The organism is Streptomyces actinomycinicus (assembly GCF_016741775.1).
In the GTDB taxonomy this organism is placed as follows: domain Bacteria; phylum Actinomycetota; class Actinomycetes; order Streptomycetales; family Streptomycetaceae; genus Streptomyces; species Streptomyces actinomycinicus.
Map to the genome: position 1 here is coordinate 115,343 of NZ_JAERRK010000023.1, position 49,906 is coordinate 165,248.

Here is a 49,906-nt window from a genome sequence, read left to right on the forward strand (position 1 = left end):
ACACGCACGTGGCGAGGTACGGGTCCAGGCCGAGGATGATCTCGTCGAGATGCTTGAGGATCCGGGCAGGGCCGAGGTTGAGGTTGGCGAGGGTCGCGGTGGCGGTGCGCAGCCGGCCCATCGTGGTGGCGGCCTCGATGCCACTGCCCATGACGTCGCCGACCGTGAGGGCCGTGCGGTCGTCCCTGAGTGTGATGACGTCGTACCAGTCGCCGCCGACCTCGCTGAACGCCTGGGCCGGCAGGTAGCGGGCGGCGACCTCCAGCCCAGGGTGCCGGGGCGAGACTTGCGGCAGCAGGCTGCGCTGGAGGGTCTCGGCAGCACTGCGGATGTGATGGTGGAGGACGGCGTTGTCGATGCTCAGTGCCGCGATCGAGGCGAGTTCGCAGGCGAGGGCGACGTCGTCGTCGTCAAAGGGCAGAGGATTTCCGGCGCGGGCCAGACCCATGACGCCGATGACCTGCTCCCGCGCGATGAGGGGTACCGCCAGGTCGCTGTGCACACCGGCCTCGGCGAGCAGGCGGGCGGCCTCGGGATCGGCGGCGATCCGACCGTGTTCACCGCTGGCCACGTGGCTGATCAGGTGGGGTTCGCGGGTGCGGACGACATGAGCCGCCGGGTGGTCGGCATGGTACGTGGCGAGCCGGCCGGGCGGCACGATCGCCCGGGCGGCGTCGGTGGGGTACGCGGTCTTCACCGCCAGGACGCGGAACAGGGCCGGGCCCTCGCCCGTGTCCGTGCGGCCCGTCTGCAAGATCGAGTCCAGGAGGTCCACGGCGACCATGTCGGCCAGATCGGGCACGACGACCTCGGCCAGTTCCTGGGCGGTCCGCTCCACCTCCAAGGTGGTGCCGATCCGGGCCGAGCCCCTGGCCACCAGGCGCAGGCGCTGCTGGGCCCGGTCGGCCCTTCTGGCTGCCTCGTACCGGTCGGTGACGTCCACCACCACGTTGGCGATGCCCAGCACAGTCCCGTGCTGGTCCTCCAGCCGGTACAACGACATCGCCCAGGCATGGTCGCTTCCCTGGTCGGCGGCCGCAGGGCCCACCACTTGCTGGTCCACCACCGGGATTCCCGACGCCAGCACCTGCCGCATCTCCGCCTCCACGGCGCGGAAGGAGGCACCGGGCATGATCTCGGCGAATGTGCGTCCGACGTGGTCGGCCACGGGGACGCTGTGCATCGCTGCCATGGCCGGGTTGACCGCCAGGTAGCGCAGGTCGGTGTCCAGGATCGCCAGCCCGATCGGCGCCTGGGTGACCAGCCGAGTGGACAGCGCCACGCTGCGCTCGACCTGCCGCAGCGTGGACCGGTCGGTCGCCAGCCCCAGAGCGTAATGGTCACCGACGCTGTCCGTCAGCCGCATATTGCGGAATTCAACCATCCGGGTGCTGCCGTCCTTGTGCCGGATCGGGAAGGCGCCGGCCCAGCCCCGGCCGGTCTCCATCACCTGAGCGAACAGCATGATCGCCGCATCCTGGTGTTCCGGGTGCAGGAGCAGCGGAGCCGCGTACTGCCCGAGCGCCTCGGTGCCGGTGTAGCCGAAGAGCTGCTCGGCCTGGGGGCTCCACATGTCGATCCGGCCGTCGGCCTCCAGCAGCACCGCAGCGACGCCCAGCAGATCCATCAAGCCGCTCGGGCTCGACGCGGTGTCCTCCGGATGGTCCGGTTCGTTTGGGTGCTGTTCCGCCGAAGTCATCGCACCGACTCCTTTCACCTGCTGACCACGCCGGCGTGCCCGGGTGACCGCGACGATCGTGTGATGCGGCCTTCCTACAGGTCAGCGGCCCTATTCAAGATGGGGTGCGGAAGCCAGGAGGGCCAGCGGGACGCGCCGCCGGCTTCGTCATCCGAGGGTTGCTCCGAGCATGTCGGTGATCAGTACGCCCTCGCCCCCTCTCCGGTCATCACTCCACTCCTACCCCTCCGCGGCCCAGGTGGCCTGCGCCGGACACCGACGCGGACCTCCGGGAGCCTGGCCGGGAGCCAACCAGTACCCCTCCTGACGCGCGCGCGATGAGTTGCGGGCATCGGCGGCTCGCCCCCCGCAGTTTCCACGTGACCGGCCCGCAAGCGCTCGCTCCGAGTGAGCTGGGGGTGGCCAAGCTCGCCGCCCAGGAATGACGAACCGACAGGTCGCCCATCCCGCGGCGAACTCGCACGGTCCGGGCTTCAGTACCCTGCTCAGTCAGCCCGCGGGAGGGGGCCGCCCGGTTCCCCCGGAGCCGGGAAGCGGCCCGTGGAGCGCAGCACCCAGCGGCGTTCGGCGTAGGCCAGGTCGTCCCGCCACAGGCGGCCCGCGGCGTAGCGGATCACCGGACGCAGCAGGGGGGCCGCCCGGCGCGCGGCGGTGAACCCGGGACGGCCGGAGGTCGCCAGGACCGCCTCTACGACTGCCGTACGCGGCCTGCCCCGGGCGTCGGCTCCGAGCGGTGTCGCATGGGTCTCCACGACGGAGCCCTCGCCCTCCCCGTCGGTGATGCGCATGACGACAGTGCGCGGTCCGGGGGCCGTGAACACGGCGCGGACGGGGACGACGAGTCTGCCGGCGATCTTGAAGGAGACATCGACCACGAACGCGTCGTCGCCCTCGCGTCGGCCGGGGACGTCCACGACGGTGAGGTCGACGAAGGAGTAGGGGTGGAACCAGGACCCGTGCCAGGGATCGAGGCGGTTGGCGACCACGTCTTCCGGCTCGCAGACACCGGTCGTCATGTGCACGGCTGCCAGTGCGCCGGCCGCGGCCGGACGGGGCGGCACCAGTGGCTGGTCGGTGGGCCCCTCGCCCCCGGCGCGGTCGAGCCGTACCCACAGCAGCACCCCGTCGTCATGGGCGGGCCAGGGTTCCCAGCCGGCGAAGGGCCTGCCGTCCAGGGCCAGTCCATGCCAGTGGCAGAACAGGGTGCCGCAGTGCACCCGGCTGTCGGCCAGGGGTGCGCCCAGGTGAGGACAGACACCGGGCCCGGCGGCGATGCCGCCGTGCGCGTCGCGCCAGAGCACCGTCTCTTCACCGGCGACGGTGCGGGCCAGCGGCCGGTCCGGTCGCAGGTCCCGGGACGGGCCGACGACGTACCAGTTGCCGGTCGGCCGGCCCTGCGCCCGCCTCAGGACGTCGGCGATCAGCGCGGGCCGGGCCATGGACCAGGTCGGGTGCTGACGGTGCCAGGCGACGGGGTGCCGTCGCAGTCGCAGGGGCAGACGGGTACGCCGTGGCGCAGGAGGGAACGTCACCTGGCCTCCTTCCGGGCGGGGGACGGCCGGGGGGACGCGGCGGGGGCGCCGGCGGGCCTGCGACGGGCGGCGAGGCGGGCCGCGGTCACCCGCAGCAGGCCGTCGCCGGCGACGAGCGCGCGGCGCCTGCGGGGCACCACCGCGCGGCGGTGCAGTACCGCCCAGTCATCGGCGGCCACGGCCTCCAGGATGCCGCCGTACAGAACGAAGGCCGTGCGGATGCACGGCCGGGTGACGGGGTCGAGCATCGACACTCCCGGGGCAGCACGCCGGTAGGCGGCACGGGTGAGGGCTGCGAACGCGCGCAGCGCCGCGGTGACCCGGTGGTCGGCGGCGTTCGCATCCCGGCAGCGGCACAGCAGCTCCCGGTCGACGCCGTGCGCGGCGAGCAGGTCCTGCGGCAGGTAGATCCGGCCGCGGTCGAGGTCCTCGCCGACGTCCCGCAGGAAGTTGGTCAGCTGGAAGGCGACGCCCAGTTCGGCCGCGTAGGGCGCGGCCTCCTCACGGGGCACGACGGTGCCGAGGACGGGGAGCATCTGAAGGCCGATCACCGCTGCCGATCCGTGCATGTAGGCACGCAGCTCGCCGTAGTCGGCGTACTCGCTGACGGTCAGGTCGCTGCGCATGGAGGCGAGGAAGTCGGTGAAGTGGCGGTGGTCGATGGCGTAGCGGCTGCTGGTGTCGGCCAGAGCGGCGACCACCGGCGCGGTGCTCCGGGCGCCCGCGAGACCGCGTGCCAGGTCGTCGCTCAGCCTGTCCAGGGCGGCGGTCCGCCTCGGTCTCTCGTCGGCGTCGTGCGTGCCGGCGCCGCCCGGCGCGTCGACGATGTCGTCGGCCCAGCGGGCGAAGCCGTACAGAGCGTGCACGGCGGGACGCCGGTCCGGGGGCAGCAGACGGGTGGCGAGGAAGTAGGTGCGGCCGTGCCGGGCGTTCAGCTCCCGGCAGTGTGCGTAGGCGGCGCGCAGGCGCGGGTCGCGGATGCCGGCAGCGTCCAGTTCGCGGGCGGTCACGGGCGTGCTTCCTCCACGTTGCGGCGGCGGTTTCGGCCGGAGACGGCTCGGGGCCGGGGTCTGCCGGTGATGCGCGCGGCGGCCAGCTTCCCCGACAGCAGCACGGGCGGCACTCCCACGCCGGGCGTGGTGCCGCAGCCGGCCAGCACGGCGTTGGCCGTCCCGCGCACGAGGTTGCGCGGGCGGAAGGGCCCGGTCTGGGCGAAGGTGTGCGCGGCGGAGAACGGCGTTCCCGCCGCGTGACCCTGCGCGCTCCAGTCGGCGGGCGTCACCAGGCACTCCTCCTGGATGGCCGACGCGATGCCGGCAAGGCCCCGGCGGTCGAGTTCGCGCAGCAGGCTGTCGCGGTAGCGCACGGTGAGCCCGGACCAGTCGGCGGCGCCCGGGCCGATGTCGGTGTTGGGGCAGGGAGCGAGGACGTAGTGCAGGTGGCGGCCCGGCGGGGCCAGGCCGGGATCGGTCGCGGTGGGCCGGGTGATGAGCAGGGAGGGGTCGCTCATCAGCTCGCCGGTGCGGGTCAGTTCACGGAAGGTGTGCCGCCACGCGTGTCCGAAGGACAGGGTGTGGTGGGCCAGCTCCGGCCAGGTACGGTCGCAACCGGCGTGCAGGAGCACCGCGGACGGGGCGTGCCGCAGCCGCACCGCGCGGCGCGGCGCGCGGCCCAGCAGGCGGTAGGACACCGGCAGGTCGGGGGTGAGGACGACGGCGTCGCAGGCGATGCGCTGATCGTCGGTCACCACGGCGGTGACGCGCTCCCCGGCGCGTTCCAGACGGGTCACCCGTTGTCGGTAGCGGAACTCGGCCCCGGCCGCGGCTGCGACGTCGGCCATCGCCCGGGGCAGGGCGTACATGCCCCCGCGCGGGAAGTACACCCCGGCAACGGTGTCCATGTAGGCGATCACCGCGTAGGCGGCCAGTGCCCGCTCGGGCGGGACGCCGGCGTACAGGGCCTGGAAGGAGAAGACGCGGCGCAGCCGTTCGTCGCGCAGGTGGCGGGCGATGTGCGCCTCCCAGCGGCCGAAGCCGCCGAGTGCGCCGAGGCGCAGCAGGTCGGGGGTGAGAAGCCGCACCGGCGAGTCGAAGTCGGCGTCGAGGAAGCGGCTCCGCTCGACCTGGTACAGACGGCCCAGCCAGTGCCGCAGGCGGCGGTACCCGGCGGCGTCGGCGCTTCCGGCGAACCGTTCGATCTCCGCCTCCATCGCCCCGGCGTCGGTGTGCACGTCGAGGACGCTGCCGTCGGCGAAGCGCGCCCGGTAGGCGGGGTGCAGCGCGATGAGTTCGACGTGGTCGCGCAGCGAGGCTCCGACCGCGGCGAACGCCTCGTCGGCGATGTCCGGCATGGTGAGCACGGTCGGTCCGGTGTCGATCAGGTAGCCGCCGAGTTCCAGTCGTCCGGCCCGTCCGCCGGGCCGCGGGTCGCGTTCGACGACGGTGACGCGCCGGCCGGCGCCGAGCAGGTGCAAGGCGGCGGACAGACCGGCGAGACCGGCGCCGACCACCACGACGTGGTCGGTGCGTCCCGGGATCCGGCGGGTCACCGGCCCGCCTCCGTTCGCGCAGCGGCCGGGACGGCGGCCGGTGGTCGGCTCGGCTCGGGCAGCGGGCCGGAGGCACCGGTGATCTCGGTCAGCAGGGCACACAGCCGGGCAGCCGCTCCCGGCTCCAGAGCCGCGGTGCTGAGTTCGCGCAGGCACTGACGGGTCAGTCGGGTGATCTTCGCCTCCACCAGTTCGCGGGCTCCCGTGGCGGTGATGACCTCCCGCACCTCGACCAGTTCGCTCTCGGTCAGACCGGCGCGGCCCACCGTCCGCTCCAGCAGGCCGAGCACATACCGGTCACCGGCGGCCGTGGCGAGGGCACGGGCGACTGCCAGCGGATACGTGGGCTTGCCCTCGCGTACGTCCCCGCCGGACGGCTTGCCGGTGACCTCGGGGTCGGCGAACAGGTCGTCCAGGTCGTCCCGCAGCTGGAAGGCGAGGCCCGCCCTGCGCCCGGCGCGGCACAGCGTCCCCGTGGTGGCGGGGTCGGCTCCGGCCAGGACCGCGCCCAGCTCCAGCGGCCGTTCCACCGTGTACCGGGCACTTTTGAGGCAGGCGGCGCGAATCGAGTGGGTCACGGTGCGCACGGAGGTGGCCTGGCCCTGCACGTCGAGGTACTGGCCGGCCGCCAACTCGGTGCGCAGGGCCCGCCAGGCCCCGTTCAACCGGCGTGCGCTGTCGTGCGGAAGCCCGGCGTCCAGCAGCAGGCCCGCCAGCGCGTCGTCCGCCCAGACCAGGGCCAGGTCCCCGGCGAGCACCGCGGCGGACGTACCGAGTGCGTGCGCGGCGGCCTGCGACGTCGCTGCGGCGTACTGATCGGCCACGTCGGTGTGCAGGGACGGTGTGCCGCGGCGGCTGGGTGCCCGGTCCATGAGGTCGTCCTGGACGAGGGCGCAGGTCTGGACGAGTTCGAGGGCCGCCGCCGCCCCCAGCGTCGCGCGTACCTGGGCGGGATTCCCTCCGCCGCAGGCGCGCAGGGACCACCACATGAGCCGGGGGCGGATCCGGCGTCCGCCGCGCCGGGTGAAGCCCGCCACCCGTTCGGCGATGTCGTGGGCGAACACCGCGTCCAACTCGTGGCAGCCGGCGAGGCGGTCGGCGAGGAGCGCCCGCAGTTCCCGGCCGACGGCACCCGCGACATCGGCGTCCACTTCGGATGCGTCGCACGGGCCGGCCGGCTCCCTGACTCCCTCGTGGCGGGCCACGGCGGGTGGCCTGTGCGGTGAGTCCGTCGTGAGACCACGGACCGCCCGGATGGAACCCATCGCGGATCCTCTCGCCGTATGCGGGGGCTACGCCCCGAACCTGTTCCTGTCGCGCCGGTGCTGCGTTGTCACACATTCCGCGCCGGTCGCCCTGTCGGATGCGCCGTTCGGTGGAGATGCCGGCGCCATGGGTACGCGGGCGTCCGACACGCTCCCGGCTGCATCCGCCGCGAGCGGCGGCCGGGAAGACTGACGGCAGGAGGGACCGGCCTGGGAAGGGAGCCGCCGTGCACGTCACCTCGGACGTCGCCGTCGTGGGCGCAGGGGCCGCCGGGCTCTCGCTGGCCCTGCGGCTGGCACGGCCGCCTGCGGGCGCCCGCCGGGTGACGGCGGTGCTGCTGGCGGCACCGCCGGGCCCATTCCGGGCGCCGGAGCGCACCTGGTGCTACTGGGAGGCTGGAACGGGGCCGTACGACGGGGCGCTCACCGCCTCATGGCAGCGGCTGCGCGTGCGCAGCGGTGACGGGCGAACGGTGGACGCCGCCATCACGCCCCTGCACTACAAGATGCTGCGCTCCCCCGCCTTCGAGGAACTGGCCGGCGAAGTGATCGCCGACAGCCCGCACATGACGGCCGTTCCGGCCCTGGTCGAACGGGTCGAGTCCGCGCCGGGCAACGTGCTGGTGCACGCCCGGCGGGCCGACGGCGGCCGGGTGACCGTGCGCGCCCGCTGGGTGTTCGACTCCCGCCCGCCAGTGCGCCTGCCGCCGGCCCGCACGACGCTGCTGCAGCACTTCCGAGGGTGGTTCGTCCGCACCCGCCGGCCGGTGTTCGATCCGGCCACCGTGGAGTTCATGGATTTCCGCACTCCGCAACCCGCCCACGGGCTGTCGTTCGGCTACGTCCTGCCCACCACCCCGCGAGAGGCGCTGGTCGAGTACACGGAGTTCTCCCGCCGCACACTCGGCTCGGAGGCGTACGACCACGCGTTGCGGCACTACATCGGCCGCGTCCTGGACGCCGGGGACCACGAGGTCACCGCATGCGAGCAGGGCGTCATTCCGATGACGGACGCGGACTTTCCCCGGCAGACCGCCGCCCGCGTATTCCGGATCGGGGCCGCGGCGGGCGCCACCCGGCCCTCGACCGGCTACACCTTCAGCGCCGTGCAGCGCCAGACCGACGCCGTGGCCGCCGCGCTCCACGCAGGCCGCCACCCCCTGCCCCCGCGCGCCCACTCGGCCCGCTCCCGACTCATGGACGCGGTTCTGCTCCACGCCCTCGACCACGGCCGGGTCGACGGGCCGGCCTTTTTCACCAGGTTGTTCACTCACGTGCCCGCGCACCGGCTCCTGCGTTTCCTGGACGGGCGCACCAGCCTTCCGGAGGATCTGTCCATCGGCCTGCACGTCCCCGTCGCAGCGATGCTCGGCTCGGCTCTCGCCCTGCCTTTCACCCCACGCGGAAACAGCCCGACCGCTTGACTCCCGGAGCCCATGACCCGTTACGGAGAGGCATGCCCCTGCTACGCGACGCCGACCTGACAGCCGCTTTCGACCATGCCGCCCGCAGCTATGACACCCTCGTGGCGGCCAATCCCGGCTACCACGCCCACCTGCGCCGCTCCGCCCGGCGCCTGTGCCTGCCCGGCGATGGCCGGGGCCTGAACCTGCTGGACCTCGGCTGCGGCACGGGCGCCTCGACGGCGGCGCTGGCCGCCGTGCTGCCCGGCGCGGAGATCACGGCCGTCGACGCTTCGCCCGGCATGCTGCGCCGTGCGGCCCGCCGGCCGTGGCCACGGCCGGTGCGTTTCGTGCACGCGCCGGTTGAACATCTGGCCGACGCCGGGGTGACGGGCCCGTTCGACGCCGTCTTCGCCGCCTACCTGCTACGCAACACCGCCGATCCGGACGCCGTGCTCGCCTCCGCACTCCGGCTGCTCGCGCCGCACGGCCGGCTGGCGGTGCACGAATACGCGTTGAGCGGACGGGCGGCGCACCGGGCGGTGTGGAACGCGGTGTGCGGCGGACTCGTCCTGCCAGTCGCCGCGCTGCTCGGCGACGGAGCGCTCTACCGGCATCTGCGGCGCAGTGTCATCGCCTTCGACACGGCCGAACAGCTCGGGGAGCGCGTGCGGCGGGCCGGGTTCGAACGGGTGCGGGTCCTGCCCCTGCCGGGCTGGCAGACGGGCATCACCCACACCGTCGTGGCGCGCCGCCCGTCCGCCGGCACCGGCGAGGTGCTGCGATGACCGGGCCAGGTCCGCGTTCCGCCGACGGAACCCGCCCACCCCGACCCGGCCGGGACCGGCTGGCTCGTCTGCTGCCCGCACCGCCGGGCGCCGACCGTGCCGCAGGGACCGGCACACCGCACGTCGCGGTCGTCGGCGGCGGCATCGCGGGACTGACCGCGGCCACCGCTCTGGCCGAACGCGGCGTACGCGTCACCCTGTACGAGCGCGAGGCCCAGCTCGGCGGGCGGCTGACCGGATGGCCCACACGGCTGGCCGACGGTACGACGGTGACGATGAGCCGGGGCTTTCACGCCTTCTTCCGGCAGTACTACAACCTGCGCGCCCTCTTGCGCCGCACCGACCCGGGCCTGTGCCGCCTGACCGGCCTGCCCGATTACCGCTTGCAGCACGGCAGTGGCCGGCAGGACAGCTTCCGGCACGTGCCGCGCACTCCGCCGTGGAGCGCGCTCGGATTCGTAGCACTGAGCCCGTCGTTCTCCCTGGGGGATGTGGCCCGGATGCACGCCCGCTCGGCACTGCCGCTCCTCGACGTGCGGGTACCCGCGGTCTACGACCGTCTCGACCAGGTCAGCGCGTACGACTTCCTGGAAGCCATCGGTTTCCCGGCGGCGGCGCGGCACCTTGCCTTCGAGGTCTTCTCCCGCAGCTTCTTCGCCGATCCCCGGCAGCTGTCGGCCGCGGAGATGGCGCTGATGTTCCACATCTATTTCCTCGGCTCGGCCGAGGGCCTGCTCTTCGACGTGCCCAGGGAGCCGTTTCCGCAGGCACTGTGGGACCCCCTCGCCGGCCGCCTGCACCGACTCGGCGTGCGCATGCGCACCGGCACCGCGGTGGAGGGCGTCTCCGTCCAGCCCACGGGTGGCTTCGTCGTGTCCGCCGCGAGCGGCGAGGAAACGTACGACGCCGTGCTGCTCGCCCTCGACCCTTCGGCGCTGCGCTCACTGGTGGCCCGCTCCAGCGGTCTCGGTGACGACGAGTGGCGTGAGCGCGTGGCGCGGCTGCGCACGGCTCCGCCCTTCCTCGTGTCCCGCCTCTGGCTGGACTCGCCCGTGCGTGCGGACCGGCCGGGGTTCCTCGGGACCGGCGGATACGGCGCCTTGGACAACGTCAGTGTGCTCAGCGACTGGGAAGGCGAGGCCGCCCGTTGGGCCGCCCGTACCGGCGGATCGGTCGTGGAACTGCACGCCTACGCCCTTCCCGAAAGCGCCGACAGGGCTGTCACCCAGAAGAAGCTCCTTGACGAACTCCATCGCCTCTACCCGGAGACCCGTCGGGCCCGGGTGGTGGACGCTCGCCATGAATGGCGGGCCGACTGCCCCCTGTTCCCGGTCGGCGGACACGCCGACCGCCCCCGTGTGCGCACTCCCACGCCCGGCCTGGTGCTCGCCGGTGACGTCGTCCGTACCGACCTGCCGGTGGCTCTGATGGAACGGGCGTCCACCAGCGGTTTCCTCGCCGCCAACACCCTGTTGCGCCGCTGGGGGCTGCAAGGCCATGCCCTGTGGACGGTGCCCGGCCGGGGCCGGTCGGCCCTGCTGCGATGGGCGGCGGCGCGCCTCGGGTGATGACCGGCCGAGCACATGCGAACAGGAAGGGACCCTCTGACCCCGCGTATTCGTCGGCGGCGGACGGCGGGCGCGGTCGCAGCCGGCCGATGAGTTTCCGGCGGTTGTGCGGTCTACCCGTCGACGAAGGGAGCGCACCATGCGCAAGGTCATCGTTTGCACGTTCCTGACGCTGGACGGCGTCATGCAGGCGCCGGGCGGTCCGGACGAGGACGCCGAGTCGGGCTTCGAGCACGGCGGCTGGCAGAAACCGGTGACGGACGACGAGGTCGGCACGGCCATCGCCGGTTGGTACGAGCACTCCGACGCGATGCTGCTCGGCCGCAAGACGTACGAGATCTTCGCGGCGTACTGGCCGACCGCCGATCCCGGCAACCCGTTCACCGATCGGATGAACAGCATGCACAAGTACGTGGCGTCTCGGAGCCTGGCAGCCGTCGAGTGGCGGAATTCCACGCTGCTGGCGGGCGACGTCGTCGATGCCGTACGCGAGCTGAAGGCGTCCGACGGCGGCAACATCAACGTCGTCGGCAGCGCCGACCTCGCCCAGACCCTCATGCGGCACGATCTCGTCGACGAGTACCGGCTGACCATCCACCCGGTGATCATCGGCACCGGCAAACGGCTGTTCGCCGACGGAGCGATCCCCACTGCGCTGGAGCCGGTCAGCGTCTCGACGACGAAGGGCGGCACCATCGTCGGCGTCTACCGGCCGAATGGTAAGCCCAGCTACGACACCTACTAGCCGCTGCGCGGCTCGTGACCTGCCGCCTTCTCGGCGCGTTCCGGGGCCCTCCAGTGTCTGGGGGGCCGCCTTCGCCGGGGTGGGCGGACACCGACGCCAGGGCGGCCTCCCTGCGCATGGTCCCGTGTGTCTGAGCGAGCGGATACGCCCTTGCTGGGTGAAGCTGAAGACGTGAGCTTCAGAAGCGAGCACCCGGTGAGCGCCGAGCAGATCAGCGCAGCGCTGGCCGCTCTGGCGGCCGAGCCGGCGGCGGACCCGGAGAAGCGGCCCGAGGGGCCGCAGGAAGGAGACCGCCTGCACCTGCTGGGCAGTCTGCTGGCGAAAACGGAACTCGAGATCACCGCCGCGACCCGCCTGACGGAGGAAGAGGAGATCGAGGACGTCCTCGAGACGCTGCTCGGCTGGGGGGAACAGCTGGGAGCAGACCACGACCTCGCGGTCAACGTCCTGACGAACCGACTGCATCGCACCGCCTTGCAGGTCTCCGAACCCGAGGCGGAAGAACTGCCCCCCGGCCGAGAGGCCGCCTACGCCGCCGTCATGACAGCGGTGTACACACTCAGCGCCCAGCTGCACGCGGAGCGTGAGGACGCGGAGGGAACCCGGCACGCTCTGAGCGGGGCGGAAGAGGCCCTCATCGACATCCTGCAAGGCATGCATGACCTGCGCGTCGCCATCGGTGACGCGCCGGGGCCGGAGGACGAGGCCGACAACAGCTGACCCGTGCGGCACAGTCCACGCCGGAGCGGCTGCCGCCATGCCCGGCCAAGCGTCCACCGCACCACCGGCCAGCCCGGCGAACGAGCCGGTTGGCACTCCGCCGCGGGCTTCGAGGTGTCCTTCACTCTCGCCCCGCAGCACACACTCTCCCCCCGCAGCACACCACCGGCCGGTACCAGGGCGTCTTCGGCCTTGGCGCCGGCCTTGCCGAGGCCCTCGGCCCAGGACCGGGGGGCTCAGCGATGCCCGAGCCCCACCCGGGCGGAACACAACGATGCCTGGGTCGAAGGGGCGGCACTCATGCGGAAGGACGACTGCAGGTGATCCGTCACCCGTGTATGTCCTCGGCCGGGTCCTCGGTCTTGGTCCGTGCGGCAACCCACAGGGCGATCTGCGTGCGCGACCGCATGCCCAGCTTGTCGCGCACCTTGTCCAGGTGCGTGGCGACCGTATGTGCCGAAAGACCGAGCACATCAGCGATCTGACGGTTGGTCAGCCCGTTGGTGACGAGCCGGGCCACCATGAACTCCCTTCCGGTGAGCATGGGCCGGTCGCCGACGGCCTCCACGGCGTCCGCCGTAGTCCGGTCGTCGTCGCTCCTCGTCCGCAGCGCGTACGCCACAAGCCGGTCCCCGCGCAGCCGACGGCCGCCCCGGACAGCCGCCTCCCGAGCGGCCACCGGGAGTCCTGCCCTGGCACGAGCCACCGTTCGTTCCACCTGGCGCCGCCACGGAGCCTCGGACACCGTGTCGAGCCGGCGGCGTGCCTGTGCACTCGCCTCGTACAGCACGAGGGCTCGCCGCATGTCGCCGCTCTCGGCGGCTACGAGGGCCAGGCCCTCCACCGGGTAGAGCGCGTGACGACTTGTGCCGGGGACGATCCGCAGTACCTCGGCGAACAGCGCCTCGGCACTTCCCAGATGCCCCAGAGCCAGCCGCACGGCGCCCGCTGTGTGCAAGGCGGCCGCGGTCCGGCTCCACGGGGCGTGTGCCCTGAGCACGGGCAGGCAGCGGGACATGAGATCGTCGGCTTCCAGTTCCCCGCCCGCTTGGAGCAGCGCCCAGGCCAGGTGATGGGTGCACCACGCGGTGTCCTGGGGTGTGCCCAGCGTGGCGACGACGTCCAGGCATTCGCGCAAGTCGGCAACGGCCGCTCCGAATTCACCGCGGCACAACCGCGCCGCGGCCCGCGCATCCAAGGCATTGGCAAGTCCGGCGGGGTGATCGCGCGTGCGCTCCATGGCCACCGCCCGCTCGCCGAGGCGCAGTGCCTGTGCCGGGTCGGCCCGCTGGCTGGCTACGCGCGCGGCAAGCGCTGGTACCGCCCCGCCGAGCGCCCGGCCGCCGGCTTCCCGCAGCAGGCCCGCCAGCAGCGCGCGGGCGGCTGACGGCTGTTCCTGCTCGTAGTGGACGCGCGCCAGTTCCAGCTCCAGCCGTGGGAACGAGGCACCGCCAGGGACGGTGGTGCCCGCCAGAGCCGCTGCGAGGTTGTCCCGTTCCTCGGCCAGCGGGCTGCCGGCCTGGTCGGGGAACACCTCGTCGCGGGCCCGGTCGGCCAGCCCGTGCAGCCACTCGAGGAGTCGGCGCCTGGTGGTGTGCAGTTCGCCGGATGCGCGCAGCGACCCCAGGGCGTAGGCGCGGATGGCGCTGAGCTGTCTGAAACGTGCGGTCTCCGCCTCGGAGAGGCGTGTGATCAGGGACTTGGCCTCCAGGGAACACAGGATGCCGAGTATCTGCGCCGGTGCGATGCCGGCACCGGCGCAGACCGCCCGCGCCAAGGCCACGTCGAACCCGCCGACGAGGACCGCAAGACGCCGGAAGACCGCCTGTTCGGCCGGATCGAGCAGGCGGTGGCTCCAGTCGATCGCGGCGGCAAGCTCACTGTGACGCCCGGGCCCGGTCCGGTGTCCGCCTGTCAGGAGGGACAGCGAAGACATCTGGTCGCCCAGTCCTGCCAGGATGTCACCCAGCGGAAGAGTTCCAGCCCGGCGGGCCGCCAGCTCGACGGCGAGCGTAAGGCCGTCCAGCTTGCGGCAGATCTCGGCGACCGTCCGGCCGTTGCCGCGGTGGAGCGTGAATCCCGGTGAGCAACTCGCGGCACGTTCGACGAACAGCCGGACGGCGTCTGCCCGCAGGAGGACGACCGGGTCGTCCACGGCGTCGGCCGGCGGCAGCGACAGCTCGCCGACCCGGAACACCGTCTCGCCGGGTACCCGCAGGGCCTCTCGACTGGTGGCCAGGATCCGGAGGCGAGGGCAGTGACTCAGCAGGGCCGCGACCAGTCGGGCGCACGGCTCGGCCAGGTGCTCGCAGTTGTCCAGGATCAGCAGCCGACGGCCGTCCCCGATCGCGTGGACCAGAACGTCGACACCGGATCGTCCCGCTCGTTCGCCCACGGACAGCGCGGCGGCCACGGACTGTGCGAGCGCAGCGCCGTCCTGCAGCGCATCGAGTTCGACCAGGTCGACCCGCCCGTAGCGGCCGGGCAAACCATGGGCGAACTCCAGCGCCAACCGTGTCTTGCCGACTCCGCCGGCGCCGGTCAAGGTCAGCAGCCGCGACGTCCTCAGCAGGGTGCGCAGTCGCGACAGCTCAGCCCGTCGGCCCACGAAGGAGTCGAGGGCCCGTCGCGGACAGCGGGCCTGGGCCGTCGCGGAGACATCACTCTGCGGGGGCGGAGACGCAGCCGTCTGCCCACGGCGGGATTTCCGGCGCGCCGAGCGTTGCCTGAACGCCCGTTGTCTGCATGCGTCGGAGCAGTAGCGAGCCGGTCGGCCCCGGCGCGGTCCACCGGTCAGTGGAGCACCGCACGACTCGCATGTCATGTCACCGTCATCCCCGATTCCCGGCCGTCCATTCCCCTCGACGAAGTCCTCGAGTCCGTCGCCCTCACTTCGCACGCAGTGCGGCCGGGAATCAACTCGGGCGCCGCTGAAACGGCGTACGTTCTTCCTGCTGTCCCGGTTCATGCGACGACCCATTCGCACACGCGGCGACAAGCGGCACAGTGGGCTCGCCTACCGCGTTGCGGCGGCAGCCGGCCTCGCTGCGGCGGACCGGCTACCGCTCGGCCGGGAGCGTCAGGGGACGGCATCGGGATCGATGCCGAGCACGACGGTGCCGATCACTCCCTTGCCGAGGTCGCTTCCGATCTGCGTAAGGGTCAGCAGGGTGGAGGACCCGCCGTTGCGGTAGATGCCGTCCCTGGCGTTGAGCGTGCGGGTGGCCGTGTTGCTCCGGTAGGGGGCCAAGGTGGCGATCCTGCTGTTGTACGTCTCCGGAAAGTAGAGCTGGCCGGTGTGGGAGACGTGCCCTCCGTGGTATCTGCCGTCGGTGACAGTGCCGCCGACATGTGTTTTGACGTGGATGTGGAGGGCACGGCCGACGTACCAGCCAGGGTAGACGGTGGTGAACTCCGCGACGCCGGTGGAGTCGGTCAGTTGTACGCCGCGCAGAAAGGTCGTGTCCGGGGTGGAGCCGCCTGCCACGTATCCGGAGTAGACGCCGAGAGCGTCGCAGTGCCAGACGTCGACCGCCGTGCCGGGCAGCGCAGAGCAGGTCGTGGTGTCGATCACCTTCACGCGGAGGGTGAGAGGCACGCCGGGCTTGCCCTCGGTGACGTTCTTGCGCACGGTCTCCAGGTCCAGGTAGTAGGGCCCCTCCGTCTGCTCGGGCGTGAGGACGCAGTCGGCGGCCGGCCGGGGCTGGGCAGCGCTGTTCCCGTCGGTGGTGGCGGTCGCGTGCCCGGCCGTCAGCCCCAGAGCGGCCGCTCCGAGGGTCGCACCGCCGAGGGCGGCCATGACGGTTCTGCGGGTTGCGCCGGCCGGCCCGTCGGACGGCCCGGGGCCGCGCTCGCGTCCTGCGGAAGGGGGGCGGGGGGTGTCAGTCATGCCGTGAAGAATGACCCGTGCGGCGGCCCGTCGCATCGATCAGATGACCGGTGAATCGCACGCGTTACGAAACTCACCGCGCCGACGCCCGCCCGCTGCCGGGCGCGCCTCGGAGGATGGCTCTCAAAGAGGTCTAGCGCCCCTGACCTGGCATTTTGTATCGCAGTGAACCCTCGCGCAGGGGAAGCGTCCACTTTCCTTGACGTGACTGACGTGATGATGGCTGAATTCTGCCGCACCGGCGAACGTACACATCGGCCTTCACTCATGGGCACAGCGCAACCGGAAGGCCGGCGATCGGCGGGCAGCCGGTGGCGGTCGGCGTCGTCGCGGGCGACGCCATCGCCGGCGCGAAGTTGCTGCCGGAGTGTCGATCTTGAACATGCCCTGTCAGGACTGGCCCTGGTGCCGCGCAGTTCCGCACGAAAGGCTTCCCGATGCTGGTGTCGAGCCGCTGCCGTAGCGGGTGGTGTGGAGTGGTAGCCCGCTCCGTCACGGATCATGGCCAAGAGCACGACCTCGCCGTCGTTGCCCTGCACAGCGGTCGAGTCGCATCTCCCCTTGACGGTGGAGCCGTCGCTGGGCTCAGGGCGGGCAAGCCGTTCCAGCCGACGGAGCGGCTGCCGCATGACAGCCGTACCCGGAGACCTGGTTCCAGCGGTCTTGCGAATGACCAGTTCGAACCCACGACAAGGATGTACCCACGACAAGGAAGCAGGGCCACGTCATGGTGCCGATTCACCGCCGTCAGTTCCTCACGGGCGCAGCGGTGGCAGCTGCGACGACCGCCGCGCTGAGGCACTTGCGCGGCCGCCACGAAGCTCACTTGGCCGCCTCGAGTGCTGACCTGACGCGGTCGGCGGACCCCGGAGCGAGCGATTTGCGGAAGATCGAACACGTGGTGATCCTCATGCAGGAGAACCGCGGCTTCGATCACTACTTCGGCACTCTCCAAGGAGTCCGAGGGTTCGGTGACAAGAGCGTCATCGACCTTCCGGGTACCATCCGTGGCCCCTCTCGCAGAACAGTCCTCCACCAGCCCGACGGAGCGGGTTCCTGGCGCTATCCCTGGGCCCTCAACCAAGGCGGAACCGACGGCTGGAAGAACGCGCAGTCCGTGGGTACGTCACACGGCTGGCTCGACGGCCACCTGGCATGGAACAACGGGCGGCTCAACAGGTGGATCGAGCAGAAGGAACAGGTCACCATGGGCTACTTCACGCGCGCGGACCTGCCGTTCCACTACAGTCTGGCCGACGCTTTCACCATTTGCGACGCCTACCACTGCTCGGTCCTGGGCCCGACAGGGCCCAACCGCAACTATTTGTGGAGCGGATCCAGCGGGATCGGACTGGTGGAGTCCCCCGGCCTCGACGCCGGGGACTTCGAGGGGGACGACCAACCGTGGACCGCGTACGCCGAGACGCTGTACGACGCCGGCGTCTCCTTCAAGACCTACAACGTCTCGGACGACAATTTCGGCGACAACGCACTCAAGTACTTCGCCGGGTTCGACTCAGGGCCCCTCTACGAAGCGGGCGTCAGGTCGGTGGGCGGAAGCGGCAGTACCGCCGACAGGATCATCGCCGCCATCACAAGCGACGTCATCGACGACAGACTTGCCCGGGTGTCCTACGTCGTCACCGACACGGACCACAGCGAGCACTCGGACAGCACTCCCAGCCGTGGCGCCGTGTTCATGCAGCGCCTTCTCAAGGCCCTCAGCGCGCGCGAGGACGTCTTCAAATCCACTGTCCTCTTCATCACCTACGACGAGAACGACGGCTTCTTCGACCACGTACCGCCACCCGTTCCCGATGCCTCGTACGAGGAGAACGAATGGGTCGAGTACGAGGGATGGTGGCCGGTCGGTCTGGGGATGCGGGTACCGATGATCGTCGTGTCCCCGTGGACGACGGGAGGCCGAGTCTGCTCCCAGATTTTCGATCACACCTCGGTCATCCGGTTCTTGGAGAAGTGGACGGAGGCACTGGGCTCACCCGCGGTGTGCGAGAACATCAGCGCGTGGCGACGCAAGGTCTGCGGCGACCTCACCAGGGTCTTCGACTTCACCAAGAGTACTTCCGGTTACACGCTGCCCGCCCTGGGCCCCGCGGCCCCCGCCGGGCAGACACCGGGCGCAACGGGGACCGAGCCCTCGCCGCCTGCCGATGACGCCGGACCGGCGCAAGAGGCAGGCACCAGGAAGGCATGTGCCCTTCCCTATCAGACCAACGCGTTCCTGGACCGCATCACCGTGGAGGGAACGACGACGAGGCTCTGGATCGCCATGCAGAACAAAGGAGAGCACGCCACCGAGGCGGTCCACTTCTCCGTGTACGCCAACGCCTACCGCGCCGGTGGCCCCTGGCAGTACACCGTCGACGCGGATGCCGAGGAGGAGGACTCCTTCCACGTGGGCCGTGGTTACGGCGGCGGCAAGTACGACCTCACCGTGACCGGTCCCAACAGGTTCATGCGACGCTTCACCGGCGACGCCTCGAAGATCGCCGCGGGCAAGCACGTCACCGTGAGGTCCAGCATCGAGACGCACCCCTCGACCAACCAGCTGGCGATCATCTTCCACATGAGGAATCACGGCGACCAGGATGTGACCTTCAGGATCAAGGCGAATCAGTACCGCAGCTGGGACGACACGTACGGCGTGGCCGCCGGTGAGGAAGTGAGCGACTTCTTCAACCAGGTCGCTTCCTTCAACGGATGGTACGACTTCACCGTGACCGTCGACAACGACTCGTCCTGGTCCGCGCGCTTCATGGGCCACATCGAGAACGGCGCTCCGAGCATCACCGGTTGAGCGGGACAGACCCTAGCTGTCGAATACGTGGCGTGAGCAGCAGGGCTCCCGGCGGAACTGGCGGCTGACGTCGAGCCAGTCGGTCGGATGTGCCGTGCTATGGCGCGGGGCGGACCTGGTGAACGCTTCGACCAGGTCGTCCTGTTGGTAGAGGGTGCCCTCGCGCATGGCCCACGTGGTGCGGATCAGGTCGTCGAAGTCGTCGAAGGGGTTGCCGTCGACGGCGGTCAGGTCGGCGAGCTTGCCGGGCTCCACTGTGCCCAGGTCGTCCGCGACGCCGAACAGTTGGGCGGGGACGGCTGTGGCCGTGCGCAGTGCCTCTGCTGGTGACAAGCCGCAGGCGTGCAGTGCGCGAAGGCAGATGTGGAGATGCAGGCCCACGGGAGTCAAGGGTGCATCAGTGCCGAGTACGAGCATGCCGCCTTCGGCGATGATGCGCCGGTAGACGGCCATCTCCTCGGCGACGGCCTGGTTCGCCGCCGGGGTCAGTGGGGTGGCTGCGTACTTGTCGACGAGTGCGGTGTCCCACGGTGGCATGAGGGTGGTGACTCTGGGGTCTCCTGCCACTGAGGGATCGGCTCCGAGGAGTGAGAGAGCCGTGAAGGGAGTGATGATGAGCTTGAAGTCGCCGTCACGGTAGGTCTCCACGACGTCCTGATAGGAGCGCCCCGTCGGCGAATGTGCCCGTCCGTATTCGGATCTCTGGGTGGCTTCGAGGTGGGTGGTGAGGTCCTGCCCGACGCTGACTCCCGGTGACAGGAGATGGCTGCCGGACAGTACCCCGAGCTTCTCGTGGGCGGTTCGGACTGCTTCGCGCATGGTCCGGGCGGAGGCCCGGACATAGGTTTTGACGAAGTCGTAGTCGAGCGCTTCGGCCCGCTCCAGGGAGCGTCGCAGACCGTCCTGGGTTCCGTGGGCTCGGCCCATGCTGTAGGCGACTCGGCTGCCGTCGATCAGCTCGCCCGTGGCGAACAGTCGTGGTCCCGCCATGCGTCCCGCTTGGACGGATTCACGAATCCTCACCGCCTCGTGGGCGAAACCACCCAGTGAGACGTTGGTCGTGATGCCGTAAGCGAGCATGAGGCTGCCTTGCCGGCCGCCGTAGGTGTACTGCCACGGATGGGTGTGAGAATCCCACAGCCCCGGGATGACCGTGGATGTGGAGGCGTCGACGAGTTTCTCGCCGGAGGAGACACCCGTACGGTGCGGTTCCACGGCCGTGATGCGGTTGCCGCGGATGACGATGTCGACGTTCTCTCGGACCGTGTCGCCGGTGCCGTCCCACAGCCGTCCCGCGTGCACCCGGGTGATGCCGGCCGGGGAGGGCAGCCGACGGCTGTAGTCCAGCGGCACGGGTACGACACGGGGTCCGGTGCCGTCCCGGTTGATGATCTTGAGTTTTCCGCTGGCCTCGTACAGCAGGGTGCGTGAGTCACCCGACCAGGACGGGTGGTCGGCGGCCTCATCCGTGAGGCGCTGGGGATCGCCTGCGGGCGTGCCGTCGGCGTGCACCGGCAGGATCCACAGTGCGGACTCCATGATGAAGGCCATGGCCGAGCCGTCGGGGGCCCATACCGGACCTGCGTTGCCTCGGTCGGCGAGGGAGGAGTGCGGCTCGGGCTGATGGGCCGTCCACTCTCCGGTGCTGGTGTCGACGACGCGGATGAGGTTGTACCCCTCACGAAAGCGCCTATTGAGCCGGTTGCGGTCGCAGAAGGCGATGTACCGGCCGTCCGCCGACCAGGTCGGACGGCTGGGGAGCCCGTTGGCACCCAAGGGCGTGGCGAGAATCTTCTCGGTTCCGGCCGAGAGGTCCTTGACCAGCAGGTTGCCCACGTAGTCCTGACAGGCGAGTCTGACGCCGTCGGGTGAGAGGGCTGCGTTCAGACGGCCTCCGGTCGCCACGACCTCGTCGCGGTCGTCATCGAGCCAGTAGCGGTGCACGTCGATGAGTCCGTTGCCGTCCGAGCCGCCCTCGTACGAGTACACGACACTTCGTCCGTCCGGCGCCCAGGAGGGCATCTGCACATACCCCGAAGCGCTTGACTGGACGAGCTTGCGGGGACGACGGCCGATCGGCATGACCCACAAGGCGTTGAGAGCGGCGAACGCGACGGATCCGCCGTCCGGCGAGAGTACCGGCAGGTGGATCCCCCGGACCGGCCTGGCTACCGTCGAGTCGAATTCGTGTTCCTTCCCCGGATAGCGGACGCGGGGCACATCCAGGGCCGCTCTGAAGGGAATCTGCTCCGGAACCGACCGTCCCCCTGTCTGAGCGGGCCGTCGCACACGCAGCTGCCCGTCAGCCACGTAGAAGAGTGCGCCGTCCGTGCCCCAGGAAGGCGGGAGGGGCGAGACGTCCTCCCCCTCGGTCACGGCCTCGCCGTCCACCAGCAACCGGGAGCCGGTCGCATTGGCCGGCCGCACGGCGTCACCGACGTGGACGCACGCCACACGACCGTCTGCACTGACGGCAGGACCGATGAGGACACCTGTGGCGACGGTTCGGACCACCGTGACGCTACCGCCCTCGGCCGGCACGGAGGCAAGGGTGCGTCCGCCGGCTGCACCAGCTCTCACGAAGACCAGCCCGCTGCCATCCGGGTACCAGGAAGGGTCGTAGTCCTCCACCCCCGCCCCGTCGGTGAGTTGCCGCAGCTCACCGGTGCGTACGTCCACCGTCCAGATCGTGTACGAACTGCCGGCCACCGGACTGCCGCCCCGTTCCGACGCGAACGCGATACGCGTGCCGTCGGGCGACCAGGCCACACCCCGGTCGTCCCAGGGGCCAGAGGTCAGCTGCCGCAGCCGGGAACCGTCCGGTTCCATCGTCCACACGTGGAAGCCGCCGCCCTGATAACCGCACACAGCGACCTGCGAACCGTCGGGCGACCAGGACAGCCGGGTCGGCTCCAGATCCGGATGGGTCAGCGCTGTTGCTCGGCCGCCCTCACGCGGAAGCGACCACAGCACACCCTGAACCTCCATGATCAGCTGACGCCCGTCGGGCGAAACGATCACAGATGCGTTCGTGCCGGCACTGAACTCCAGCGCCCTGGTGGCTGTTGCGGATAGCGGGCCGTCATGCGGACGAGACGCCACAGCTTGACCGGAAGGCAGCGAAAGAGCCGCAACGCCGATTCCGCCCAGCCCGGCCCTGAGAACACCCCGACGCGATAATCCGAGTTCGTGATTCATCAAGATCGATAGCTTAGAGCAACGCACTACGCCCCTCGCAAGCATGGACGTTACAGTTCAGGCCGAATAGAAAGACGAAACCAGTCAGCCGACATACGGAAAGTCCGGTTATCCCACCGGCAAGAGCAGGGAACACAGTGAGCCTTTTCCACTCTCAGTCGGAGCTGGCCAGATGCAGGGCGAGGACGGCACGGACGAGGCTGCTGATCCGGGTGGTCGAACAGCGGAGCTTTCGCAGCAGCCTCCAGGTCTTGAGGGTGGCGACGGCTCGCTCGGCGAGGGCGCGGATCTTTGCGTGGGATCGGTTGACCGCCTGCTGACCTGCGGACAGCGTCTCCCACCTGCCCCAGCAAGGAGTTCGAACCGTGCCCCCGGCACCACGGTAGGCCTTATCGGCCCAGCACGGGACGCCTGCTGCGGCAAGGGTGTCGACGATGCCGTGTTCGCGGGCTGCGCGGACGTCGTGGACGGCGCCGGCCATGGCCGGTGATGCCCGTAGCAGCCGGCCGAGTGGATCGGCGACGACCTGCACGTTCACACCGTGCCTCTTGTGTTTGCCGTAGTAGAAGCGTTGGTCGGCAGCTATGCGGTCGATCGGCAGCAGGATTCCGTCCAGCAGGACAAAGGCCTTCGTTGAGGCGGCCCGCGCCGCCGCTTCGAGGGTGGGCGCGAGGCCGGCCAGGAGGTCGACGGCCTCGGTGATGTAGCGGTAGGCCGTGGTCGCGCCGACCCCGAACCCGGCTGCGAGCTGGGCATAGGTATGCCCGTTGCGTAGGTGGGTGAGTGTGAGGAGAGCCTGGCGGCTGGCGCTCAGGCGTCGCCAACGGGTGCCGATCACGCGGCGGCGTTGCCGCAGTCGTTCTGCAAGGAAGCGCAGGGCAGTGCTGGACACGTCGACGCCCGACGGGTAGACAAGCACACGAAGCCTCTGGCGGAGATGGTTCTTCTTGGTCAAAACCCATCTACCAGGAGCTTCACCACGTTGTCAGCCCAACTGCTGACGGCCGCGGCGCGTTGGAGAAGACTCACTGGCTGACATGGGGGTGACCGCGCCGTCCGAGACTGGTTCGCGGTCCGTCAGGGAAGCTGCCCGCCGCATCGTGGATCTGGTGCTCACCGAGGACGACGTCTACCTCGACAGCCTCCCGGAGGAGATCGAGGTCTCCATCGGCGTTCCGTTGATCGAGGTGGCGAGGACGCTGGACGAGCCCATCGGCGACAAGGAATTCCGGGGTGGCGTCCGGCTCCTGCTGGAGGTGGGCGCGGTCGTGGCGCCCCGCATGCCGAGCGAACTACGTGACCTTTTCGAGGAGCTGCGCCTCGCCATGCGTGGCGTGACCGTGCGCTGACTCAGCCCTGGTCCCGGGGGTGTACGCCGTGCTCCGGTTCCCTATCCGTCGGAGCCCCAGACGGGGGACGAGCGACGGACCGTGTCTCCGGACGTGGGCCTTGCAGCAGGTCGAGATTCACCAACGACTGCGGCCCCCGACAACATTCCGGGGGCCGCAGTCGGCGGGCACTGCCTCACGATGAGCGTCGTACCGCCTTGTCAGTTCGGGCCTGCGCTCCTCGCGCGCTCATCACCAGTAGGTGCCGCCGAGGGGAACCTCGTTGCCCACGGCGAAGAAGTCGTGCCACTTCACGCCGGTGCCGACGAACCGTTGCCCGTTGCTCAGGGCCGCGAACACGTCGGCCGCCGAACCGCGGGTGAACGTGACGATGTCCTGCTTGCCGTCTCCGTTGAAGTCGCCGGTGCCCGGGACCTCGTTGCCGACGGCGAAGAAGTCGTGCCACTTCACGCCGGTGCCGACGAACCGGCGGCCATTGCTCAGTGCCACAAAGGCATCGGCGGCCGAACCCCGCGTGAACGTGACGATGTCGTCCTTGCCGTCACCGTTGAAGTCGCCCACTGCAGGCGCCTCGTTGCCGACGGCGAAGAAGTCGTGCCACTTCACACCCGTACCGACGAACCGGCGGCCGTTGCTCAGTGCCACAAAGGCATCGGCGGCCGAACCCCGCGTGAAGGTGACGATGTCGTCCTTGCCGTCACCGTTGAAGTCGCCCACCATCGGCACTTCGCTGCCCACGGCGAAAAAGTCGTGCCACTTCACACCCGTACCGACGAACCGGCGGCCATTGCTCAGTGCCACAAAGGCATCGGCGGCCGAACCCCGCGTGAACGTGACGATGTCGTCCTTGCCGTCACCGTTGAAGTCGCCCACTGCGGGGATCTCGTTGCCGGCGGCGAAGAAGTCGTGCCACTTCACACCCGTACCGACGAACCGGCGGCCGTTGCTCAGTGCCACGAACACATCGGCCGCCGAACCTCCGGTGAAGGTGGCGATGTCGTCCTTGCCGTCACCGTTGAAGTCACCGACGAGGGGCTTCTCGTTGCCGGCGGCGAAGAAGTCGTGCCACTTCACGCCGGTGCCGACGAACCGGCGGCCGTTGCTCAGTGCCACGAACACATCGGCCGCCGAACCCCGCGTGAAGGTGGCGACGTCGTCCTTGCCGTCGCCGTTGAAGTCACCACTGACACTGCTGAAGCCGTAGGGCGCGGTGGGCGCGGCCTGGGCGCCACCGCCGGCGAACGCCATCGCTACGGTGGCGAGAAGGGCTGTGAAGGCGGCGAACACGGGCCGCCTTACCAGTCGTTTACGCAACTGTCCCCCCAATTTCAAGATGTCCTTACTGCTTTCACCCAGCGTGAACAGCGGCACCATGCTGACAGGCAGAATCCGACCCTGTCCAGGATGATGAACCTGTTTGCACGGAAAAGATATTCAGACAACCATTCATGTTTCGCAGACATTCCCGATCCGGGTTGCGCCCGCAGGATCCAGCAGCCCGAAGAGAAAGGATTCTCCGCGCGTCAGGCCACCTCCCGCGCGGGAGAACACATCCTCAGAAACTCCCACGACGTCGCTATCGAGAATGCGCAGGAGATCCCCGCAGCTACTGGACTTGAACGAGACGCGACTACGCCAATTCGAAAAGGCGGACCGGCAGCCGCCGTACGACAGGCGGCGGAGACGCCCTCGTTACGGCCTGGTACTGCAGCCGCAGTTGCTGTGATCCACGGCCACCCGACCGATCGGGCACGCCTATCGACTCACTGGAGGGATTTGCTGCTACATAAGTTCGAACCTGACCGGCGCCACGGTCGCTGGTGCTGCGGTTGCGGCGGACGAGAACCCGCTCGGACGCCATCGATCTACGCCTCGCCGACGTGGACTGGTTGACCATCGCCCGCAAGCTCGCCGCCGACCTTCAAGGACATGGCCGACGCCGACTCCCCGACCATGCGGAAGCGGGCCTGGGACTGGTGGACCTCCGTACTGCAGACCCGACTCGAACCCACTGGTGCGCTCTGCCTGATCCAGACGCGCTGGCACGAAGACGACCTCGCCGGGCGCATCCCCGCCACCGAGCACGAAGCCTGGCGCGTCATCGAGCTGCCAGCACCGCCGGCGGAGAGTCCACCGTCGGCGACGAGACCGGCGTCATCGGTGTCGGCCGGGACTTCGACAGGCAGCTCACGTCGGTTAGTACACCGAGCTGGAGGATCAGATGGTCACCTGGGTCGAAGGGATGGACAGCCCGGACCGTATGGACGCAGCCGTGCACGGACTGACCGAACTGGCCGACCCCGACCAACTCGACACCCTGCCAACGGACATCGACGACGACCGCTTCGACGGACGCCGCTGATGGTGTCCCGTCGAGTGGTGTAGCTGGTCAGGGTTCGTGACCTCGCGGGTGACCGCGCCTGGCTGTCATCGCCCGCCAAACCAGATGGCTCCACCGAGTGCGCTGACTGCGCTACTGATCACGGCCAGCAGTTGGTACGACACTCGCTCGACAACCACGTGCACCCCACCCCAGTGCAGTTCAAGGAAGGGGCGTGGGGGTCGGTGCTCTGCGCGTCGCGATGCCATGCGGGCCTCCGGCTGATAGGGGGATGCGCCTGGCACCGCGAACGATCCGTGACTTCCAAGCTGTACCCGAGAGGACACCGACGCGGGCGGAGCAGCTCGGCGGCTCACTCGGGCCCGTACCAGACACCTGCCACAGCGTCATCGGGTCGTAGTCGTCATGAGCGCCGCCCTCCGGACGAGGGCGGCGTTCTGGTGGACCGGGGTCAGGTCATCTGAGGTAGCCGAGGATCGTCATCATGCCGCTCTCCGAGTGGTACTGGTTGTGGCAGTGGAGCATCCACAGGCCCGGGTTGTCGGCGTCGAACTCGACGACCAGCTTGCGGTGGGGCAGGACCAGCGCGGTGTCCTTGCGCGTGCCGGCGGCGTCGATGCCGGTGAGCGCGAAGGTGTGTCCGTGCAGATGGAGCGGGTGCCACATGTCGGTGGCGTTGACGAGGGTGAGCCGTACCCGTTCGCCGGCGCGTACGGGGTGGCGCCTGCGTGGGTCGTAGGGCTGGTGGTCGAAGCCCCAGTCGTATCTCCGCATGCCGCCGGTGAGTGTGAGGCGCATCTCGCGGTCCGGTTCGCGGTCGTCCAGTTCCACGGATTCGTCCGGTGCGAGGCTACGTGCGGGGACGACCCGTCGGTCCAGTTCGGCCGGGCGGACGCTTCGCCCGGGAAGGGCTCTTCCTCTGTCGCTGCGCACCACGGCGAGGGCTTGGCCCTTCTTGCCCTCGGCGAGTGCGACGAGGGGGAAGACGCCGTCCTTGACGGTGACCAGGACGTCGTATCGCTCGGCCATGCCGATGAGGAGAGCGTCGGTCTGCGTGTGCTCCACGGGATAGCCGTCGGTGTGCGTGACGGTCATGGTGTGGCCGCCCAGTGCCACCCGGAAGGCGGTGTCGGAGCCCGCGTTGATGAGGCGCAGCCGGACGCGGTCACCGGGGCGGCATCGGAGCGACTGGGGGTTGCCCGGCAGGCGGCCGTTGGCGAGGTAGTAGGGGTAGGCCACGTTGCCGCCCTCGCTGTTGAGCATGCGGCTGTAGGAGTGGCGCAGCACCCGGGATGGGCCGGCCGGGGGGCGTTCGGGGCCCCTGGTCATGACTCCGTCCATCATGGAGGTGCCTGCGCCGGGCTGGAGTTGGTCGAGCACCTGGTCGGGGGTGGAGCCGTTCACGCCGTCGAGCCAGTCGTCCAGGAGGACGACCCATTCCTTGTCGTAGGAGAGGGGTTCCCTGGGGTCCTCCACGATGAGCGGGGCGTACAGGGCGCGGTCGGGCTGGAGCCCGAGGTGGGAGTGGAGGAGATAGGTACCGGGCTGGGAGACGGTGAAGCGGTACGTGAAGTCGGCGCCCGGGCGGATGGCGTTCTGGGTCAGGCCGGGGACACCGTCCATGTCGCAGCGCAGCCCCACTCCATGGGCGTGGAGCGTGGTGGCGGCCGGCAGGTGGTTGGCGAGGGTGAGGTTCAGGACGTCACCCGCGGTGACGCGCACCACGGGGCCGGGCAACGTCTCGTTGTAGGCCCAGCTGCGGACGACTCGCCCGCCAAGGTCCAGCCTGGACTCGGCGGCGGTGAACCTGAACCTGCGCACCGGGCCGAGGCCGCGTTTCCGTTCGGCGGCGAGGACCTCCGGCCCCGACGGGTCGACATATCGCCCGGCATCCGGCGGGGCGAAGCCGGCCTCGCTGAGCCGGTTCCCCTCGGCTCCTCGGTGTGGTGGAGGGGCGAAGTCGGGACCGGCGGGCAGGAATCCGACGCCCGCGACGGCGAGCGGGGCACGGAGCAGGGTACGCCGCGAAGGTGTGTGCATGGCTGCAATAAGACACGGTCTACAGGGTTCTGAGAGGAAACGTGGTGCCGTACGTCGGTGGTGTCGGACTGCAATGCCCCAGTCGGAGGGCGGTGTCTGCGCCTGGGGCACTGGTTGACCCGCAGGTGGGTCGAGCGGCCAGCGCCGACGGCGAAGCCGTTGGCCGCATGGCCCAGCACCGGTGTCGGCGGCAGGATCTCGTGCCAGTCGGCGGGGTCCCGCAGAAGCTCGGCCACGGACGGGGTTCCGGATGCCCGCGCCCAGCCGGCGGTCGGCGAGGTCGGTGAGCCGGGTGAAGGCGAAGTCCCCGTGCCGGTAGCCGGCTACGGGTCACCGGAGTCGTAGGGGGCGTTTCCGTCGCTGCCCCGGTGGGTCACGGAAGAGCGCGCGTAGGGCCGAGGCCACCTCTTCGGCTGCGTGCCGTCTCCGGGGAGAGAGGGTGATCCGGGCGCTGGGGCACGCCCCGACGGCCCGGCCGATCTCGATCAGGTCGCCGCCGGTCCGGGGGGGGGAGCCGCAAGCTTGAGCCAGCGTCGTGCGTCCTTCACAGGAAGCGCCGGATCGGTGCGACGGCGGCTTCCTTGACGCGCTGGACGACGGCCCGACGTCTCCAGCGGGCGAGGTCGATGTCCACGCTGCGCCGCAGGTCCGCGTCGTAGTCTCGATCGAGTTCGGCGGTGAACGTCTCGTCCAGGACGGCGAGCATGACCTCTTCGTCGTGGTCCATGGACCGGCGGTTGAAATTGGTGGACCCGATCAGGGCCGCTACCGAGTCCACGGTGATGATCTTCGCGTGCATCATGGTCGGCTGGTACTGGCGAATGTGAACACCTGCCTCCAGGAGGCGGGTGTAGTGGTGTTGGCCGGCGAGCTGGCAGGCGCGCTGATCGGTGTGGGGGCCGGGAAGCAGGATCTCCACACGCACGCCCCGCCGTGCGGTCCGGCACAGCAGATCGACGAAGTAGGCGTCCGGGGCGAAGTAGGCGGTGGCTAGACGGAAACGCTCCTCGGCGGAGGTGAGCATGACGCGAATGAGGGTCTGCATGTCCTGCCAGCCGATGCTGGCCGATCCGCGCACGACCTGGACGACCGATGAGCCGACCTGCGGGTGCTCGGTGAAGCGGTCACGGTCGTCGAAGAGTTCGTCGTGGCACTCGGCCCAGTTCTGTGCGAACGCGGCCGCGATGCCGTCCACGGCGGGGCCGCGTACCTGGACGTGGGTGTCGCGCCACTCCCCCGGGTTGCGGGCGTCACCGCACCACTCCTCCGCGATCCCGACGCCACCGGTGAACGCGGTCTGCTCGTCGACGATGAGGGCCTTCCGGTGGCAGCGGTGGTTCTGCTTGAACGGTGACAGCCAGACCGGCTTCCGGAACCAGGCCACTTGCACGCCCGCGTCGTCCATGAGGTCGAGCAGTCGCCGTTCGATCTCCTTGGCGCCGAAGCCATCCAGCAGGAGCCGGACACGGACTCCGGCCCGGGCTCGCTCGGCAAGGGCCGAGGCGAACTCCCGGGCGATCTGCCCCCGCCAGTAGACGAACGTCATCATGTCGATCGTGTGCCGAGCCGAGCGGATGGCCGTGAGCATGACGGGGAAGATCTCGTCGCCGTTGCGCAGCGGGACGAGTTGGTTGCCTTCGGTGGCGGCGACGCCGATCAAGCGCTCCAGGCGGCGGCGCAGCCGTTGCTCGCGTGCTGCTGCTCCGGGTGCGGTGTCACGAGCGGGGGCCGCTGGTATGCCGTCGATGATCACGCCGAGTCTCCCGTCGGACCGTGAGAACGAATCGTTGTGGGCTGCTGGAAGCAGCCTGAGGAGCAACGTTCCCGGCGAACGCGATGACACTCCCCCGGTCACCACGGGGCTGATGGGTTGCGTGCCGGGGCGACGCGGTGTGCTCTGTACTCGGCGTCGGATTCACTCGCGTCGCCCCCCAGCAGGCACTTGACGGCCATGGGTGCCTGGCCGGTCAGGCCGGTCCGGGCGCTTCGTCATCTGCGCCTCCGGATCGTCCCCGTGCCTCCCACTCCCGCGAGGTGCAAGGCCACCAGCGTGAGACCGAGGAGCATGACGTTGGTCGAGGTGAAGATGTCGTTGGTCGAGACATCTGCCGCGTTGATCAGGAAGGCGATGAAAAACAGGGCTGCGGAAACGATGGCGAGCATGGTGTCCGGTCTCCTCGTGAGGTGATGCTGTGCTGTGATGCACAGCGAATTCCCGCTGGCCCGCTTCTCATGTCCCGGTCCTACGAAGCCCGCGGGAGGCCGGCGCCGGCCTGGGGGCGGTTCGGGGGACAGCTTCCTCCTCACTCGGATGGCCGACCGTTGAACCACATTCTTCGGCTCCCGCTCCAGCTCAGAGCCTTTTCGAACACAGCCGCGGTTCTGACGGTTCGTCGGGCGGGTAGGGGCGTGGACTCAACGGCATCAAGGAAGGGAAAACGCCATGTCAGTGGAGCCCGAACCTGCCGATGCAGTGGCCGCGGCTGAACACGTCGCCGAATCGCTGGTCGAGTTGTGCCGACGGGCACGCGAGGACGTCGCGCCGACGGTCTCCGACGAGCAGATCCGCGGTCTCCTCACCCTGGACAGCGAGGCAACGGCCCCGGGCCGGATGGCTGTTGTCCTCGATATCAGCCCATCGTCGGCGAGGGAACTGCTCGACGGCCTGGGCCGACGCACTCTGGTGCGCCGCCTGCCGTCCGGGGAGTTCTGCCTCACCGGCGCCGGAAAGTGTGTGCTCGAAGCGGTGCGTCAGCATCGCCGCCGGCTCCTGGAACAGGCGCTGGTGACAGCCGCTCTGCAAGACCGCCCGGTATTGCGCGACGCAGTGGATCAGCTGTGCGGGGTGGTGAGCCCCCTGGACCGGGTGCCTCGTCCTCGCTCGCCCCTCTGACCGGGAACGGGCCGTGTGGCCACGCGCTTCGAGCCGAGTGCACGTGTACCGCGCTTGCCGGAGCCCCATCGTCGGCTTGGCGAGGCTGCAGATTCACGCGGCGACGGGTTCACGGGGGGAGGTCTGATCGTGCCCGAGCCGGCGCGACGCCAGGTGAAGAGCGGCAGTTGACCGCTGTACTCTGCCGGCCGCGCGCCGGGGCTCGGGCTCCCGGGCGGACCACGGCCGCGGCACCGTGGCCGCTCGCGTGGTCCGCCCCGCCGCCGTGCTCATTCGGCCGCGGCGAGCAGCCGTGCCTCGCTCTCCTCGTACAGCCGCCGGTTCTCGCGGCTCTCGGCGGCGCGGCGCCGGTGGTCCAGACGGCTGCCCAGCCAGCCCGCCAGATAGCCGAACGGGATGGAGACCAGGCCGGTGGACTGCAGGGGGAACCAGTCGAAGTCCGCATGAGGGAAAACGGCGGACGGCGTGCCCGAAACGGCCTTGGAGAAGAACATCAGCCCCACTGCACAGGCCGTGCCCCCGTAGAGGCTGGCGAGCAGGCCGGTGCGCGTGAATCCCCGCCAGAACAGGGAGTAGGTCAAGGCGGGGGCTACCGCCGACGCCCCGATGCAGATCGCCAGCGTGGTCAGTACGGCGACGTCCCAGTTCTGAACGACGGCGGAGAGCAGGATGGCAACGGTTCCCACCACCACGCTCGTCCACGCCGCCACCGTCATCTCCGTACGCGGCGCCGCCCGTTCCCGCCGCAGCGCATGGGCGAACAGGTCGTGTGCGAGTGACGAGGCCGCGGCCAGGGTCATCCCCGCGACCGAGGACAGCAGGGTGATGAACACCGTGCCCGCCATCGCCGCGTAGAGAACCGTCGTGCCCGCCGAGCCGGCACCTCCGCCGAGGGCCCGGGACAGCATGAGCACCGACGTCCTGCCGTGCGGGTCAGCCACGGTGATGTACTGCGCTCCCACCAGGGCCGCCGCGCCCGTACCCATGATGATCACCGCCAGACAGAAGGTGGTGACCGTGCCGACCGCCCATGACATCGAGCGGCGCACGGCGGGCACGTCCCGCGCGGAGTACAGACGCATCGTGATGTGCGGCAGGCAGGCCGCGCCGAGGATCACGGTGATCTGAAGACTCGCGAAGTCGAGCCGTTCAGCCGCCGACGTGCCCAGCTGGAGGCCCTGTCGGAGGAAGGCTGGCCCCGTTCCGCTGCCGCGCTCGGCGGCCCGCAGCATCTCGCCGAGGCTCCAGTCGAATCGGTTGAGGACCAGGGCGGCGACGGTGATGCTGGTGCCGAGCAGGAGCACGATCTTGATCATCTGAACGAGGGCCGTGCCCCGCATGCCGCCGATCGCCGCGTAGATGATCATCAGGCTGCCGACGAGTACGATGCACGCCGTCCTGGCGCCGGCTTCGTGCGACAGCCCCAGGATGAAGGTGAGCAGCGACCCGGCCCCCGAGAGCTGGACGACCAGGAAGGGGAGGGTCGCCGACAGTGTCACCACGCAGGAGGCGATGCGGACGGCTCGCCCGGGCATGTTGCGGGCCAGGACGTCGCCCATGGTGAAACTGCCTGCGTTGCGCAGCGGCTCGGCCAGCAGGAACATCAGCAGCACCAGCGACAGGGCGGTGCTGACGGCCAGGACGTAACCGTCGTACCCGGCGAGGGCGATGATGCCGGTGGTACTGAGCACCGTGGCCGCGGAGATGTAGTCTCCCGCGATCGCCAGGCCGTTCTTGAGAGGTGTGAGCGAGCGGTAGCCGGTGTAGAAGTTCGTCAGGTCGTCGCGGTCCGGTCCCGCCATCACGCACATCAGCAGCGTGAGCGTCACCAGGGTGCTGAACAGGACCAGGACGACTGCCTGCGTGCCCGAGCCGTAGTCGTTCACCGCGCCACCCCGGCATCCCGGCCCGGCAGGACCCCTCGCTCCCTGACGGCCCGCGCGAGCGGGTCCACGGAGTGCTGTGCACTACGGCCGTACCAGAAGACGGCCGCGAAGGTGACGAGGAGCTGGAGGATCCCCAGACCCATGCCCAGACTCAGCTCCCCGGCGATCTCGGAACCCATCAGGTCCGGCGCGCAGCAGGACAGCACCACGTACACCACGAACGAGCCGAGGGCGGTGAGCGTGGAGACCCGGCGGAGCACCCGGTAGGCGGAGCGGAGGGCGGCGAGGTCGGCACCGTACGGAGGGGGATCCTGCGTGAGCGGCGGGCGCTGGGGGGCCTGCCCGTACGACTCGTAGGTAGGGGCGTCGTGTCCGTACGCACCATGAGAGGTGTCCTGCGCGACGTCGGGCCGGTACGACTCCTGCCACGGGTCCCACCCGGTCGACTCGCGCCGGGGGGCACGGTCTTGGGGCTCCGTCGGTGGCTGCGTCCATCCCGGCGGTTCCGGCGGCGGGTACCGGTTGTCGTAAGGGTGTGTCATCGCATGGCCTTCCGGTGCGGCTCTGATCCGAGGGGGTGACGGCGAAGCATCGGCGCGACGGCGCACGATACCGACTGGTTGGAATGCGTGATAAGGCCGGGGAGAGTTACGTTTTCGGCTCGATGCGGCATCCGGTCGACGGTGATCCACCGAGGGTGGTCGACGCCCCGGACCCTAGGCCCCCGGACGCAGGGATGCTCTGTGGGGAATATCACGGTCGCCGACGTACCTACTGGTCGGTATGGTCATGAGGAGGCCGTAACGACAGGAGGCGTGATGTCCACGACCAACCGCCAGATCCGTCTGGCAGCCCGCCCCGTGGGCGAAGTCAAACCCGAGGACTGGGAGCACCGTGCCGAACCGGTCGAGGAACCGGGACCAGGCCAATTCGTGGGTCGCACGCGCGTCATCTCCCTCGACCCGGCCATGCGGGGCTGGCTTGACGACCGTCCCTCTTACCTGCCGCCCGTGGGCCTCGGAGAGGTGATGCGCGCCGGATCCGTCATCGAGGTCACCGCCTCGAACCACCCCGACTTCCGGCCCGGCGACCACGTGGTCGGCACGTTCGGCGTCCAGGAGTACGCGGTCTCCGACGGCCGGGGCGCCATGAAGATCGACACCTCCCTCGCCCCGGCCTCGACGTATCTCGGGGCGCTCGGCATGCCCGGCATGACCGCCTACTTCGGCCTGCTGGACGTCGGGGCGCTGCGGGACGGCGAGACCGTCGTGGTGTCCGGCGCCGCCGGCGCGGTCGGCACCATCGCGGGCCAGATCGCGAAGGCCAGGGGCTGCCGCGTCGTGGGGATCGCCGGCGGCCCCGAGAAGTGCGGGATGCTCACCGGCGAGCTGGGATTCGACGCGGCGATCGACTACCGGGCGGAGGACGTCAGGAAGGCACTGCGCGAGCACGCCCCCGACGGCATAGACGTCTACTTCGACAACGTCGGCGGGGACGTCCTCGACGCCGCTCTGACCCGGCTGGCGATGCACGCGCGCGTCGTGGTGTGTGGCGCGATCAGCCAGTACAACAACGCCACGCCGGTGAAGGGCCCCTCCAACTACCTCTCGCTGCTGGTGCGCCGTGCCCGCATGGAGGGCTTCGTCGTCTTCGACTACGCCAAGCGCTACGCGGAGGCCGCGCAGGAGATCTCCGCCTTGATCGGCGCCGGCCGCATCAAGGTCAAGGAACACGTGGTGCGGGGCACCGTCGACGACTTCCCCGCCGCCTTGCAGATGCTCTTCCGCGGCGAGAACGTCGGCAAGCTCGTGCTGGAGCTGGCATGACCAAGGGTGAAAGCGGATCCGTCGTCCCGCAGGAAGCGCACAGGGACGCCGCCCCGCTCCAGGGGAAGGTGGCGATCGTCACCGGCGCTGCCAGCGGACTGGGCCGGGCCTCTGCGACAGCTCTGGCGAGAGCGGGCGCGCGCGTGGTGGTCGCCGACCTCGACGCGCAGGGCGGGCGGGAGGTGGCCGACATGGTCGACGGCCACTTCCGCGCCTGCGACGTCTCCGACCTCGACGCCAACCGCGCACTGGTGGAGTTCACCCAGGAGCGGTACGGCGGTGTCGACATCGCGCTGCTCAACGCGGGGGTGGCGACCGGATGCGGCGTCGGCGAGGACTTCGACCCAGCACGTTACCGCCGGGCGATGGGCGCCAACCTCGACGGCGTGGTCTTCGGTACCCACGCGGTGCTGCCCGCGATGCGGGCCCGCGGTGGGGGGTCGATCGTGGCAACCGCTTCTCTGGCGGGCCTGGCGGCGGTGCCGCTCGATCCGTTGTACGCGGCCAACAAGCACGCGGTCGTGGGTCTCGCACGCTCGCTGGGGCCGGCTCTCGCGCCGCAGAACGTGCGCTTCAACGCGGTCTGCCCGGGATTCGCCGAGTCGCGCATCATCGATCACCTGCGGGACATGCTCGCCGAACAGGGCCTGCCGGTCATCCCGGCCGAGGCGGTCGCGGACACGGTGCTGCGGATCGTCACCGGCGACGGCACCGGGGAATGCTGGTTCGTCCAGGCCGGCCGCGAACCGGAGCCGTTCCGCTTCCGCAACGTCCCCGGCCCGGCCGAGCCCGCCGGCCTCTGAGACGTTGCCGGGGGCGGGCCCTGCGAGCGGGCGGGCCCGCCCCCACCGTCGTACGGAGCCGAACCGAGCCGGCTCCAGCAGCTTGAGGCAATCAAGTAGACGGCCAGAAACGGCAGTCGCTCCCCGAAGGGGGTCCAGCAGGACCCGCACCATCCTCCGAGAGCCCCGACCGGGCGGAGCGATCCCTGGCACAGCCGCCCTCGGTTCCTGCGCCGGTTGGAACAGTCGAGCAGCACCTTGTCCTCCAAGGCCGCGTGCAGGTCCCGTGCCACGCCTGCCCCCGCACCGTAGGGCAGCGCGGCCACCACCACCTGGCCGGACTCGGCCGCCGCGCGCAGACCGGCAGGCTTCGCACTGCCTCCGATGCGCGTCGCGAGCCGCTCGCCTTGTGTGCGTCCCGCCCCCCGATGGTCACCTCGTGTCCGGCCCGCCGTCAGTGGGTGGCGAGCGCGTCGGCCATGTTGCCCGTTCCCAGTACGCCGATTCTCATCACGCATTCCCTCTCTGTGCCTGCTTCGACCGTTCACACCGACGCTAGGCGGCCGTTCGGGCACCATTCGGTACGTGACGACCGACGCCTTTCTCGCAGACTGCCGCGCCCGTCTCGCCTTCGCCCTGCTCTCCAACACCTGGAACGCCGTGGTGCTCTGGGCACTACGCGACGGTCCCAGGCGCCCGGTCGAACGACGGGAGCGGATCGGGGGCATCGGTTCCAAGGTCCTCACCGAGACACTGCGCCGGCTGCAGTTCAACGGACTGGTCGACCGGCAGGCGGATCCCGACGCACCATCACGGGTCCAGTACCAACGCACCGCTCTGGGACGGACGCTTGCTGGCGCCCATCGACGCCTTCGGCGCATGGGCCTTCGAATACGGTGATGCGGTCATGGCCGCCCAGGAAGCAGCGTGCACCCCGGACCCGCAGTCCCCTCGTCCCACTTGCCCGGACGGGTCAACAGCGTGAGGACCGACGTCGCCGGCAGATGAGTGCATGTCCCGGCGTGAGGAAGGCTTGGCGGATGCCGCCTGCGGATCTCCCAGCGATCCGCAGGCGGCGGCACCGGCGCAGGTGGACGATTACGCGGACGCCTCGGGCGCAGACCTTCAGTGCAGGCGGCTCGCCATGAGTGACAGAGCATTGAGCGCTTGCTCACGGTTCTGCACCTGAGTGCCGGACCGAGCCATGTACGACTGCACCAGGAACGGCCCTTTGCGGCCGGTGATGTAAGTGTAATAAGTGTCCGCCGGCCCGCCCTTCTCGTCGATGGGCGAGTGGCCTTCTTCCGCCACTACGTCATCGAGGCCCTTCGGTTTCGGAACCTCGATGGGGTGAATTCTGTCCCACGCCACCCTGTTCGCGCTGTCGCGCTCCGTCTTGCAGCGCGTCGCGTCGTCGTGCCATCTGGCAAGAGCTGCCCTGGCGAAGTCGTCAGACCGATAAACAATCAGCGTGGACGTTGCGTATACTGACGCGTCCTGCGCTTGGACAGTGCGCGACAAAGTCCCGAAAGCATTGAGGATCGGCTGCATCACCAATTTGCAGTCCTGATCAGTGTTCTCCGCGGACATGGTGTCGTCCTCGTACGGATCGCTCCGTTGAAACCCTGGACCCCAGTCCGCGGGTGTCAGTGTCACCCGCCCAGCCAGGTCCTGCGCCTCCGTGGACGAACTGACACTTGGCGATCCGGCACCTTTTCTGCCACTGAAATAGACCGCGAACGCGACTGCAGCAGCCGCAACGGCCAGGACGAGACCGATGATCGCGGGGATCGTGCGCCACCAGGGCCGCTCAGGCGGTGGACTGGCCGCAGGTACTCCGCGCAGGGGGCCGGGCGGGGGCGCTGGCGGCGGCGGAATGCTCACTTGCCTGCATTACCACCCGTGGTCGAATCGCAATACGACCGAACCGAAGGATCACCGGAACGGCCTAAACGCGTCGGCTGCCGCCCGATGCCCCAGCCGGTCGGTATCGAACGCAAATCAACGCCGTGACGGTCGCCCGCCATGCGTGCGTTGACCGCACCTGACTTTCCTGCTGCAGGTTCTCCCGCCGCCGGTGGAGCCGCAGGCTCCCTTCACGAGTTGCGACAGCGGACGTGCGCCTCCCCGGGCAGTGTGTGAATGGCGGCGTTCGGTGTTCATGAGAAATGACAGCGGCCGTGGGGTGGCTGGTCCTGCAGTCACGTCCACCGGTCGAGGACTGTGCTCGATCACCGTCGGGTGGCCAGCCAGACGGCTACGGCCGATGTTCGTGGTTCCCGTTCGTGGACCACTGGTTCACGGGGACCCGTCGATCGCGTCGATTTCCAGAAGGGTTCCGGTGGGGCCCGGCCCATCGTCCGAGGAACCCGCTCTCCGAAAGGCGGCAGGGCCACCGCCCTGCCAGTCGCAAGGAGGACGGCCGAGCCAGGCCGTGCGGTGCCGTCGGCTTCAGGCGGGCTCGATGGCGGACTCGGTCGCGTAGCGGCTCATCGCGTCGATGTTGGCCTGTGGCGTCAGCGGCCGACCGCCGGCGAGTACTTCCTGAAGGTCCCGGAAGTACTGCACGTACAGGTCCGGGGTGAACGTGCTGAGCATGACGGCGGGTCGATCGGTCAGGTTGGCGAAGGTGTGTGGGGTACCAGGCGGAACCATGACGAGTGTGCCCGTGGCGGCGTCGTAGTCCTCGTCCCCGACCGCGAACCGCACGGTGCCGGAAAGGATGTAGAAGCCCTCGTCGTGTCGGGCGTGGCGGTGCTGCGGCGGTCCCTGGGTGTGCGGGGCGAGGACGGACTCGGCGATCGCGAGGCGGTGCCCGGTGTGGCTGCCGTCCTCCAGGACCCGCATCCGCGTGGTACCCAGAACGATCATCTCGCCGTCGCCGGGACCCGTCACCGATACAGCGGGGTGGGCCCGCGGCTCGCTGGTCTTCGCGTCTTCGGTCGTGCCCAGCGGCTCGCTGGTCTTCGCGTCTTCGGTCGTGCCCAGCGGCTCGCTGGTCTTCGCGTCTTCGGTCATGCTCACGAGTTCACCGCTGGGACTCCAGGGCTGTCCAAGACCTGTCCCGCAGCGCCGATACCTCGTGGGTATCGTTGCAGCGTGGAGCTACGGGCCTTGCGCTACTTCGTGGCGGTCGCCGAGGAACTTCATTTCGGCCGGGCCGCCACCCGGCTGCACATGAGTCAGCCGCCGCTGAGCCGGGCGATCAAGCAGTTGGAGGCCGACGTCGGGGCCGTGCTCTTCGCCCGCTCGCCTGCCGGCGTCGCGCTCACTCCGGTGGGCACGGTGCTCCTCGACGAGGCGCGGGCCCTGCTCGACCATGCCGACCGCGTCCGGGTACGCGTGAGTGCGGCGGCCGGCGTCTCGACCCTCACCATCGGCATCCTGGGCGACGGCACCGACCCGGGCGTTGCGAGGCTGGCCGCCGCCTACCGCCGCCACCACCCCGGCATCGACATTCGCGTCCGCGACACCGATCTGACCGACCCGACCTGCGGGCTGCGCGCCGGACTGGTCGACGTCGCGCTGACTCGAGGGCCGTTCGACGAGACCGCCCTGACGGTGCGTGCGCTGCGGACCGATCCGGTCGGCGTGGTCCTGCGCGCCGACGATCCGCTGGCCCGCCGCGACGGGCTGCGGCTGGCCGAGTTGAGGGACCGCCGCTGGTTCCAGTTCCCGCAGGGCACCGACCCCATATGGCAGTCGTACTGGAACGGTGGCAGGCCGCGCGAGGGCCCGGTGGTGCGCGCCGTCCAGGAATGCCTCCAGGCCGTACTGTGGAACGGCACGGTCGGCCTGGCCCCGCTCGGACACGACCTGCCCGCGGAACTGGCCGTGGTGCCGCTGATCGACATGCCACCGAGCCGAGTGGTGGCGGTGTGGAACGAGGGGGACACCAACCCGTTGATCCGGTCCTTCATCGGGATCGCGACAACCGCGTACCGTCACTGAGCACCGACCTCCGGTGCTGCCGCAACTCGTTAACAACCCGAACCCCGCAGGCCCAGAGACTGCCTCCCGCAATAGTGAACATTTGCTGTTCCTTCTCGGGTACTGGTCGGCCTCTTCCGTGATGAGTACGCCTGGCAAGGGACCCGGACGACGCCGATGCACGGCATATCGTGTCCAGACAAGGGGCATCTCAGTCATGGAGGCGGACATGACAACAGGTGAGCGAGAGACGGAGATACGGGTTGCGGCCGAGCCCGGTCCGGTGTCGCCTGCGTATCTGGTGCGGCGCATCGAGCGGATCGCACTGGCTCAAGGTTTCGACGTGGGCGAGGTGCGGACCCGCTCGGGATGGGATGCCGGCGCCGAGGTCAGCACCGATCGGGGAACGGTCGTCGTTTCCCAATGCGCAGAGGACTCCTTCTGCGTACGGATCCTCCGGCACCGTGGCTTCGCGTCCTCGGAGGGGTGGACGAACGACCTCGTCGCTGCGGTGGGGGTCGCGAATCTGTGGCACCAGGGCGGCACTCCGCGGGAGCTGCGCGACCGCTTTCCCTTCATGAGCTGGAGCGAGCTGGCGCAAGCGTTCGAGGATGGTGACCCTGCTCCCGCGAAGTGGCGTGAGCTGCTCTCCAGCGAGTGGCACCTGCGTGATCGACCGTTCCTGCTGGCGGCTCACGCCCACCCTCAACTGAGGAGGTTCTGGCCCGACATCAGCCACAGGAGTCTGACGCTGTGCCGGACGCCGTTCGATTTGGAATCGGGCCTCGTGAAGATCTGGCCTCTGGGGGAAGACCGTTATCGAGTGACCATGTATCCGGGTGGCTTCCGGCGTGAGGTGTCCTCACTGGGCGCGGCGCTTGAGGTCGCCGCTGCCTGTTTCGCTTCGGGCCCGGATTCGTAGCCACCCGACGCGCAGGCGGAGCGTGCGGGATCGGCCGGCGGCAGCACGCGGGGCGGCGAGGGACCGGCGAACAGGGCCAGGTCCGGCTCTTCGGGCGTAGCAGCGCGCATAGAGCTTCGTTGACGGGCCATGGGGTGGGGCGGCGCCGCTGCGACCGGCACCGCGGGCGGTGGAGCCCATCTCCGCCTCCGGGCGATGCGGCACCCGGTCGGCAGGCTTCAGGCCCATGGGGGTGAGCTTACGCAGGTGGAAAGTCGATCAAGAGGCCGTGACCGCAGACCGGCACTGCCTTGCGCGGATGAACGTGGGAGCCGATCATTCGGGCCATGAGATCCGAAGTCCAAGCATTCTTCGCCGCCGGTCCCCTCCCCAACTGGGACGCGAGTGAAGAAGAGATCTCCAAGCGTGAGCGCCAGCTCGCACTGATCCCCCAGCCCGTCACTCCCGAAGAAGCCACGGCATTGGCCAGTTGCTTCGGTCCGGACGACTGCTATGGCCTCGCCTGGACGCTGGTGCACCTCATCGAGACCGCACCTGGCCCGCTGCCGCGGATCCCGCAAGCCCAGCCTGATGCAGGCGCCTGGCAGCGAACCCTCTCGGCGCGATGGGGCGGCGGAGAGCCGACGACTTGACGGCCCAGGCGCAGGCAGCACCCCACGGCCGCCGTCCCATGGACCCTGGCGGGCCGCCCACAGAGCCCGGGGGATGCCATCTTCTGTGCACTCGCCTTGCCCTGATGCGCGCGGAGCGGAGGGCGGCGCATTCTGACCGCGCGGCCCGGGCACGTCCGACGGCCGAGTTGCGTCGCCGTCTGGCTGCGGAGCACCAGGCCGACAAGCCAGGGAACAGTCAGGAGCGCGGAACGGTGAGGGCACGTTACGGCACATTCCCGCGGCTGTCGTCCAGCCCAATGCGCCTCCGCTCGTGACCAGGGCCCGCCGGGCACCCCCGGGTCGCATTCTTCACTCGGGGCCGAGGGCCACCGTCGTCGTGACCCGGGTGAGTGCGGGTTTCCTCGGCACCGAGCCGAAGCCGAAGCGCACGGGAGGTTCCACGGGGGCCGTCACCCCCAGATCGACGCCTTCGAAGAACGCCGACACGAGGCGGATCGGCACAAGGTCCCGAGCGCCGTACCATTCGCGGCGGCCCGCACGGGCACTTCCCGTGGCCCGCACTCCGGGCAGCGCCAGACGGGCCAGCCGGTCCGTGAAAGTGCTCCACGCCGGACGGCTGGCGAGCGGGCCAGGCACGGCGCGCAGCAGCAGGCCCAGGGGCCCGCGCCGTCCGGTGACGAAGCGCAGCTCGAGTGAGCCCGCCGTCACTGTCCAGGTGTGGGCGGTGACACCGACTCGCACCGGCACCACGCGCACGGTGTCGAAGACGTACGTGGCGCCGATGAAGTCCGCCGTCTCCCGGGTCGGGGCCAGCAGCAGCCGCTCACCGTCAGCTCGCTCCACCATCACGTCGCTGAACGCGCCGAACGGTGACCGCTGCCAGTGTCCGAGCACGATGCGGGTTCCGGAGGAGGTGCCGATGCCCGCGATCCAGCCCTCGAAGCGCAGCCTGCGGCGACGCGCGGCCGAGGTGCCACCTCGGTTCATCGGCCCGGTCCCGCCGGAACGGGCCTGTACAGGGGCCCGCTCTCCGGAAGCGGCGGCCGTCGGCGGGCCGGGCAGCGATGTTCCCCACCGCACATGCCTGGCTCCTCCTGAGAGGTGCAGGACGGGCTCGCCGGAGAAGGCACGAAGACCCGCCGAGGCAGTGACTGTCTCCTCCAGCACCTCGATGCCTGCGCCGGCCGGAGGGCAGGGGTCATGCTCCACCCACGTCGCCCGGAGTATGCCGGGCCGACCCGTGTACGCCCGCCGGCGCGAAGTGAGCCACACATCCCGGGGCGGTCAGTCGGGTCGGCTGTTGAAGGCGTGCGCTGTGGCGGCATGCACGGCGAGTTCGGCCACGGGACGCTTGCGGATGTCGGAGTGCGCGCCGGCGAAGGGCTGTCCCTCCACGTTGTTGATGACGCCGGCGGCGTTGACCCTGTAGAAAGTGCCGGGGGCGAAGCCGTAGTTCGTGTTGCCGTCGGCGGACATCACCCGGTCCTCCAATGGGTTCACCGCCTGGTAACCATCTGCGCCCATGCCGCCCCAGCGTCCCGCAGCCCTAGCCATCGTGTCCTGCCGGGACATGAAGGAGGCCTTCGGGTACCACACGCCGACTGCCCAGTCGAACACGCTGAATGTGGCCACCAGGGGGCCATGTACCCGGTCCCCGAAGGCGTTCAGAGCACCGGGGTTGCCGAAGGGGTTGTCTTTCGCGTGCGAGAACGACCAGTGAGAGAACGCACCCTGCAGGAGCAGCAGTGAGGTGACCGGGCTGTTGGACGGTCCGCTGATGCCGGACAGGGTGAAGGAGACCAGACGGGCGCCGAAGCTGTGGCCGATCAGATGCACCCGCACGGAGGGCAACCGGCCGTGCAGTGTTTCAAGCAGCGGCCCCAGCCCGTCTCTGCCGATGTCACCAGCGCGAGCCTTCATGATCGTGTACGAGAGCACTCGCATAGCGTCCTTGGCGCCGTTGATGGCGCGGTTGAACCAGTCGCCGATGCCTTGCGTCGCGGAGCCGGGCGGAGCGCTGCCGAAAGCCTCGGCAGCCGCTTGGTATCCCGTCCTAGGGTCTGCAGTCCGCAGCAGCGCGGTCTCGCCCGCGTCTTCGAACTCGCCGGCGGGCGCCGGTGGCACCAGTGACTTCAGCAGCTGGTGGATCTGCCGCAGCCTCGCCTCCTTCTCCACGTCGGACTCATTGGAGCCGACCGCTGTCTGTCCCTGGTCGATGAGCCGGCCCACCTCCATCACCGTCTGCTGCTGCGCCGGGTCGGCGAACCCTGGCTGGAGGGATGTGGCAATCTCCGTTCCGGAAAGTGCTGTTGTGCCGGCGTTGAGATCCACCACGGCGCCGCTCCCGGCTTGCGTTGCAGCAGCTGCTGATGGAGGGGTCGCTTGTGTGGGCGGGAACCACAGGGACGGCCAGTAGATACCGGCGAATCCCAGTCTGCCGATGTCTGTCGCGGCGATCGCGGCTTCCCGGATCATCGGAAACATTTCGTCGTAGAGCGCGCCGGCGTCGTTCTCCGAAGTGCCCCACCCGTGGCTGAATATGAAGAGGTCGTCTACGTCCTCGGCGATCACCTGGTCGAGGAAGTCTCTTTTGACCGGTGCGGTCAGCCGGCCCTTCTCGTCGAATCCGAGGTCCCACACCGGCTCATTGGTCGCCAGTCGATTCATGGCCGCTGCCCCTTGCGTCAGACGTTCGCGAGCATTCGCATCAGATCGACCAGGCCCGCGCCTTGCGCGTACCGTTCCCTGCCGATGTCGGTGGCGCTGTCGGTGAGCAGGCGCTTGACCTGCCGTGGCCGGCCGATGAACTCCGGGCGGGCGGAGAGGAAGGCCGCGATGACTCCGGAGACGTGTGGCGCCGCCATCGATGTGCCGGATTGCTCGGCGTATGTCAGCAAGCTGTCTGGGAGAGGGTTTTCTGCGGTCGGGTTCAGACCGGCCGTGGCCCGGATATTGCCGCTGGCGGCCGAGGCGATCCACTCGCCGGGTGCCACAACGTCCGGTTTCATCCGTCCGTCAAGTGTCGGCCCCTTGCCCGAGGTCCAGGTGACGCCGAATACGTGCGGCGCGTCCCGGTGCGTGGATCCGACCGCGATGCAGTCCTCGGCATGCGCGGGTTCGGTGATCGAGCCCAGGACGGCGGAGGTGTTGGCCGTGTCTCCGATGGCGGTGCGGGCACCGAAATTGCCCGCGGAGACGACCACCACCACGCCGGAGGCGACGAGCTGGTTCACGGCCTGGCAGAGCGGTGACTGGCCTGCAGCGTACTGATCGGGTCTCCACTCGGAGCCGAGGCTCAGGTTGACTCCGTGAACGCGTAGGACGCCCGGGTCCACGTTGACCTCGGTTCGCAGGTACGTCAGCGCACGAATGACCGCGCTGGACGATGTGACCCACGTGCCCTGGCGGCTGAGCCGCATGACCTTGATGCTCACCAGCTCGCACCCCGGCGCCATCCCAGACAGTTTGTCCACATGGGCTCGCTGAATGTACCCGGCGTTCCCGGGGTCGTTCGACTCCGCCACCCGCGGCTTCATACCGTCCGGCGTGCAGCCCGAGATGATCCCGGCGACGTGAGTGCCGTGACCGCTCTCGTCCTCCAGAGGTCGCAGCCGGTATCGATCATCCGGTCCGTCGGAGGTTTCCTGGGTGACAGGCTCCGCCGGGTCGTCCGGGTTCACGAGGAAGCTGAAGTCGCGGTGCAGTTGACTGGCCAGCCCTTGCGACCTGTGCTCCCCTCGGTCGGCGACGGCAAGTTCCAGCCCGGAGAAGTGCGGATGGCAGGCATCGATTCCGCTGTCGATGACCGCCCAGACGATTCCCTGACCGCGTGCGTCGTAGGAGCGCCAGGCAGCGTTGGCCTTGACAGTGGGCGCGGAGCGGTCGATCTGCGGATGGAGCGGGTAGTCCGGCCAGACGCGGAAAATGGTCGGCGGCCGGTGGCTGTGCTCGCCGAGATGGCGGTCTCTCTCCACCATGTCGCGCAGGACTGCGCGGGAGAGCACGCATTGATACAGCTTCGGCGCGATGAGCGCGAGGCCGTGCGGAACGGGCGGTTGGACGGGGCTCGCCGACGTGAACTCCTCCGGCCACTGCCCGCCGGCCATCGCCGAGTAACGCTCCCACAGACCGTAGAAGGCCTCGCGGACCGCCAGCAGGCCGCCGGGATAGAGCACGTTCAGCTCGATCAGCATCGGGACCCGCTGCTGCGGGTCGACTGTGGTGGTCCCCGTGTCGGCAGTGCCGTCCGGAGGCAAGTTGAGGTCACCGACGATGGGGGAACGGAACGGCCCGTCGGGCTCATGCATCATGACCGTGCCCTTTCTCCTGAAGCCAGAAGCGGGCGGGTGCCGAAATTGAAATTTCCCGGGCCTCATCGCCTTGGTTACCGACGGCATGGGCAGCAGCGACCCCAGGGATGCAGCGTGTTCATCTGCGCCGGCTATCCGGTGCAGTCGGCGGCTGCCTGCCGGAAGATTGCAGCGTAGGCAGTCGCGTAGGCAGTCGTGACACTATGGACCACCGTGGAACACCTGCTCCGAAGGCACTGTATCTATTGAGAGTGTCAGCCTGAGTCATAGATCTTGCAAGTCGGCTGGAACAACGTTGGCGGCGTGACTGCGGTGGGTCACACACTCTGGATCTGAACCAGTGCAGGATCGGCGGTGAGCGGTCGACTACGAAACGCCGATCACTGCTCAACTCGAATCCGTTGTGTCGGAGATGGCAGACAGTTCCGCGCCGCTGAACCAGGCACACTCTGGGTTCCAGATGGCGAACGGCGCAGCACGCTCAGCCGCAACCCGCTCAGGCTGCCGACGCGGGTCGGCCGGAACGACAGAGGTCCGGGTGACCCGCCCGGCTGCCAGGCTGCCCAGGTCGCGCTTGACCAAGGACCACACACCTTCCTGCGGGTTCAGGTCCGGCGCGTAGGCAGGCAGCGGGGGCCGGCTGTGCGGTATCCACGGCCCAGTGCGCCGTCGACCACACCGGCGGCGCAGAACGCGGAGCCACACTATCGAGTGATCGGACACGAGTACCGGCCTCTTAGCGAGCCAGCGCGTACTTCGGGGGAGTTATTTCGTTGAGCCCGCACCCTGCATCGTGTTGGCTAGCGGCACTGAGCTGTCGGTTCCACAGGTGACCGCTTGGCTGTAGCAGGGAGTCAAAAGTGCAAGACGTTGTTGTCGACCCGGTTGCCCACAATCGGGCGGCCTGGGACAAGTATGTCCAAGAGGGCAACGAGTGGTCCAGGCCGGTGAGTACTGAGGATGTCGAGCGTGCCCGCATGGGCGACTGGTCGATTGTTCTCATCGGGCGTGAGCCGGTCGACCGCTCCTGGCTGCCGACGGACCTGACCGGCAAGGACGTGTTGTGCCTGGCCTCCGGCGGTGGCCAGCAGGGTCCTATTCTCGCCGCCGCAGGGGCGCGGGTCACCGTATTCGACAACTCACCCCGCCAGCTCGGCCAGGACCAGATGGTGGCGGCGCGCGACGGACTCGAGCTGCGCACCGTCCTGGGCGACATGCGCGACCTCAGCGCGTTCGGCGACGCAACATTCGACGTCGTATTCCATCCGGTCTCCAACCTGTTCGTACCGGACTTGGCAGCGGTGTGGCGTGAGTGCTTCCGCGTCCTGCGACCGGGCGCAACCCTGCTCGCTGGCTTCCTCAACCCTGATGCCTACTTGTTCGACCACGAGGCGCTCGACGAGCGCGGCGAGCTGATCGTCGTGCACAAGCTGCCCTACAGCGATGTCACGCAGTACTCCGCCGAGGAACGCGCCACGAAGTTCGGCGCGGATGCCGCCCTCGAATACAGCCACACCCTCACCGACCAGATCGGCGGGCAACTCGCCGCGGGGTTCGTCGTCACCGGCTTCGCGGAAGCGCCGCACCAGTCCAACGCATCCGCTCAATACATGTCGCACTATTTTGCGACGCTGGCGGTCAAGCCGGGCTGACCCAGTCGTGGGGCCGGCCGAGACGGCCGTGTCCCCGAAGGGTGAAGTGGAACGCTGTACCAGCCCGACCCGTCAAGGTCGCTGAGCCCCCATCACGTGATGGGCCTGACCGCGAACACCAAGCCGATGTCGCCGGCCTGCTGCACCGGGTCCTGCTGGACGCTGACCGTGAAGCCGTGCGCGAGGAAGACCTCGCAGATCGTGTCGCGGTTCTGCAGCCAGCGTTCCACCTCGACGACGGCCTGGCGGATCAGCGGCCAATGCCGTTCCTCGATGCCCATGAGCACGTCGAGTTCGGCGCCTTCCACATCGACCTTCAGCAGGTCGACGTGGTCGATGCCCTGCTCGTCGAGCACTGACGACAGGGGCCTGACCTTCACCCGGTGCGTCTCGAGCCGCCGCATCACCCGCAGTTTGCGGCCGACGAGAAGAGTGAGGACGGGAGCCGGTACGCGGCGCAGGACCGGTCCCAGACCGCCTTGGCGGATCATCTCGACCACGCTGGCGGTGACCCGCCGCCGCTCGGCCTCGATGTTCCCCTGGTCCCGCAAAGAGGACGAGAAGACCGTGGCGGCCGGAACGTAGCTGAAGTCGACCTCGTCGTCGGTGGACGCCAGGCCGTAAGGGAGCACGGTCAGACGCCCGTTGAAGAACTCGCGAGCATTGCGTTCGAGCGTCGCACGAAGTGGCGGCACCGGCTCGAAGGCGTAGATCCGCACATCCCCGTCCAGCCGCTCATAGACGGCCGCCGAGAACACACCGATGTTGGCGCCCACGTCGAGAACTGTCACGCCTGGCGCGCACTCGACGCCGTGGGTGAAGTAGCCGCCCACCTCCTCACGCAGGAAGGACGCCTCCCAACGATTGATACTGTGCAGCTCAATCGCATTCATGGCCATGACAAGGCGATTTATCAGGTTTGGAGCCAACAATCCAGCCCGCATGCGGCGTCACTTCGACCGCCTCCCTGATGCCCTGCGCGTGTGGCGCGCCAGGAGGCTCGCCCGCATCGACCGCAAGACGGAACTGCTCCTCGAGCGGCAGGCTGAGCTGAACCACTGTCGACGTACCAAACCCAGCCGCCCGACTGGAAATCGGGTCACCGCCGAACTCGGGGTCCGCTCAGCCGGACCGAACGGGAAGCGGGGAGGTGAGCCCGCCATCGAGGCGGGGATCGTCGCCACCCGGCGGCCCGGCCCCAACCATCGAGGCGGGATCGTCGCCACCCGGCGGTCCGGCCTCGACCTCACCGGCCACCGCCCAGCAGCCGCACAGAGGGCGACGTGCGACCTGGGCGCTCAGATCACGACTGAGGGCGCAAGGCGCCCGAGATGACGGCGGCCACCATCTTGCGTACGGCGGCGGTCTGCGGTGGGGCGCTGGTCCGGTCCGCGAACAGCAGGTGCCCTGCCCCGACCAGGGTGGGGGCGAGTGTGTCGATGTCGGCGTCACCGGCCAGCCGCCCCGACTCCCGCTCGGCGGTGAGGTATGCGGCGATCATGGCGGTGCCGTGCGCAGCCAGTGGGATGCCGGTCAGACCGGCCTCGCGCAGCCGGGCGCGAAGGCCGTCGCGAAAGGTGATGAGCGCGACGGTTGCCACTGTGACCGGCCCGAACAGGTCCTTCACCGCATCGGTCAGGTTGTCCACCACGCTCCCGGTGCCGGCGGCGGCACACAGAGATGCGGTTCGGTCCTCGATGCCGCGGACGCGGTCGAGGACCAGCTCCGCCAGGAAAGCGTCGAAGTCGGCGAAGTGCCGGTGCAGCACACCCTTGGCACAGTTCGCCTCCTCCGTGACCGCCCGGCTGGTCAACGCGTCGGGCCCGTCCCGCAGCAGGACGCGCTCGGCGGCTTCGAACAACTGGCCGCGCACGTTGTGGATGTGCACCCCTGACGGCATTGCTTTCCCTTCCGCGCCTGCGACTTAACAAGTGGGCAACCGCCCACTAGAGTGGGCGCATGCCCACTTTATCGCAGGGACAGCCGGACAAGTCCGGGCCCGAGCCCCATCGCCACCGGCAGACGGCCGAATCGTTCGGTGTGGACGCCGAACGCTACGACCGCGCCCGACCACCGTATCCCGAGGCCCTGGTGAACAGGATCGTCGCGGCGAGCCCCGGTCGAGACGTCCTCGACGTCGGAGCCGGGACCGGCATCGAGGCCCGGCAATTCCAAGCGGCCGGCTGCACGGTGCTCGGTGTCGAGCCCGACGAGCGGATGGCCGCCTTTGCGCGACGCAGCCGTGTCGAGGTCGAGGTCGCCAGGTTCGAGGACTGGCAGCCGGCCGGGCGGCAGTTCGACGCGGTCATCGCCGGCACCGCCTGGCACTGGGTGGACCCCGTCGCCGGTGCGGCCAAGGCGGCCCAGGTGCTCCGGCCCGGCGGCCGACTCGCCCCCTTCCACCACGTCCCCCAGCTCCCGGCCGAGGTGATCGACGCCCTCGCCGAAGCACTCCAACGGGTCGCACCTGATTCCCCGTTCAAGCCTGGCCTGCTACGAGGTTCGGCCTTGGACGCGTACCAGCCGCTGTTCGCGAAAATCGCCGACGGCATCCGGCAGGCCGGCAGCTTCAGCGAGCCGGAACAGTGGCGCTTCGTCTGGGAGCGCACTTACTCCCGAGAGGAGTGGCTCGACCAGCTCCCCACCTTCGGCGGTCTCACCCAGCTCCCCGCACGCACAATGGCGGAGGTCCTGGACAGCGTCAGGACCGCGATCGACATGCTCGGCGGCCACGCCACCATGCGCTACACATCCGTCGTGATCACCTCCACCCGCTCCCGTGCGGCCTGACCGCCGCAAACGTCGACCTCGCCGGGCGCGGGCAGACTGATGAGCTCGGCGACGCCCTCGGGGCGCGGGCCAGGTTCTCCGGCTCGTCGCACCGGATCTCGGTCCGACGGTCCGTCCCGGCGAGCGACACGATTGCTGAAGGTCAGCCGACCGGCCCGCTGCTGACGCACCATGGAATGCGGAGCTCCAGCAGGCCTCGCTGCTAGCGCGTGTCTCTTTGATGGGTTGGTCAGTTGATCGGATGTGTCCGTCCGATCAGTGATCACCGATGCGATGTGGGACCGGATCGAGCCGCTGATGCCGGCGGATCCGGTCCGCGGGCGGCGATGGGCCGATCACCGTCGCACTCTTGAGGCCATCGCGTGGAAGTACCGCACCAACTCGCCCTGGCGGGACCT

39 protein-coding genes and 3 pseudogenes (1 of these 42 only partly in view) are annotated in these 49,906 nt (G+C 69.5%); 18 read left to right on the top strand and 24 right to left on the bottom strand.

Going from position 1 to position 49,906, the window contains the following annotated elements:
* From JK359_RS32175 to JK359_RS32195, 5 genes are all read right to left on the bottom strand, one after another.
* A protein-coding gene (locus JK359_RS32175; protein ID WP_201843116.1) for a SpoIIE family protein phosphatase crosses the window boundary here: on the bottom strand, nt 1–1,699 show its 5' portion. The gene continues 368 nt to the left of window position 1, outside the view; only the first 1,699 of its 2,067 coding nucleotides appear in the window; it begins with the start codon at nt 1,697–1,699; the stop codon falls past the left edge of the window.
* A gap of 485 nt (nt 1,700–2,184) precedes the next feature.
* Nucleotides 2,185–3,231 (bottom strand): DUF5914 domain-containing protein, encoded by a 1,047-nt coding sequence (locus tag JK359_RS32180; RefSeq protein ID WP_307788356.1) that lies wholly within the window; start codon nt 3,229–3,231, stop codon nt 2,185–2,187.
* Nucleotides 3,228–4,241: a phytoene/squalene synthase family protein gene (locus JK359_RS32185; protein WP_201843117.1), complete on the bottom strand. Its 1,014-nt coding sequence runs from the start codon at nt 4,239–4,241 to the stop codon at nt 3,228–3,230. The genes JK359_RS32180 and JK359_RS32185 overlap by 4 nt, the downstream gene beginning before the upstream one ends.
* A complete protein-coding gene (gene crtI / locus JK359_RS32190) occupies nt 4,238–5,779 on the bottom strand; it encodes a phytoene desaturase family protein (protein WP_201843118.1) in 1,542 nt (513 codons plus the stop codon). The genes JK359_RS32185 and crtI overlap by 4 nt, the downstream gene beginning before the upstream one ends.
* Complete coding sequence (locus tag JK359_RS32195; RefSeq protein ID WP_307788357.1) at nt 5,776–6,930, bottom strand: polyprenyl synthetase family protein; 1,155 nt, start codon at nt 6,928–6,930, stop codon at nt 5,776–5,778. The genes crtI and JK359_RS32195 overlap by 4 nt, the downstream gene beginning before the upstream one ends.
* A gap of 341 nt (nt 6,931–7,271) precedes the next feature.
* Here JK359_RS32195 and JK359_RS32200 point away from each other — a divergent pair, with 341 nt between their 5' ends.
* From JK359_RS32200 to JK359_RS32220, 5 genes are all read left to right on the top strand, one after another.
* Entirely contained in the window at nt 7,272–8,468 is a 1,197-nt protein-coding gene (locus tag JK359_RS32200; RefSeq protein ID WP_307788358.1) for a lycopene cyclase family protein, read from the top strand.
* 32 nt (nt 8,469–8,500) lie between these two features.
* Nucleotides 8,501–9,235 carry a methyltransferase domain-containing protein gene (locus JK359_RS32205; RefSeq protein ID WP_201843121.1) on the top strand — a complete coding sequence of 245 codons (735 nt, stop codon included), beginning with the start codon at nt 8,501–8,503 and terminating at the stop codon, nt 9,233–9,235.
* The gene (locus JK359_RS32210; RefSeq protein ID WP_201843122.1) at nt 9,232–10,803 is read left to right on the top strand and encodes an FAD-dependent oxidoreductase; all 1,572 of its coding nucleotides are present in this window, start codon (nt 9,232–9,234) and stop codon (nt 10,801–10,803) included. Before JK359_RS32205 ends, JK359_RS32210 begins: the two co-directional genes overlap by 4 nt.
* Before the next feature lie 139 nt (nt 10,804–10,942).
* Nucleotides 10,943–11,548 carry a dihydrofolate reductase family protein gene (locus JK359_RS32215; RefSeq protein ID WP_201843123.1) on the top strand — a complete coding sequence of 202 codons (606 nt, stop codon included), beginning with the start codon at nt 10,943–10,945 and terminating at the stop codon, nt 11,546–11,548.
* 171 nt (nt 11,549–11,719) lie between these two features.
* Nucleotides 11,720–12,268 carry a hypothetical protein gene (locus JK359_RS32220; protein ID WP_201843124.1) on the top strand — a complete coding sequence of 183 codons (549 nt, stop codon included), beginning with the start codon at nt 11,720–11,722 and terminating at the stop codon, nt 12,266–12,268.
* A 328-nt stretch (nt 12,269–12,596) separates the two neighbouring features.
* Here JK359_RS32220 and JK359_RS32225 read toward each other — a convergent pair whose 3' ends face one another.
* Complete coding sequence (locus JK359_RS32225) at nt 12,597–14,876, bottom strand: ATP-binding protein (RefSeq protein ID WP_307788360.1); 2,280 nt, start codon at nt 14,874–14,876, stop codon at nt 12,597–12,599.
* 471 nt (nt 14,877–15,347) lie between these two features.
* Complete coding sequence (locus JK359_RS32230; protein ID WP_236678769.1) at nt 15,348–16,157, bottom strand: intradiol ring-cleavage dioxygenase; 810 nt, start codon at nt 16,155–16,157, stop codon at nt 15,348–15,350.
* Nucleotides 16,158–16,884: 727 nt separating this feature from the next.
* Here JK359_RS32230 and JK359_RS32235 point away from each other — a divergent pair.
* A complete protein-coding gene (locus JK359_RS32235; RefSeq protein WP_201843126.1) occupies nt 16,885–18,975 on the top strand; it encodes a phosphocholine-specific phospholipase C in 2,091 nt (696 codons plus the stop codon).
* 12 nt (nt 18,976–18,987) lie between these two features.
* Here the strand turns inward: JK359_RS32235 and JK359_RS32240 are convergent, their stop codons facing one another.
* Together JK359_RS32240 and JK359_RS32245 are read right to left on the bottom strand one after the other, a co-directional pair.
* Nucleotides 18,988–22,173 carry an amidohydrolase family protein gene (locus JK359_RS32240; protein WP_201843158.1) on the bottom strand — a complete coding sequence of 1,062 codons (3,186 nt, stop codon included), beginning with the start codon at nt 22,171–22,173 and terminating at the stop codon, nt 18,988–18,990.
* 154 nt (nt 22,174–22,327) lie between these two features.
* Entirely contained in the window at nt 22,328–23,092 is a 765-nt protein-coding gene (locus JK359_RS32245; protein ID WP_201843159.1) for a transposase family protein, read from the bottom strand.
* Nucleotides 23,093–23,282: 190 nt separating this feature from the next.
* On the opposite strand from JK359_RS32245, the gene JK359_RS32250 reads away from it, so the two are divergent.
* On the top strand, nt 23,283–23,522 hold the full coding sequence (locus JK359_RS32250; protein WP_307788362.1) for a hypothetical protein: 240 nt from the start codon (nt 23,283–23,285) through the stop codon (nt 23,520–23,522).
* A 231-nt stretch (nt 23,523–23,753) separates the two neighbouring features.
* On the opposite strand, the gene JK359_RS32255 is transcribed toward JK359_RS32250, so the two are convergent.
* Nucleotides 23,754–24,896 (bottom strand): FG-GAP repeat domain-containing protein, encoded by a 1,143-nt coding sequence (locus JK359_RS32255; protein ID WP_201843128.1) that lies wholly within the window; start codon nt 24,894–24,896, stop codon nt 23,754–23,756.
* Between the two features lie 847 nt (nt 24,897–25,743).
* Between JK359_RS32255 and JK359_RS32260 the strand changes: the two genes are divergently transcribed.
* Nucleotides 25,744–25,884, top strand: a complete 141-nt coding sequence (locus tag JK359_RS32260; protein ID WP_201843129.1) for a hypothetical protein — start codon at nt 25,744–25,746, stop codon at nt 25,882–25,884.
* A 435-nt stretch (nt 25,885–26,319) separates the two neighbouring features.
* Here JK359_RS32260 and JK359_RS32265 read toward each other — a convergent pair whose 3' ends face one another.
* From JK359_RS32265 to JK359_RS32275, 3 genes are all read right to left on the bottom strand, one after another.
* Nucleotides 26,320–27,903: a multicopper oxidase family protein gene (locus JK359_RS32265; RefSeq protein WP_201843130.1), complete on the bottom strand. Its 1,584-nt coding sequence runs from the start codon at nt 27,901–27,903 to the stop codon at nt 26,320–26,322.
* 544 nt (nt 27,904–28,447) lie between these two features.
* On the bottom strand, nt 28,448–29,656 hold the full coding sequence (locus JK359_RS32270) for a phospholipase D-like domain-containing protein (protein ID WP_201843131.1): 1,209 nt from the start codon (nt 29,654–29,656) through the stop codon (nt 28,448–28,450).
* A 236-nt stretch (nt 29,657–29,892) separates the two neighbouring features.
* Nucleotides 29,893–30,066: a hypothetical protein gene (locus JK359_RS32275; protein WP_201843132.1), complete on the bottom strand. Its 174-nt coding sequence runs from the start codon at nt 30,064–30,066 to the stop codon at nt 29,893–29,895.
* Nucleotides 30,067–30,346: 280 nt separating this feature from the next.
* Here JK359_RS32275 and JK359_RS32280 point away from each other — a divergent pair, with 280 nt between their 5' ends.
* On the top strand, nt 30,347–30,796 hold the full coding sequence (locus tag JK359_RS32280; RefSeq protein ID WP_201843133.1) for a helix-turn-helix domain-containing protein: 450 nt from the start codon (nt 30,347–30,349) through the stop codon (nt 30,794–30,796).
* Between the two features lie 269 nt (nt 30,797–31,065).
* Here JK359_RS32280 and JK359_RS32285 read toward each other — a convergent pair whose 3' ends face one another.
* The gene (locus tag JK359_RS32285; RefSeq protein ID WP_201843134.1) at nt 31,066–32,682 is read right to left on the bottom strand and encodes a sodium/solute symporter; all 1,617 of its coding nucleotides are present in this window, start codon (nt 32,680–32,682) and stop codon (nt 31,066–31,068) included.
* Entirely contained in the window at nt 32,679–33,224 is a 546-nt protein-coding gene (locus JK359_RS32290; RefSeq protein ID WP_201843135.1) for a DUF485 domain-containing protein, read from the bottom strand. Before JK359_RS32290 ends, JK359_RS32285 begins: the two co-directional genes overlap by 4 nt.
* A 276-nt stretch (nt 33,225–33,500) precedes the next feature.
* On the opposite strand from JK359_RS32290, the gene JK359_RS32295 reads away from it, so the two are divergent.
* Complete coding sequence (locus tag JK359_RS32295) at nt 33,501–34,508, top strand: NADP-dependent oxidoreductase (protein ID WP_201843136.1); 1,008 nt, start codon at nt 33,501–33,503, stop codon at nt 34,506–34,508.
* Nucleotides 34,505–35,311, top strand: coding sequence for an SDR family oxidoreductase (locus JK359_RS32300; RefSeq protein WP_201843137.1), 807 nt, complete (start codon nt 34,505–34,507; stop codon nt 35,309–35,311). The genes JK359_RS32295 and JK359_RS32300 overlap by 4 nt, the downstream gene beginning before the upstream one ends.
* Before the next feature lie 215 nt (nt 35,312–35,526).
* On the opposite strand, the pseudogene JK359_RS39465 reads toward JK359_RS32300, so the two are convergent.
* Nucleotides 35,527–35,801 (bottom strand): annotated as a pseudogene (locus tag JK359_RS39465) (NADPH-dependent F420 reductase); the annotation flags it as partial.
* Between the two features lie 74 nt (nt 35,802–35,875).
* On the opposite strand from JK359_RS39465, the pseudogene JK359_RS32305 reads away from it, so the two are divergent.
* A pseudogene (locus JK359_RS32305) lies at nt 35,876–36,275 on the top strand (winged helix-turn-helix transcriptional regulator).
* Nucleotides 36,276–36,415: 140 nt separating this feature from the next.
* Here the strand turns inward: JK359_RS32305 and JK359_RS32310 are convergent.
* Together JK359_RS32310 and JK359_RS32315 are read right to left on the bottom strand one after the other, a co-directional pair.
* Nucleotides 36,416–36,880, bottom strand: coding sequence for a hypothetical protein (locus JK359_RS32310; protein WP_201843138.1), 465 nt, complete (start codon nt 36,878–36,880; stop codon nt 36,416–36,418).
* An 861-nt stretch (nt 36,881–37,741) separates the two neighbouring features.
* Nucleotides 37,742–38,242 (bottom strand): cupin domain-containing protein, encoded by a 501-nt coding sequence (locus tag JK359_RS32315; RefSeq protein ID WP_236678799.1) that lies wholly within the window; start codon nt 38,240–38,242, stop codon nt 37,742–37,744.
* Nucleotides 38,243–38,389: 147 nt separating this feature from the next.
* On the opposite strand from JK359_RS32315, the gene JK359_RS32320 reads away from it, so the two are divergent.
* The 3 genes from JK359_RS32320 (at nt 38,390) to JK359_RS32330 (ending at nt 40,774) form a co-directional block, all read left to right on the top strand.
* A complete protein-coding gene (locus JK359_RS32320; RefSeq protein WP_307788364.1) occupies nt 38,390–39,241 on the top strand; it encodes a LysR family transcriptional regulator in 852 nt (283 codons plus the stop codon).
* 196 nt (nt 39,242–39,437) lie between these two features.
* Nucleotides 39,438–40,142, top strand: a complete 705-nt coding sequence (locus JK359_RS32325) for a DUF6193 family natural product biosynthesis protein (protein ID WP_201843140.1) — start codon at nt 39,438–39,440, stop codon at nt 40,140–40,142.
* 326 nt (nt 40,143–40,468) lie between these two features.
* Nucleotides 40,469–40,774, top strand: a complete 306-nt coding sequence (locus JK359_RS32330; RefSeq protein ID WP_201843141.1) for a hypothetical protein — start codon at nt 40,469–40,471, stop codon at nt 40,772–40,774.
* A gap of 330 nt (nt 40,775–41,104) precedes the next feature.
* Here JK359_RS32330 and JK359_RS32335 read toward each other — a convergent pair whose 3' ends face one another.
* From JK359_RS32335 to JK359_RS40545, 4 genes and pseudogenes are all read right to left on the bottom strand, one after another.
* A complete protein-coding gene (locus tag JK359_RS32335) occupies nt 41,105–41,743 on the bottom strand; it encodes a hypothetical protein (RefSeq protein WP_201843161.1) in 639 nt (212 codons plus the stop codon).
* A gap of 297 nt (nt 41,744–42,040) precedes the next feature.
* The gene (locus tag JK359_RS32345) at nt 42,041–43,423 is read right to left on the bottom strand and encodes a hypothetical protein (RefSeq protein WP_201843142.1); all 1,383 of its coding nucleotides are present in this window, start codon (nt 43,421–43,423) and stop codon (nt 42,041–42,043) included.
* Between the two features lie 17 nt (nt 43,424–43,440).
* Complete coding sequence (locus tag JK359_RS32350; protein WP_201843143.1) at nt 43,441–45,066, bottom strand: S8 family peptidase; 1,626 nt, start codon at nt 45,064–45,066, stop codon at nt 43,441–43,443.
* A gap of 534 nt (nt 45,067–45,600) precedes the next feature.
* Nucleotides 45,601–45,696, bottom strand: a pseudogene (locus JK359_RS40545) (transposase); the annotation flags it as partial.
* 230 nt (nt 45,697–45,926) lie between these two features.
* Between JK359_RS40545 and JK359_RS32355 the strand changes: the two are divergent.
* Nucleotides 45,927–46,718, top strand: a complete 792-nt coding sequence (locus tag JK359_RS32355) for a class I SAM-dependent methyltransferase (protein WP_201843144.1) — start codon at nt 45,927–45,929, stop codon at nt 46,716–46,718.
* A gap of 92 nt (nt 46,719–46,810) precedes the next feature.
* Here the strand turns inward: JK359_RS32355 and JK359_RS32360 are convergent, their stop codons facing one another.
* Both JK359_RS32360 and JK359_RS32365 read right to left on the bottom strand, forming a co-directional pair.
* Nucleotides 46,811–47,617 carry an FkbM family methyltransferase gene (locus JK359_RS32360; RefSeq protein WP_201843145.1) on the bottom strand — a complete coding sequence of 269 codons (807 nt, stop codon included), beginning with the start codon at nt 47,615–47,617 and terminating at the stop codon, nt 46,811–46,813.
* A gap of 404 nt (nt 47,618–48,021) precedes the next feature.
* On the bottom strand, nt 48,022–48,618 hold the full coding sequence (locus JK359_RS32365; RefSeq protein ID WP_236678771.1) for a TetR family transcriptional regulator: 597 nt from the start codon (nt 48,616–48,618) through the stop codon (nt 48,022–48,024).
* Nucleotides 48,619–48,677: 59 nt separating this feature from the next.
* Here JK359_RS32365 and JK359_RS32370 point away from each other — a divergent pair, with 59 nt between their 5' ends.
* Nucleotides 48,678–49,508 carry a class I SAM-dependent methyltransferase gene (locus JK359_RS32370; protein ID WP_201843146.1) on the top strand — a complete coding sequence of 277 codons (831 nt, stop codon included), beginning with the start codon at nt 48,678–48,680 and terminating at the stop codon, nt 49,506–49,508.
* 243 nt (nt 49,509–49,751) lie between these two features.
* Nucleotides 49,752–49,906 (top strand): transposase (locus JK359_RS32375; protein WP_201843147.1); only part of this gene is annotated, 155 nt, incomplete at its 3' end.

Excerpts from the sequence above, each read along its gene's own strand:
- JK359_RS32230 (WP_236678769.1), bottom strand. The coding sequence starts at position 16,157 with ATGACTGACACCCCCCGCCCCCCTTCCGCAGGACGCGAGCGCGGCCCC.
- JK359_RS32265 (WP_201843130.1), bottom strand. The coding sequence starts at position 27,903 with ATGCACACACCTTCGCGGCGTACCCTGCTCCGTGCCCCGCTCGCCGTC.
- JK359_RS32345 (WP_201843142.1), bottom strand. The coding sequence starts at position 43,423 with ATGAATCGACTGGCGACCAATGAGCCGGTGTGGGACCTCGGATTCGAC.
- JK359_RS32335 (WP_201843161.1), bottom strand. The coding sequence starts at position 41,743 with ATGAACCGAGGTGGCACCTCGGCCGCGCGTCGCCGCAGGCTGCGCTTC.
- JK359_RS32255 (WP_201843128.1), bottom strand. The coding sequence starts at position 24,896 with ATGGTGCCGCTGTTCACGCTGGGTGAAAGCAGTAAGGACATCTTGAAA.
- JK359_RS32295 (WP_201843136.1), top strand. The coding sequence starts at position 33,501 with ATGTCCACGACCAACCGCCAGATCCGTCTGGCAGCCCGCCCCGTGGGC.
- JK359_RS32300 (WP_201843137.1), top strand. The coding sequence starts at position 34,505 with ATGACCAAGGGTGAAAGCGGATCCGTCGTCCCGCAGGAAGCGCACAGG.
- JK359_RS32310 (WP_201843138.1), bottom strand. The coding sequence starts at position 36,880 with ATGTCCGCGGAGAACACTGATCAGGACTGCAAATTGGTGATGCAGCCG.
- JK359_RS32205 (WP_201843121.1), top strand. The coding sequence starts at position 8,501 with ATGCCCCTGCTACGCGACGCCGACCTGACAGCCGCTTTCGACCATGCC.
- JK359_RS32240 (WP_201843158.1), bottom strand. The coding sequence starts at position 22,173 with ATGAATCACGAACTCGGATTATCGCGTCGGGGTGTTCTCAGGGCCGGG.
- JK359_RS32215 (WP_201843123.1), top strand. The coding sequence starts at position 10,943 with ATGCGCAAGGTCATCGTTTGCACGTTCCTGACGCTGGACGGCGTCATG.
- JK359_RS32210 (WP_201843122.1), top strand. The coding sequence starts at position 9,232 with ATGACCGGGCCAGGTCCGCGTTCCGCCGACGGAACCCGCCCACCCCGA.
- JK359_RS32325 (WP_201843140.1), top strand. The coding sequence starts at position 39,438 with ATGGAGGCGGACATGACAACAGGTGAGCGAGAGACGGAGATACGGGTT.
- JK359_RS32360 (WP_201843145.1), bottom strand. The coding sequence starts at position 47,617 with ATGGCCATGAATGCGATTGAGCTGCACAGTATCAATCGTTGGGAGGCG.
- JK359_RS32350 (WP_201843143.1), bottom strand. The coding sequence starts at position 45,066 with ATGATGCATGAGCCCGACGGGCCGTTCCGTTCCCCCATCGTCGGTGAC.
- JK359_RS32365 (WP_236678771.1), bottom strand. The coding sequence starts at position 48,618 with ATGCCGTCAGGGGTGCACATCCACAACGTGCGCGGCCAGTTGTTCGAA.
- JK359_RS32370 (WP_201843146.1), top strand. The coding sequence starts at position 48,678 with ATGCCCACTTTATCGCAGGGACAGCCGGACAAGTCCGGGCCCGAGCCC.
- JK359_RS32290 (WP_201843135.1), bottom strand. The coding sequence starts at position 33,224 with ATGACACACCCTTACGACAACCGGTACCCGCCGCCGGAACCGCCGGGA.
- JK359_RS32275 (WP_201843132.1), bottom strand. The coding sequence starts at position 30,066 with ATGCTCGCCATCGTTTCCGCAGCCCTGTTTTTCATCGCCTTCCTGATC.
- JK359_RS32330 (WP_201843141.1), top strand. The coding sequence starts at position 40,469 with ATGAGATCCGAAGTCCAAGCATTCTTCGCCGCCGGTCCCCTCCCCAAC.
- JK359_RS32260 (WP_201843129.1), top strand. The coding sequence starts at position 25,744 with ATGGTCACCTGGGTCGAAGGGATGGACAGCCCGGACCGTATGGACGCA.
- JK359_RS32235 (WP_201843126.1), top strand. The coding sequence starts at position 16,885 with ATGGTGCCGATTCACCGCCGTCAGTTCCTCACGGGCGCAGCGGTGGCA.
- JK359_RS32280 (WP_201843133.1), top strand. The coding sequence starts at position 30,347 with ATGTCAGTGGAGCCCGAACCTGCCGATGCAGTGGCCGCGGCTGAACAC.